The organism is Micromonospora sp. NPDC126480 (genome assembly GCF_040302465.1).
Taxonomy (GTDB): domain Bacteria; phylum Actinomycetota; class Actinomycetes; order Mycobacteriales; family Micromonosporaceae; genus Micromonospora.
In genome coordinates, this window is sequence record NZ_JBEORU010000022.1 from 1 (window position 1) to 56,387 (window position 56,387).

Annotated in this window: 52 protein-coding genes (1 of these 52 running past the window's edge); 16 read left to right on the forward strand and 36 right to left on the reverse strand. The window is 72.8% G+C overall.

The genetic code is table 11. The features are described from left to right. Nucleotides 1–672: 672 nt before the first annotated feature. A complete protein-coding gene (gene tyrS / locus ABTW87_RS20200) occupies nucleotides 673–1,962 on the reverse strand; it encodes a tyrosine--tRNA ligase (RefSeq protein WP_350652468.1) in 1,290 nt (429 codons plus the stop codon). A gap of 87 nt (nucleotides 1,963–2,049) precedes the next feature. Between tyrS and ABTW87_RS20205 the strand changes: the two genes are divergently transcribed. Next, entirely contained in the window at nucleotides 2,050–2,445 is a 396-nt protein-coding gene (locus tag ABTW87_RS20205; protein WP_350652376.1) for a PaaI family thioesterase, read from the forward strand. Between the two features lie 70 nt (nucleotides 2,446–2,515). Here ABTW87_RS20205 and ABTW87_RS20210 read toward each other — a convergent pair whose 3' ends face one another. From ABTW87_RS20210 to ABTW87_RS20220, 3 genes are all read right to left on the reverse strand, one after another. Beyond that, on the reverse strand, nucleotides 2,516–3,820 hold the full coding sequence (locus tag ABTW87_RS20210) for a hemolysin family protein (protein ID WP_350652377.1): 1,305 nt from the start codon (nucleotides 3,818–3,820) through the stop codon (nucleotides 2,516–2,518). Nucleotides 3,821–3,915: 95 nt separating this feature from the next. Then, entirely contained in the window at nucleotides 3,916–4,539 is a 624-nt protein-coding gene (locus ABTW87_RS20215) for a hypothetical protein (protein WP_350652378.1), read from the reverse strand. Further along, a complete protein-coding gene (locus ABTW87_RS20220) occupies nucleotides 4,536–5,063 on the reverse strand; it encodes a GNAT family N-acetyltransferase (protein ID WP_350652379.1) in 528 nt (175 codons plus the stop codon). Before ABTW87_RS20220 ends, ABTW87_RS20215 begins: the two co-directional genes overlap by 4 nt. Before the next feature lie 195 nt (nucleotides 5,064–5,258). Here ABTW87_RS20220 and ppdK point away from each other — a divergent pair, with 195 nt between their 5' ends. The 5 genes from ppdK to ABTW87_RS20245 all read left to right on the forward strand — a co-directional run bounded on the left by ppdK (nucleotide 5,259) and on the right by ABTW87_RS20245 (nucleotide 11,403). Further along, a complete protein-coding gene (gene ppdK / locus ABTW87_RS20225; RefSeq protein WP_350652380.1) occupies nucleotides 5,259–7,919 on the forward strand; it encodes a pyruvate, phosphate dikinase in 2,661 nt (886 codons plus the stop codon). Between the two features lie 14 nt (nucleotides 7,920–7,933). Continuing rightward, nucleotides 7,934–8,380, forward strand: coding sequence for a hypothetical protein (locus tag ABTW87_RS20230; RefSeq protein ID WP_350652381.1), 447 nt, complete (start codon nucleotides 7,934–7,936; stop codon nucleotides 8,378–8,380). A 128-nt stretch (nucleotides 8,381–8,508) separates the two neighbouring features. Next, complete coding sequence (locus tag ABTW87_RS20235) at nucleotides 8,509–8,760, forward strand: hypothetical protein (protein ID WP_350652382.1); 252 nt, start codon at nucleotides 8,509–8,511, stop codon at nucleotides 8,758–8,760. A gap of 52 nt (nucleotides 8,761–8,812) precedes the next feature. After that, nucleotides 8,813–9,292 (forward strand): hypothetical protein, encoded by a 480-nt coding sequence (locus tag ABTW87_RS20240; RefSeq protein ID WP_350652383.1) that lies wholly within the window; start codon nucleotides 8,813–8,815, stop codon nucleotides 9,290–9,292. Next, complete coding sequence (locus ABTW87_RS20245) at nucleotides 9,289–11,403, forward strand: M48 family metalloprotease (RefSeq protein WP_350652384.1); 2,115 nt, start codon at nucleotides 9,289–9,291, stop codon at nucleotides 11,401–11,403. Before ABTW87_RS20240 ends, ABTW87_RS20245 begins: the two co-directional genes overlap by 4 nt. Here the strand turns inward: ABTW87_RS20245 and ABTW87_RS20250 are convergent. Then, a complete protein-coding gene (locus ABTW87_RS20250; RefSeq protein ID WP_350652385.1) occupies nucleotides 11,373–11,849 on the reverse strand; it encodes a Crp/Fnr family transcriptional regulator in 477 nt (158 codons plus the stop codon). The genes ABTW87_RS20245 and ABTW87_RS20250 overlap by 31 nt on opposite strands. 187 nt (nucleotides 11,850–12,036) lie before the next feature. Between ABTW87_RS20250 and ABTW87_RS30255 the strand changes: the two genes are divergently transcribed. The 4 genes from ABTW87_RS30255 to ABTW87_RS20265 all read left to right on the forward strand — a co-directional run bounded on the left by ABTW87_RS30255 (nucleotide 12,037) and on the right by ABTW87_RS20265 (nucleotide 16,545). Beyond that, nucleotides 12,037–12,861 (forward strand): HAD-IC family P-type ATPase, encoded by an 825-nt coding sequence (locus ABTW87_RS30255; RefSeq protein ID WP_502891618.1) that lies wholly within the window; start codon nucleotides 12,037–12,039, stop codon nucleotides 12,859–12,861. Further along, the gene (locus tag ABTW87_RS20255) at nucleotides 12,771–14,633 is read left to right on the forward strand and encodes a cation-translocating P-type ATPase (protein WP_502891620.1); all 1,863 of its coding nucleotides are present in this window, start codon (nucleotides 12,771–12,773) and stop codon (nucleotides 14,631–14,633) included. Before ABTW87_RS30255 ends, ABTW87_RS20255 begins: the two co-directional genes overlap by 91 nt. A 50-nt stretch (nucleotides 14,634–14,683) precedes the next feature. Beyond that, nucleotides 14,684–15,574 carry a universal stress protein gene (locus ABTW87_RS20260; RefSeq protein ID WP_350652386.1) on the forward strand — a complete coding sequence of 297 codons (891 nt, stop codon included), beginning with the start codon at nucleotides 14,684–14,686 and terminating at the stop codon, nucleotides 15,572–15,574. Between the two features lie 131 nt (nucleotides 15,575–15,705). Further along, entirely contained in the window at nucleotides 15,706–16,545 is an 840-nt protein-coding gene (locus ABTW87_RS20265; protein WP_350652387.1) for a universal stress protein, read from the forward strand. A 66-nt stretch (nucleotides 16,546–16,611) separates the two neighbouring features. Here the strand turns inward: ABTW87_RS20265 and ABTW87_RS20270 are convergent, their stop codons facing one another. The 4 genes from ABTW87_RS20270 to ABTW87_RS20285 all read right to left on the reverse strand — a co-directional run bounded on the left by ABTW87_RS20270 (nucleotide 16,612) and on the right by ABTW87_RS20285 (nucleotide 20,121). Further along, nucleotides 16,612–17,238 (reverse strand): FMN reductase, encoded by a 627-nt coding sequence (locus ABTW87_RS20270; protein WP_350652388.1) that lies wholly within the window; start codon nucleotides 17,236–17,238, stop codon nucleotides 16,612–16,614. Beyond that, nucleotides 17,235–18,323, reverse strand: a complete 1,089-nt coding sequence (locus tag ABTW87_RS20275; protein WP_350652389.1) for an LLM class flavin-dependent oxidoreductase — start codon at nucleotides 18,321–18,323, stop codon at nucleotides 17,235–17,237. The genes ABTW87_RS20270 and ABTW87_RS20275 overlap by 4 nt, the downstream gene beginning before the upstream one ends. 110 nt (nucleotides 18,324–18,433) lie before the next feature. After that, nucleotides 18,434–19,459 carry a 1-aminocyclopropane-1-carboxylate deaminase gene (locus tag ABTW87_RS20280; RefSeq protein ID WP_350652390.1) on the reverse strand — a complete coding sequence of 342 codons (1,026 nt, stop codon included), beginning with the start codon at nucleotides 19,457–19,459 and terminating at the stop codon, nucleotides 18,434–18,436. Further along, nucleotides 19,456–20,121 (reverse strand): GntR family transcriptional regulator, encoded by a 666-nt coding sequence (locus tag ABTW87_RS20285; RefSeq protein WP_350652391.1) that lies wholly within the window; start codon nucleotides 20,119–20,121, stop codon nucleotides 19,456–19,458. The genes ABTW87_RS20280 and ABTW87_RS20285 overlap by 4 nt, the downstream gene beginning before the upstream one ends. A 157-nt stretch (nucleotides 20,122–20,278) precedes the next feature. On the opposite strand from ABTW87_RS20285, the gene ABTW87_RS20290 reads away from it, so the two are divergent. Next, nucleotides 20,279–20,809, forward strand: coding sequence for a SigE family RNA polymerase sigma factor (locus ABTW87_RS20290; RefSeq protein ID WP_350652392.1), 531 nt, complete (start codon nucleotides 20,279–20,281; stop codon nucleotides 20,807–20,809). Next, nucleotides 20,802–21,623, forward strand: a complete 822-nt coding sequence (locus tag ABTW87_RS20295; protein WP_350652393.1) for a hypothetical protein — start codon at nucleotides 20,802–20,804, stop codon at nucleotides 21,621–21,623. The genes ABTW87_RS20290 and ABTW87_RS20295 overlap by 8 nt, the downstream gene beginning before the upstream one ends. A gap of 22 nt (nucleotides 21,624–21,645) precedes the next feature. On the opposite strand, the gene ABTW87_RS20300 is transcribed toward ABTW87_RS20295, so the two are convergent. The 4 genes from ABTW87_RS20300 to ABTW87_RS20315 all read right to left on the reverse strand — a co-directional run bounded on the left by ABTW87_RS20300 (nucleotide 21,646) and on the right by ABTW87_RS20315 (nucleotide 25,020). After that, a complete protein-coding gene (locus ABTW87_RS20300) occupies nucleotides 21,646–22,254 on the reverse strand; it encodes a DNA-3-methyladenine glycosylase (protein ID WP_350652394.1) in 609 nt (202 codons plus the stop codon). Between the two features lie 58 nt (nucleotides 22,255–22,312). Then, complete coding sequence (locus ABTW87_RS20305; RefSeq protein ID WP_350652395.1) at nucleotides 22,313–23,518, reverse strand: helix-turn-helix domain-containing protein; 1,206 nt, start codon at nucleotides 23,516–23,518, stop codon at nucleotides 22,313–22,315. Further along, nucleotides 23,508–23,675, reverse strand: coding sequence for a hypothetical protein (locus ABTW87_RS20310; RefSeq protein WP_350652396.1), 168 nt, complete (start codon nucleotides 23,673–23,675; stop codon nucleotides 23,508–23,510). The genes ABTW87_RS20305 and ABTW87_RS20310 overlap by 11 nt, the downstream gene beginning before the upstream one ends. A gap of 130 nt (nucleotides 23,676–23,805) precedes the next feature. Next, entirely contained in the window at nucleotides 23,806–25,020 is a 1,215-nt protein-coding gene (locus ABTW87_RS20315; RefSeq protein ID WP_350652397.1) for a helix-turn-helix domain-containing protein, read from the reverse strand. 217 nt (nucleotides 25,021–25,237) lie between these two features. Here ABTW87_RS20315 and ABTW87_RS20320 point away from each other — a divergent pair, with 217 nt between their 5' ends. Further along, on the forward strand, nucleotides 25,238–25,600 hold the full coding sequence (locus tag ABTW87_RS20320) for an effector-associated constant component EACC1 (protein ID WP_350652398.1): 363 nt from the start codon (nucleotides 25,238–25,240) through the stop codon (nucleotides 25,598–25,600). Beyond that, the gene (locus ABTW87_RS20325; protein WP_350652399.1) at nucleotides 25,597–26,757 is read left to right on the forward strand and encodes a caspase family protein; all 1,161 of its coding nucleotides are present in this window, start codon (nucleotides 25,597–25,599) and stop codon (nucleotides 26,755–26,757) included. The genes ABTW87_RS20320 and ABTW87_RS20325 overlap by 4 nt, the downstream gene beginning before the upstream one ends. Here ABTW87_RS20325 and ABTW87_RS20330 read toward each other — a convergent pair. Together ABTW87_RS20330 and ABTW87_RS20335 are read right to left on the reverse strand one after the other, a co-directional pair. Then, nucleotides 26,745–29,450, reverse strand: a complete 2,706-nt coding sequence (locus ABTW87_RS20330) for a site-specific DNA-methyltransferase (protein WP_350652400.1) — start codon at nucleotides 29,448–29,450, stop codon at nucleotides 26,745–26,747. The genes ABTW87_RS20325 and ABTW87_RS20330 overlap by 13 nt on opposite strands. Beyond that, nucleotides 29,450–32,515: a BPTD_3080 family restriction endonuclease gene (locus tag ABTW87_RS20335; RefSeq protein WP_350652401.1), complete on the reverse strand. Its 3,066-nt coding sequence runs from the start codon at nucleotides 32,513–32,515 to the stop codon at nucleotides 29,450–29,452. Before ABTW87_RS20335 ends, ABTW87_RS20330 begins: the two co-directional genes overlap by 1 nt. 137 nt (nucleotides 32,516–32,652) lie before the next feature. Between ABTW87_RS20335 and ABTW87_RS20340 the strand changes: the two genes are divergently transcribed. Continuing rightward, on the forward strand, nucleotides 32,653–35,229 hold the full coding sequence (locus ABTW87_RS20340) for an AMP-binding protein (RefSeq protein WP_350652402.1): 2,577 nt from the start codon (nucleotides 32,653–32,655) through the stop codon (nucleotides 35,227–35,229). Nucleotides 35,230–35,359: 130 nt separating this feature from the next. After that, nucleotides 35,360–35,713 carry an MmcQ/YjbR family DNA-binding protein gene (locus ABTW87_RS20345; RefSeq protein ID WP_350652403.1) on the forward strand — a complete coding sequence of 118 codons (354 nt, stop codon included), beginning with the start codon at nucleotides 35,360–35,362 and terminating at the stop codon, nucleotides 35,711–35,713. Between the two features lie 90 nt (nucleotides 35,714–35,803). Here ABTW87_RS20345 and argH read toward each other — a convergent pair whose 3' ends face one another. From argH to pnuC, 21 genes are all read right to left on the reverse strand, one after another. After that, a complete protein-coding gene (gene argH / locus ABTW87_RS20350; RefSeq protein WP_350652469.1) occupies nucleotides 35,804–37,267 on the reverse strand; it encodes an argininosuccinate lyase in 1,464 nt (487 codons plus the stop codon). A gap of 8 nt (nucleotides 37,268–37,275) precedes the next feature. Further along, entirely contained in the window at nucleotides 37,276–38,487 is a 1,212-nt protein-coding gene (locus tag ABTW87_RS20355; protein WP_350652404.1) for an argininosuccinate synthase, read from the reverse strand. Beyond that, nucleotides 38,484–38,999 carry an arginine repressor gene (locus tag ABTW87_RS20360; protein WP_350652405.1) on the reverse strand — a complete coding sequence of 172 codons (516 nt, stop codon included), beginning with the start codon at nucleotides 38,997–38,999 and terminating at the stop codon, nucleotides 38,484–38,486. Before ABTW87_RS20360 ends, ABTW87_RS20355 begins: the two co-directional genes overlap by 4 nt. Continuing rightward, nucleotides 38,996–39,967, reverse strand: a complete 972-nt coding sequence (argF, locus tag ABTW87_RS20365; RefSeq protein WP_350652406.1) for an ornithine carbamoyltransferase — start codon at nucleotides 39,965–39,967, stop codon at nucleotides 38,996–38,998. The genes ABTW87_RS20360 and argF overlap by 4 nt, the downstream gene beginning before the upstream one ends. Continuing rightward, nucleotides 39,964–41,307 carry an acetylornithine transaminase gene (locus ABTW87_RS20370; protein WP_350652407.1) on the reverse strand — a complete coding sequence of 448 codons (1,344 nt, stop codon included), beginning with the start codon at nucleotides 41,305–41,307 and terminating at the stop codon, nucleotides 39,964–39,966. The genes argF and ABTW87_RS20370 overlap by 4 nt, the downstream gene beginning before the upstream one ends. Continuing rightward, nucleotides 41,304–42,185 (reverse strand): acetylglutamate kinase, encoded by an 882-nt coding sequence (gene argB, locus ABTW87_RS20375; RefSeq protein WP_350652408.1) that lies wholly within the window; start codon nucleotides 42,183–42,185, stop codon nucleotides 41,304–41,306. The genes ABTW87_RS20370 and argB overlap by 4 nt, the downstream gene beginning before the upstream one ends. Then, nucleotides 42,182–43,354 (reverse strand): bifunctional glutamate N-acetyltransferase/amino-acid acetyltransferase ArgJ, encoded by a 1,173-nt coding sequence (gene argJ, locus ABTW87_RS20380; RefSeq protein WP_350652409.1) that lies wholly within the window; start codon nucleotides 43,352–43,354, stop codon nucleotides 42,182–42,184. Before argJ ends, argB begins: the two co-directional genes overlap by 4 nt. Nucleotides 43,355–43,586: 232 nt before the next feature. Further along, the gene (gene argC / locus ABTW87_RS20385) at nucleotides 43,587–44,588 is read right to left on the reverse strand and encodes an N-acetyl-gamma-glutamyl-phosphate reductase (RefSeq protein WP_350652470.1); all 1,002 of its coding nucleotides are present in this window, start codon (nucleotides 44,586–44,588) and stop codon (nucleotides 43,587–43,589) included. 203 nt (nucleotides 44,589–44,791) lie between these two features. Further along, a complete protein-coding gene (gene pheT / locus ABTW87_RS20390) occupies nucleotides 44,792–47,338 on the reverse strand; it encodes a phenylalanine--tRNA ligase subunit beta (protein ID WP_350652410.1) in 2,547 nt (848 codons plus the stop codon). Nucleotides 47,339–47,373: 35 nt separating this feature from the next. Continuing rightward, nucleotides 47,374–48,453: a phenylalanine--tRNA ligase subunit alpha gene (pheS, locus tag ABTW87_RS20395; protein ID WP_350652411.1), complete on the reverse strand. Its 1,080-nt coding sequence runs from the start codon at nucleotides 48,451–48,453 to the stop codon at nucleotides 47,374–47,376. A gap of 167 nt (nucleotides 48,454–48,620) precedes the next feature. Then, entirely contained in the window at nucleotides 48,621–49,511 is an 891-nt protein-coding gene (locus ABTW87_RS20400; RefSeq protein WP_350652412.1) for a TrmH family RNA methyltransferase, read from the reverse strand. A gap of 29 nt (nucleotides 49,512–49,540) precedes the next feature. Continuing rightward, a complete protein-coding gene (gene rplT / locus ABTW87_RS20405) occupies nucleotides 49,541–49,933 on the reverse strand; it encodes a 50S ribosomal protein L20 (protein WP_350652413.1) in 393 nt (130 codons plus the stop codon). A gap of 32 nt (nucleotides 49,934–49,965) precedes the next feature. Next, entirely contained in the window at nucleotides 49,966–50,160 is a 195-nt protein-coding gene (rpmI, locus tag ABTW87_RS20410) for a 50S ribosomal protein L35 (RefSeq protein ID WP_350652414.1), read from the reverse strand. Between the two features lie 20 nt (nucleotides 50,161–50,180). Further along, nucleotides 50,181–50,795, reverse strand: coding sequence for a translation initiation factor IF-3 (infC, locus tag ABTW87_RS20415; RefSeq protein ID WP_350652415.1), 615 nt, complete (start codon nucleotides 50,793–50,795; stop codon nucleotides 50,181–50,183). A 365-nt stretch (nucleotides 50,796–51,160) separates the two neighbouring features. After that, entirely contained in the window at nucleotides 51,161–51,634 is a 474-nt protein-coding gene (locus tag ABTW87_RS20420; protein WP_350652416.1) for a PH domain-containing protein, read from the reverse strand. Between the two features lie 140 nt (nucleotides 51,635–51,774). Beyond that, complete coding sequence (locus tag ABTW87_RS20425; protein WP_350652417.1) at nucleotides 51,775–52,851, reverse strand: DMT family transporter; 1,077 nt, start codon at nucleotides 52,849–52,851, stop codon at nucleotides 51,775–51,777. Beyond that, nucleotides 52,848–53,693, reverse strand: a complete 846-nt coding sequence (gene hisG / locus ABTW87_RS20430) for an ATP phosphoribosyltransferase (protein ID WP_350652418.1) — start codon at nucleotides 53,691–53,693, stop codon at nucleotides 52,848–52,850. Before hisG ends, ABTW87_RS20425 begins: the two co-directional genes overlap by 4 nt. Nucleotides 53,694–53,741: 48 nt before the next feature. Then, the gene (locus tag ABTW87_RS20435; RefSeq protein WP_502891619.1) at nucleotides 53,742–54,005 is read right to left on the reverse strand and encodes a phosphoribosyl-ATP diphosphatase; all 264 of its coding nucleotides are present in this window, start codon (nucleotides 54,003–54,005) and stop codon (nucleotides 53,742–53,744) included. A 144-nt stretch (nucleotides 54,006–54,149) separates the two neighbouring features. Beyond that, nucleotides 54,150–54,650: a 6,7-dimethyl-8-ribityllumazine synthase gene (gene ribH, locus ABTW87_RS20440; RefSeq protein WP_350652419.1), complete on the reverse strand. Its 501-nt coding sequence runs from the start codon at nucleotides 54,648–54,650 to the stop codon at nucleotides 54,150–54,152. 3 nt (nucleotides 54,651–54,653) lie between these two features. After that, a complete protein-coding gene (locus ABTW87_RS20445; protein ID WP_350652420.1) occupies nucleotides 54,654–55,919 on the reverse strand; it encodes a bifunctional 3,4-dihydroxy-2-butanone-4-phosphate synthase/GTP cyclohydrolase II in 1,266 nt (421 codons plus the stop codon). Continuing rightward, a protein-coding gene (gene pnuC, locus ABTW87_RS20450) for a nicotinamide riboside transporter PnuC (protein WP_350652421.1) crosses the window boundary here: on the reverse strand, nucleotides 55,916–56,387 show its 3' portion. 218 nt of this gene lie beyond the right edge of the window; 472 of the gene's 690 nt are visible here — the last part of the coding sequence; its start codon lies beyond the right edge, outside the window; its stop codon occupies nucleotides 55,916–55,918. The genes ABTW87_RS20445 and pnuC overlap by 4 nt, the downstream gene beginning before the upstream one ends.

The window sequence follows — 56,387 nt, forward strand, 5'->3', positions numbered from 1 at the left end:
CGTTCGTCCTGAGCCAGGATCAAACTCTCCAACAAAAACTTGGAAAACATGTCCCGACAACAAAAAGTGTTGCCAAAGGAATCCCAACCAGCCAAACCGCCACAGCGATCCAACCAGTCCGGGGTATAAAACAATTGGCACTGGCTTATCAAGCACCCTGTTGAGTTCTCAAAGAACAACCACACACCATCAGACAACCCACACCCGTGAGCCACCATCCGGGGCCATCAACCCACCCGACACTCTCGCGCCGAGCACTTTTACTACGTTACCCGGTGGTTTCTGCCGTGTCAAACCGCTCTGTCGTGCTTTGTCGTGCTTCGCACCATTTCCGGGCACCACAATTCGACCGACTTCGCGTCGTTCTCGTCGTGGTTTCGGCGGACCGGCCGCTGCGGTTTCCCGCGAGCGCGCCCGGCACCCTGCCGGTCGTCAACCATACCCGGTCGGCTCCGCCTCACCAAATCCGCCTGACGACGAACCCGGGGCACCGCCCGAACCGGACCGCACGAGTGAACAACCCGCCCGACCCGGAGGTCATTCCGGCGCTCCGGCCTCCAGGACTTACGCCCTGTTTCGTCCGTTCCGCGCTGGCAGAGGAAAAGTTACGCGTCCGGCGGAGTGATCGTCAAATCCGCCGGACGCGTCCCCGGTCACACTGTCGACGTACGCCTATTTTCGCAGCTCGACGCCCGCGAAGGCCCGCTTGCCGCGGCGCAGCACCAGGTACCGGCCGTGCAGCAGGTCCTCCGGCGTCACCACGGCGTCGGCGGAGGTCACCCGGTTGTTGTTGACGTAGGCGCCGCCCTCGGCGATCACCCGCCGGGCCTCCTTGTTGCTCGGCACCAGGCCGGACTCCTTCAGCAGCCCGACCACGTCGGGCAGCTCATCGACGTGGACCAGTCCGGCCTCGGTGAGGGCCGCCCGCAGGGTAGCCGGCGTCAGTTCCTCCAACGCGCCACGGCCGAAGAGAGCCTGGCTGGCGGCGACCACCTGGGCCATCTCCCGCTCCCCGTGCACGAGCGTGGTCAGCTCCTCGGCCAGGGCGCGCTGGGCGGCCCGGGCGGCCGGCCGCTCCGCGGTCTCCTTCTCCAGCGCCTCCAGCTCCTCCCGCGATCGGAAGCTGAAGTACCGCAGGTACCGGCTCACGTCCCGGTCGTCGACGTTGACCCAGAACTGGTAGAACGCGTACGGGCTGGTCATCTCCGGGTCGAGCCAGATCGCGCCGCCCTCGGTCTTGCCGAACTTCGTCCCGTCCGACTTGGTGACCAGCGGCGTGGTGAAGGCCTCCACCGGCCCGGCCCCCCGGCGGCGGATGTAGTCCACCCCCGCGGTGATGTTGCCCCACTGGTCGGAGCCGCCGAACTGCAGCTGGCAGCCGTGCCGGCGGTGCAGCTCGAAGAAGTCGTTGGCCTGCAGCAGCTGGTAGCTGAACTCGGTGAAACTGATGCCACTGTCCAGCCGGGCCTTGACGACCTCCCGCGCCAGCATCTTGTTGACCGGGAAGTGCTTTCCGACGTCACGCAGGAACTCCACCACCGACATCTCGGCAGTCCAGTCCAGGTTGTTCACCAGCTGCGCCGCGTTGGCGCCCTCGTACGACACGAAGGGCGCGAGCTGCTCCCGGATCCGGGCCACCCAGCCGGCGACCACCTCGGGCGGGTTGAGGGTGCGCTCGGCGCTCTCCTTCGGGTCACCGATCTGGCCCGTCGCACCACCCACCAGCAGCAGCGGCCGGTGGCCGGCGAGTTGCAGCCGCCGGGCGGTGGCAACCTGCATCAGGTGGCCGACGTGCAGGCTCGGCGCGGTCGGGTCGAAGCCCACATAGAAGGCGGCCGTCCCGGGGCCGTCGAGCAGCGCGCGCAGCTCGTCGAGGCCGGTGGAGTCCTGGATCAGGCCACGCCACCGCAGGTCGTCGAAGAGTGGTTCCCGCCCGGACGGCGGGAGGCTGGTGTCGGTCACGGTCACCGATTCTCCCCCATGGCGGGCCGGGCCCCGTACCGGGTTTGCCAGGCCGCTACGCTGGCCGCCTGCCGATCGACGAGGGGGATGAACGTGGACGAGCCGGACCTGACGGGTGGCTTCGTGGCGCTGCTGGGCCTGAAGTTCGACGAGGCGGGCGCGGACCGGGTGGTCATCCGCTGGCAGGTCCGGCCGGAGCTGCACCAGCCGTTCGGCATCCAGCACGGAGGCGTGTACTGCTCGGTGGTCGAGACGGCGGCCAGCGTCGGCGGCGCGCTGTGGCTGGGCGACCGCGGCCAGGTCGTCGGCGTGTCGAACCAGACCGACTTCCTGCGCGCGGTCCGCGAGGGCGAGCTGACCGCCGTCGGCACGCCGGTGCACCGGGGGCGCAGCCAGCAGTTGTGGCAGGTGGAGATCACCGACGCCGACGACCGCCTGGTCGCCCGCGGCCAGGTTCGCCTGCAGAACCTCAGCGCCACCTGACCACCCGGGCGAGGTGTTAACAAGGGGCCCTTTTAGTGCGGCAGGCGTTAAGAAGGGGCCCTTCCTTCGGTCAGCGGGCGGGAGCGGGGTTCGCGTCGCGGGCCGCTACGGTGGGGCGGAGCCGCACCTGGGTGATGGCCCGGTGCTCGATGCGGAGCACCTCCAGCTCCCACCCGTCGACCGTCACGCTCTCGCCGGCCACCGTCGGGATGTGCCCGAGGCCGGCGAGGACCAGGCCGGCGATCGTGGTGTAGTCGCCCCCGGGCCGGCCGGGCACCTCGACGCCGACGTCGGGCAGGTCGTGCACGGGGAACGTGCCGGGCAGCAGCATCGACCCGTCCGGCTCGGCGCGGACCGCGTGGACGTCCCGGTCGGTCTCGTCGTAGATCTCGCCGACGATCTCCTCGAGGATGTCCTCCAGGGTGACGATCCCGTCGACCGCGCCGCGCTCGTCGACCACAAGCGCGATGTGCTGCCGTTCGGCCTTGAACTGGCGCAGCGCGTCCACCACCGGCAGCGAGTCGGGCAGCAGCATCGGCGGGCGGGCGATGTCGTCGACCGGCCGGTCGTCGGGCACGCCGACCAGGTCGCGCAGGTGGATCACGCCGACCGCGTCGTCCAGGCCGCCGTGTCGGACCACCGGCGCCCGGGAGTGGCCGGTTGCGGCGAGGACCAGCCGGGCAGCCTCCGCGGTGGTGCCGCTGTCGAGCGTGAAGACCTGCAACCGGGGTACGAGCACCGCCTTGAGCTGCCGGTCGGCGATCTCCACCGCCCCGGCGATGATCATCCGTTGCTCCTTGGTGAAGCCGTGGTTGCCGGCCACGATGTCGCGCAGCTCGTCCGGGCCGATCTCGTCCGGCTCGTGCTTCGGATCGAGGCCGACCAGGCGTACCACCAGGTCACTGGTGGCACCGAGCGCCCAGACGGCCGGGCGGGTGAGGGCCGCCAGCACGTCCAGCGGGCGGGCCACCAGCAGCGCCCAGCGCTCGGCGGCCTGCATGGCGATGCGCTTCGGGGCCAGCTCGCCGAAGACCAGGGTGACGAAGGTAAGCGCCAGGGTGACCAGCACGATCGCGACCGTCTCGGCGGCGCCGCCCAGCGGGGCCAGCAGCGGCACCAGGGGCCGGGCCAGCGAGACCGCCGCGGCGGCCGAGGCCAGGAACCCGGCCAGGGTGATGCCGATCTGGATGGTCGCGAGGAAGCGGTTCGGGTCGCGGGCGAGGCGGGCAAGGGTCCGCCCGGCCCGGCTGGTGCGTTCCAAGCGCTGGATCTGGCTGTCCCGTAGCGACACCAGCGCCATCTCGCTGCCCGCGAAGAGCGCGTTCAGGACGACCAGGACTCCCACCAGGGCCAGTTGGCTCCCGTAGCTCTGCACCCCGCGCACTCCTCACGCGTCCGTCGCCGGCACCGCCCGGCGGGTGGCCCGCCGGCGTACGCGCATCTTGCCCCGCGGACGGCGGAGTGAATCCTCTACGTGGCGGCGGGAAGATCCAGCACGTACGCGTCGCCCTCGCGGCGGAAACCGAGGCGGTGGTAGTAGGGGGCGACCATGCCGGGCGGGCTGACGACCCGCCGGAATCCCCGGTCGGTGAACAGCCGGCTGCGCCGGTACACGAACTCGCCTGGCGTGAAGTCGCGGAACCGCCGGGTGACGTAGTCGAGGTCGACCTGGGCGACCCCGCCGGGCTCGGCGTGCGAGAGGACCACCCCGACCACCTCGTCGGCCTTCATCACCAGGAACGCCGACCGCTCACGGCCGGTCCGCCAGGTGAAGCCGGGGTTGAAGCGGGCGATGTCGGCTTCGTGCACACGCAGCGTGTGGGCCAGGAACTGGTCGTCGACGCCCACCTCGACCACTTCGTAGGTTGCCTCGTCGTGCCGGGTGGCAAGCATGCCGCGCAGGTACCAGACGTTGATGGCGGCCAGCACGACGTTGAGGCCGACCATCGGCCATACCTGCACCGCCGCGTTGTAGCCGATCAGGACCAGGCAGCCGATCAGGTTCAGCGCGCGCAGCCGGAGGATGCGGGTCTGCAGCAGCGACCAGACCAGCACCGCGGAGCCGGTCCAGCCGATCAGTTCCAGCCAGTTCACCCCGCGAGGGTAGTGCCCGCCCTGGTCAGGCCGGTGCCGGGGCCCGGACCGGACAGCTCGAGGATCCACTCCTCGACCTCGGCGCCGCGCCCGTGGGCGTACCCCCGGTCCTCGCCGGTGACGACGAAGCCGCACTTGCGGAGCACGGCGAGGGAGGCGCGGTTGTCCTTGGCGACGCGCGCGTGCACCGGCCGGAGCGGCACCTCGCCGAGCAGGGCGGCGAGCGCCGCGGTCGCATACCCCCGCCCCCAGCGGCGCGGATCGATCCAGTAGCTGACCTCGATGCGCCCGTCGGCCGGGAAGGCGTTCACGTGGCCGACCACCTCGCCGCCGACGAGCACCGTGCGCGACACCACGGCCCGGTCCGCCCGGACCCGGCGCCAGTGGGCGTCGAACGCGACGCGGTCGGCCGGGTCCACCGGGCCGAACGCCGCCATCCAGTTGGCCTCGGCGTCCAGCTGGTGGGCGAAGAACAGCGGGAGGTCGGCGTCGAGGACGGGGCGCAGGCGCAGGTCGTCGGTCATCGAGGTCGAGGATAGGGCGTGCCACCGACATCCCGGTCGTTCCGGCCGATCCCGCGGGGCCGGATCGGGACCTCTGGGCCGGATCGGGACCTCTGGCCCGGACCGGGTCCCGTCCGGCCCTGCCGGGGCCCCCGCGCCCGGGGCTACCAACGAAGGGGGACGACGCCCCGCGGGTGACGGAGGAGGCCGGCAGCCATGACGAGATTCGTCTACGACTTCATCGAGGGCGACCGGAGCAGGGCTGACCTGCTCGGCGGCAAGGGCGCGAACCTCGCCGAGATGACCCGGCTCGGGCTACCGGTGCCGCCCGGCTTCACGGTGAGCACCGACGCCTGCCGCGCGTACCTGGCCGACGGGCGCCCGCCGGTCGGCCTCTTCGACGAGGTGAACGCGCATCTGCGGGAGATCGAGGTACGGCTGGACCGGCAGCTCGGCGACCCGCACGACCCGCTGCTGCTGGCGGTCCGCTCCGGCGGGCGGTACTCGATGCCGGGCATGATGGAGACGATCCTCGATATCGGGCTCAACGACGCCACGGTGGCCGGGCTGGCCGCGCGTACCGGTGACGAGCGGTTCGCGTGGGACTCGTACCGGCGGTTGATCCAGATGTTCGGCCGGACCGTGCACGGGGTGCCCGCCGAGGAGTTCGAGCGTGAGCTGGCGGCGGTCCGCGCCGCGGCCGGGCCGGCCGGGCCGGACGCGGCGGCGCTGCGCGCGCTGGTCGACACCTACAAGAAGGTGTACGCCGCGCATGTCGGGCACGACTTCCCGCAGGCCCCGCACGAGCAGCTCTACCTGGCCATCCGCGCGGTCTTCGAGTCGTGGAACGCCGAGCGCGCGGTGCTCTACCGCCGGCGCGAGCACATCCCGGACGACCTCGGCACCGCGGTCAACATCATGGCGATGGTCTTCGGCAACCTGGGCCCGGACTCGGGCACCGGGGTGGCGTTCACCCGCGACCCGGCCAGCGGCGAGCCCGGCGTGTACGGCGACTACCTGGCCGACGCGCAGGGCGAGGACGTGGTGGCCGGCATCCGCAACACGGTGCCGCTGGCCGAGCTGGAGCGGATCGACGCGGCGAGCTTCACCGAGCTGATGCGGATCATGGGCGTCCTGGAGCGGCACTACCGCGACCTGTGCGACGTCGAGTTCACGATCGAGCGCGGCCGGCTGTGGATGTTGCAGACCCGGGTCGGCAAGCGCACCCCGGGCGCCGCGTTCGCGATCGCCGCCCAGTTGGTGGACGAAGGGCTGATCACCCTCGACGAGGCGCTGCACCGGGTCGACGGCGGGCAGCTGGCCCAGCTGATGTTCCCGGCGTTCGACGCCTCGGCGGCGCCGCCGCCGCTGACCACCGGGGTCGCCGCCTCGCCCGGCGCGGCCGTCGGCGCGATCGTCTTCGACTCCGCGGCGGCCGTCGCGGCGGACCGGCCGGTGATCCTGGTCCGGCAGGAGACCAACCCGGACGACCTGCCCGGGATGATCGCCGCGACCGGGGTGCTCACCGCGCGGGGCGGCAAGACGTCGCACGCCGCCGTGGTCGCCCGCGGCATGGGCCGGACCTGCGTCTGCGGGGCGGAGGAGCTGCGGATCGACGCGGAGCGCGGCGAGGTCGCCGTCGGCGGCCGGGTGCTCCGGTCCGGCGAGGTGATCTCCATCGACGGCACCACCGGCGCGGTGTACCCGGGCGCGGTGCCGGTCGCCCCCTCCCCCGTCGCCCGCTACCTCGCCGGCGAGCTGGCCCCGGAGACCGACCGGCTGGTCGCCGCCGTGGACCGGCTGCTGCGGCACGCCGACTCGGTGCGCCGGCTCGGTGTACGTGCCAACGCCGACACGGCCGCCGACGCCCGCCGGGCCCGCGCGTACGGGTCAGCGGGGATCGGGCTGTGCCGGACCGAGCACATGTTCCTCGGTGCGCGCCGGGAGCTGCTGGAGCGGCTGATCCTCGCCGACGACCCGACGAGCCGCGCCGCGGCCTTGGACGCGCTGCTGCCCGTCCAGCGCGCCGACTTCGTCGAGATCCTGGCCGCGATGGACGGGCTGCCGGTGACCGTCCGGCTGCTCGACCCGCCGCTGCACGAGTTCCTGCCCCCGTTGCACGAGCTGACCGCCCGGGTCGCCCGCGCGGAGGCGCTCGGCGAGGACCCGGGCCGCGACGGCGTGCTGCTGGCGGCCGTACGGCGGATGCACGAGGCGAACCCGATGCTGGGGCTGCGCGGGGTGCGGCTCGGCCTGGTCGTTCCCGGCCTGTTCGCCCTGCAGGTCCGGGCGCTCGCCGAGGCGGCCGCCCAGCGGGTCCGCGACGGTGGCGACCCGCGCCCGGAGATCATGGTGCCGCTCGTCGGCGACGTCCGGGAGCTGGCCGCCGTCCGGGCCGAGATCGAGGAGGTCCTCGCCGGTGTGCCGGGCGTATCGCCGATCCCGGTCGGCACGATGGTCGAGACGCCCCGGGCGGCGCTGACCGCCGGGCCGCTCGCGGCCGAGGCGCACTTCTTCTCCTTCGGCACCAACGACCTGACCCAGACCACCTGGGCGTTCTCCCGGGACGACGTGGAGGCGTCGTTCTTCGGGGCGTACCTGGAGCGCGGCATCCTGACCGTGTCCCCGTTCGAGACGGTCGACGCCGACGGGGTGGGCCGGCTGATCCGGCTCGCCGTGGCCGAGGGGCGGGCCGCCCGGCCGGACCTCACCGTCGGGGTGTGCGGCGAGCACGGCGGCGACCCGGCGTCGATCGGCTTCTTCGCCGAGGCCGGTCTGGACTACGTCTCCTGCTCGCCGTACCGGGTGCCGGTCGCCCGGCTGGCCGCCGGGCGGGCGGCGATCGACCCGACCGGCTCCGTGTCCGACTCCCGATGAAAGGGGCGCCCGCCATGACCGCGATCCTCAACCCCACCGGACCTGCCCCGTTCACCCCGCCGCCGCCGCGGCCGGCAGCCGCCGCGGCGGAGCACCCGGCGGCCGGCGTACCGGTCGGTCCGGTGCTGGACCTGCCGGGCGAGCCGGCGGCGGCGCTGGTGCCGGTGACCCGCGACGGCCGCCCGGTCGGCGCATTCGTCCTCTCCGGCGGGCGGGTGCGGTACCGCCCGGTGCTCGACCCGGACCGGCTGCTCGCCGCGACCGCCGGCGTGGTCGCGCTCGGCCTGGTCGCGGCCGGCACCGCGGCGGCGCTGCGCCGCCGGCCCCCGGCGATCGGCGCGGTGACGATGGGACCCGGCGGGTGGATCAGCCTCAAGGGCCGGCCGCTGCCGCCGCCGCGGGCGCCGCGTCCCTGGTGGGCGCGCCTGCTGCGGGCCCGCCGCCTGGTGGTCCAGCGCTGACCGGCACCCGCCGACGTGCAAGGAAGGGCCCCTTGTTAACGCCTCGCGTTGTACAAGGGGCCCTTCTTAACAGGCGGGCGAGCGTCGGTACGGGAGCGCGCCGGGCCCGGGGTCGCGAGAATGGTCGGATGGCGACGGGAGTACGACTCAGGTTGGCGCGCGTGCTCGGGGCCGGCGCGGGCGGCGCGGTGGCCGGCGGGGCGGGCGCGGTCGGCGCGGCGGCCCTCGGGGCGCTGGCCGTGGGAGCGGTGGCCGTGGGCGCCGTCGCGGTCGGCGCGTTGGCGGTCGGGCGGCTGACCGTCCGGCGGGCGGTGATCCGGGAGCTGCGGATCGGCCGGCTGGAGGTCGACGAGCTGGTGGTGCGCTCCCGCGACGGATAGTGGACAACGTCCACTGTGGCGAGCTCTGGTGCCGGTTGGCTACGAATGAGCCATGGTGCATCGATCCGCGACCGCTGAGCGCACTGCGGCGCTGGCCCGTACGGTGGTGGCCCGGCTCGCCCCGGAGGAGCTGCCCGCCTTCGACCTGCTGGCCCAGCCGTACCTGACCGGCACGGACACCTCGGCCGAGGGCGACCGGCTCGGGTTCGGCGTCGTGGAGGCGGTGACCACCGTGACCCCGGTGGTCACGCTGGTCTGCGCGGGGGTCGTGGGCGCGCTGCTGCGCGGCGCCGAGGGCGAGTTGGAGCAGCTCGGCGGTCGGGCCACGCGCGGGCTGTTCGGCGCGCTGCGCCGCCGCCCGGCGGTGACCGCCCCACCGCGCGTCGAATGGACCCGGGAACAGCTGGCGGAGGTACGTTCCGTGGCCGCCGGACGGGCGGCCGCGTTGGGTGTCGAGCCCGAGCTGGCCTCGGCGATCGCGGACGCGGTGGTCGGCGCGCTGCTGCTGGACGGTCCGGAGGCGCCGCAGTGAGCGGCGCGGGTGACCGGGTGGCCGCCACGGCACCGCCCGGCCGGGTGACCCGGGACGGCCGCCCAGCCGACACCGGCTTCCTGCTGCTGCCACTCGCGGCGCTGGTGTTCAGCACGGTGGTGCTGCTGGCCACCCTGTTCACGGCGACGCTGATCGTGCCGCCGGGCTGCGACCTGGGGGACGTGTTCGTACACCCCTGCACCACCATGGTCAACACTTTCCAGCTGACCTTCAACGCCATGCTCATCCCCGGCGCGGTCATGTTCCTATGGCTGTCGCGCTGGCACCGGCGGCGGACCCGGCCGCTGGACGAGTCGGTCTTCCCCGCGGCGGCCGACGTGATCGGCGCGGTGCTGGCGTCGGTACGGCTGCCCCGGCCGGTCGAGGTGGTGGTCGGTCCTCGGCTGGGCCGACGGGCGTTCACCGGCGGGACCGGCGCGAAACCGTACGTGGCGCTCGGGCCGGAGCTGCTGACTCTGCCCGCCAAGGGGCCGGCGGAACGGGAGATCTTCGCGGCGGTGCTGCGGCACGAGCTGGCGCACGTCCAGAACCTGGACCTGCTCCGTCTGCAGTTCGCCACTTCGCTGCGGATCAGCACCCGGGCGACGGCGCTGGCCACCGCGCTGCTCCTGGCGGCCCAGCAGGTCTGGGCGGCGGCGCCGCTGCCGGCCGGCACGGCAGCCGGGGTGTTCGTGCGGACCCTGCTGCTCGCCGCCGCAGCGGAGCTGGTCGTCCGGGCGTTCTTCCGGGCCCGGGAGCACGAGGCCGACCTGCGGGCCGCCGCCGGTGCGCCGGACGGCATGCGGGCCGCCCTGAGCGCCGGCCCGGAACGGCCGCGCGGGCTGCGGGAACGGTTGCTGGCCCGGCACCCGGCCGGGCCCGCCCGGCTCGCCGGTCTCGACGACGATCGGGGGGTGCTCGCCCTGCCGCCGGGGCAGGTTCTCGGGGCCGGCCTGTTCACCGCGGTCGCTCTCGCCAACCTGCAGACCCTCGTCGACGTGTTGATCCAGGTCGGGCTGATCGACCGGCCGCGGGCGGGCGACGTGCCCTGGACGCCGCTGCTGATCGTTGCGCTCGCCGCCGTGCCGGCCGCGGTCTTCCTGCCGCTCGGTGTCTGGCGGGACGCCCGCGCGCGGCGGCTCGGCGGCAGGCCCGACCGGTCCGCCCTGCTCGGAGCGGTCTTCGGCGGCGGGCTGCTCGCCGGGATCTTCCTGGCTCCGTACGGCGCGTTCTTCTACGACGTCGCGCCCTCGGGGCCGCCGCCGGCGACCGGCCTGATCGTCTGCGTCGCCGGTGCGGTGGCGCTGTGCTGGTGGCTCGGTGCGCTGGTGGACCGCGCCGTGCCGACGGGGCGGGCGCGGGCGGCCCTGCTTCCGGCCGCCGTGACCGTCGGGGTGGCGCTGCTCGTACTGATCTGGGAGAGCACCGGCTGGCTGGCCGCCCAGGGGTCCGGCTGCGCCTACTCACCGGTGGGATGCGGTTGGCCGGCCGCGCCGCGCATCGTGCTGGTCCTGCTCGGCGAGCCGTGGGCAACCGTGCCGCTGGCACTGGGCACGGCCACGCTGCTTGCGGTCGCGCTGCACCGCAACGGCGCCGGCGCGGTCACCCGGTGGTGGTTGGCCGGCGTCGTCACGGCGGGGGCCGGGCTGGTCGTCGTGCTGCCCCGACTGGCACCGGCCGACGCGCTGGGGCTCGGCGTCTGGGACTGGTTGTTCCGGCCACCTCCGGTGGCCGGATTCGCCGTGAGCCTCCAGGTGGCGCTGCTGGTGGCGGTGACGGTGGCGGTGCTGCTGCCCCGGCCGGTGGCCGGGCCGGCCGCCGGGGCCAGCGCCCTGCTGATTCTCGCCGTCGGGCTGGGGTGCTGGCTGCTCGAGCGGACCGGGGCCGCTCCGGCGCTGCGACCCGAGGAGTACCGGCCCGTCATCGGTCAGTACCTGGGCGCGGGGTACGCCCTGGTCCTGGTCGCCGTCATCGGCGTGCTCGGGGCGCGCAGCGGGCTGGGCCGGCCCCACCGGCGCTCGGCGGGTGGTACGGCGACGCCGCCACGAGCCGAGCCGCGGGCGGGTGTCAGCGGCGCCGGTCAGCCGGCCGACGGCAGCTCCGTCGGGTAGCCGTACAGGTCGAGCAGGCGGCCCCGGGCGGCCTGGAGGCGGTCCACCACCACGGCCATGAACCGGGTGGTCAGCTCCTTGCCCAGCGCGTCGTCGGTCTCGATCAACCGGCGGACGGCCGCGGCGGTGAACTCCACCGCGGTGCTGCGCTGGACGGCCACCGCCCCGAACTGCCAGCGGTACGGCGGGAACAGCCACGACCAGCCGAGGACGCCGCCGGCGCCGATGGACTCGATCGCGACCTCGCCCCGGCCGGGCACGGCCACGTCCAGCACCACCTCGCCTCCGCGTACCAGCCAGAACCGCTCGGCCGGCCGGTTGGCCGAGAACAGCCGCTGGCCGGGGTGCCACACGACCGGGCGGGCGTACGCGGCGAGGCGGGACAGCGACGCCTCGGGCATCCCGGCGAGAAACGGGTGTGCGCGCAGCACGTCGAGTGTGGTCATGGCACCCTCCCTGTCCCGGGTACGGTCCTCCACCCTGATGTCACCTGATGCGGCTCCGGCGCGGCAGGGCCGTTGGTCCCGGGTCGGGCGGGAGATCCGCCCCTGCCCGCCCCGGCGGGAACGACTCAGGCTGGACGTGGGACGGCGCGCCGGCGGGGCGGGCCCGGGCAGGACACGGAGGGCCACGGTGGCCGGCGGCGTACACACGATTACCGAACTCGCCCCGGCGCCGGTGCCGCCGACCGGGCTGACCTCGGCGGAGGCCGCCGCCCGGCGGCGCGCCGACGGACCCAACGCGGCAGCGGCGCCGCCGCGCCGGCACCTCGCCACCCGCGTGCTGCGCCAGCTCACCGACCCGCTCGTCGCGCTGCTGCTGGCCGCGGCGGTGGTCACCACGGTGCTGCGCGACTATCCGGACACCGCCGTGATCCTGCTGGTGGTGCTGGTCAACACCGTCATCGGCGTGGTCCAGGAGGTCCGAGCGGACCGGGCCATCGCCGCCCTGGACCAGCTCGCCGCGCCGACCGCGCGGGTGGTCCGGGACGGCCGCGACCTCGTCCTGCCGGCCACCGAGGTGGTGGTGGGCGATCTGGTCCGGATCGAGGCCGGTGACGTCGTCCCCGCCGACCTGCTGCTCACCGACACCGCCCGGCTCGCCGTGGACGAATCGGCGCTCACCGGCGAGTCGGTGCCGGTCAGCCGGGCCGCCGGCGAGGAGGCCAGCGCGGGTACGGTCGTGACCACCGGCCGCGCCACGGGGACGGTGACGCGCACCGGCGCCGCCAGCGCCCTGGGCCGGATCACCGCGCTGGTCGCCGCGACCCGGCCGGCCGCCACTCCCCTGCAGCGGCGGCTGGCCGCGCTCGGCCGGATACTCGGCTGGTTGCCGTGGTGCTCTCCGGCCTGGTGTTCGCCATCGGTGTGCTCGGCGGCCGGCCACTTGTGGACATGGCGGTCACCGCGGTCAGCCTGGTGGTGGCGGCGGTGCCGGAGTCCCTGCCCGCGGTGGTGACGCTGGCCCTGGCGCTCGGCGCCCGCCGGATGGCTGGTTCCCGGGCCATCCCCCGCCGGCTGCACGCCGTGGAGACGCTCGGCTCGGTGACCGTCATCGCCTCGGACAAGACCGGGACGCTCACCGAGGGCCGGATGGCCGTGCAGCACGCGGTCACCGCCGGGGGCTCCCGCTACGGGGTCACCGGCACCGGGTACGCGCCGCACGGCGCGGTGCACCACCGGGGCGAGCCGGTGCCCGTACCGGACGAGTTGCGCCGGCTGGCCCGGGCCGGGCTGCTGTGCAACGACGCGACACTGGCCGCGCCGACGGGCGAGCGGCCGGAGTGGACGGCGGTCGGCGACCCCCTCGAGGCGGCGCTGGTGGCGTTCGCCGCGCGCTGCGGGCTGGACCCGGAGGCCACCCGCACCGCCTGGCCACGGATCGCCGAGGCCCCGTTCGACCAGGACCTGCGCCGGATGACGACGGTCCACCGCGCCTGCGACGGCCGGCACCTGGTGGTCTGCAAGGGCGCGCCGGAGAATGTGCTGACCCGTCCCCTGGTCGACGCCACCGACGCGGAGATCGCCGAGCTGACCGCCGCCGCGCACCGGCTCGCCGCCGAGGGGCTGCGGGTGCTCGCGGTCGCCTCCGCGATCCTCGACGCTCCGCCGGACGACCCGGCCCAGCCGACCGGGCTGCTGCCGGCCGGACTGGTCGCGGTCGGCGATCCGCTGCGCGCGCGGGCCGCGGACATCGCCGGTGACCTCGACGCCGCCGGGGTCCGCCTGTTGCTCGTCACCGGGGACCACCCCGCCACCGCGGCGGCGATCGGCGGGCAGCTCGGGTTGTGGCGCGACGGCGACCCGCTCGCCCGCGGCGACGACGGCGACCTGGCCGGCGCGCACCCCGACACCCGGGTGTACGCGCGGACCCAGCCGGACCAGAAGCTTGACATCATCGCCGGACTGCAGGCCCGGGGGCACGTGGTGGCGATGACCGGTGACGGGGTCAACGACGCGCCGGCGCTGCGCCGGGCCGACATCGGCGTGGCGATGGGCGGCGGCACCGAGGTGGCGCGCCAGGCCGCCGACCTGGTGCTCGTCGACGACGACCTGGCCACCGTGGCGACCGCGATCGGCGAGGGCCGCCGAATATACGACAACATCCGCCGGTTCCTGCGGTACGCGCTCTCCGGCGGCGTCGCCGAGATCGCCGTGATGCTGCTCGGGCCGCTGTTCGGGCTGGCCGTGCCGCTGCTGCCGGCCCAGATCCTGTGGGTCAACCTGCTGACCCACGGCGTGCCCGGGGTGGCGCTCGGGGCCGAGCCGGCCGAGCCGGGCACGCTGCGGCGGGCTCCGCGCTCGCCGTCGGAGTCGGTGCTCGGTGCCGGGTTGGGCCGTGACGTGCTGGTCACCGGCGCGCTGATCGCGGCGGTGGTGCTCGGCGCCGGGGTGACCGCCGCGTGGGCCGACCGGCCGTGGCAGTCGGTGGTGTTCGTGGTGCTCGGCCTGGCCCAGCTCGGCGTGGCGCTCGCCGTCCGCGCGCCCCGCCCGCCCGGCGCCCGGCGCGGCAACATCGCCCTGCCGGTCGCGGTGGCCGTCTCGGCGCTGCTCCAGGTCGCCGGCGTGCTGCTGCCGCCGCTGCGCGAACTGCTCGGCACCGAGCCGCTGGGCGCCGTGGAGTTGCTCGCCTGCGCCGCGGTCAGCGTCCTGCCGGGCCTGCTCCTGCGCCTGACCCGGCGCCCCGCCGCAGGACCAATGGCCCGGGGCCGGCGGGACGAGCGCCCCTGAACGGAGGGACCTCGGTTTGGCAGGCTTGAGGTGAGCCGAAGGAGGACGTGATGACGATCAACACCGGTGCCCCCGTCGTGGTGGGTGTGGACGGTTCCGCCGCAGCCCTGGACGCGGTCCGCGTGGCGGCGCGGGAGGCGGAGTACCGGCAGCGTCCGCTGCGGGTGGTGCACGCCTTCATCTGGCCGTTGACCGGTGCCCCGCTCGGCCCGGCGGCCGGCGCCCCGGCCCACGCCGGCCTGCGCAACCAGGCCGAGCAGTACGTCACCGAGGCCGTCGAGCAGGCCCGCAAGGTCGCCCCCGACCTGCGGATCACCGGTGTCGTCGCCGACGGCGCACCGACTCCGGTGCTGGTTGACGAGGCCCGGGAGGCGGCACTGATGGTGCTCGGCCACCGGGGCCTGGGCGGCTTCGCCGGTCTCCTGCTCGGGTCGGTCACCGTGCAGGTCTCCGCCCGCGCCGAGTGCCCCGTGCTTGTCGTCCGCGGTGAGCCGCGCGCCGACGGCCCGGTCGTGGTGGGTGTGGACGGCTCGGAGCTGTCCAAGGAGGCGGTGGCCTTCGCGTTCGAGGAGGCGGCCCGCCGGGACGCCCCGCTGGTGGCGGTGCACGCCTGGCTCTACCCGACCCCGGTCGGCCCGGGCGACATCCTGCCCCTCGTGTACGACCTGGAAGCCTTCGAGGCGGAGGAGGAGCGGACGCTCGCCGAGTCGCTCGCCGGGTTCGCCGAGCGCTACCCGCAGGTGACGGTGCAGCCCCGTCTGGTCCGCGGCTCCCCGGCCCGGGTCCTGGTCGAGGAGTCGAGGCAGGCCCAGCTGGTGGTGGTCGGCGCGCACGGGCGCGGCGCGCTGGGCGGTCTGCTGCTGGGCTCGGTCAGCCACGCCGTCCTGCACCACGCGGACAGCCCGCTGGTCATCGTGCGGCACCCCCGTACCGCGAAGTGACCGTCACCGTCGCGCCGGCCGCCGCAGCGCGGCCGGCGCGACGACGCGCCGGAGCGATCGGAACGTGACCCGCCGGGCCGGCCGGGGCCGGCCCGGGCGACAATGGCCCGAACGAGTCCGGAGGGCAGCTGATGAACCGACCCGTCGTGGTGGGTGTGGACGGATCACCGTCAAGCCTGGTGGCGGCCGACCACGCCGCCCGCGCCGCCGTGCTGCGGTCGCGTCCGTTGCACCTCGTGCACGGCTACCTGCACGCGCTGGGGTACGGCGTGCCGATCAACCCGTACGAGCTGGGCATCCCCGAGCCGAGCGACGAGGCGGAGAAGATGCTGGAGCGGGTCGCCGCCGATCTTCTCGGCCGGTGGCCGGGGCTGGCCGTGGAGGCGCGGCAGGTCGCCGGTGGGCCGGGCGCCACGCTGGTCGAGGAGTCCCGCCGGGCGGAGCTGGTGGTGCTGGGCAGCCGGGGCCACGGCGGTTTCGCCGGGCTGCTGCTCGGCTCGGTCGGTACGCAGGTCACGGCACACGCTCACTGTCCGGTGCTTGTGGTGCGCCCGGCCGAGGAGCCGATCCCGGTCGACGGGCCGGTGCTGGTGGGCGTGGACGGGTCGGAGGCGGCGGAGCTGGCCGTCGGGCAGGCCGCCGACGAGGCCGCCCGCCGACGGGCCGAGCTGGTGCTGGTGCACGTCCGGGTGCCCGATGAGGACGCAGGCGGCACGGCGGCGTTGCTCGACACCGCCGCCGCGGCCGCCGGCGGCAGCCATCCCGGGCTGGCCGTCACGACCCGCGAGCTGCACGCCGACAAGCCCGAGGCGGCACTCATCGACGCGAGCCGCGACGGCGCCCTGGTGGTCGTGGGTACCCGCGGGCGGGGCGGGTTCGCCGGCATGTTGCTCGGTTCGGTCAGCCAGTCCCTGGTGCAGCACGCCCACTGCCCGGTGCTGGTGGCGCACCCGTACGGCCACGCCCGCTGAGCCGACCGGGCAGCCGCCGGACGTGCGGCCCGGGCCCGGGGCCGCGCCGGCCCCGGACGACCCGGGTCAGGAGTCGCGCAGGCCGCCGAGGAGGTCCTCGAAGCTGCCGGTGAGCGCGAACGGGTCGGCCGGCCCGGTCGACGCCGGACGTCGGCGTACCTGCTCGGCCAGCTCGGCGCCGGCCCGTTCGATGCGCCGGCGCAGGGCACCGTCGGCGGTGCCGCCGGACCAGTCCTCGGGGGCGGCGAACACGGCCGTGGGCACGACGACCGCCCGCAGGTACGCGAACATCGGCCGCAGCGCGTGCTCCAGGGCCAGCGAGTGCCGTGCGGTGCCGCCGGTGGCGGCGACCAGCACCGGCCGGTCGGTGAGCGCGTCCGCGTCGATCAGGTCGAAGAACGACTTGAACAGCCCGTTGTACGACGCGTTGAAGATCGGCGTCACGGCGATCAGCCCGTCGGCGCCGGTGACCGTGTCCAGCACCTCGCGCAGGGCCGGCGACGGGAAGCCGGTCAGCAGGTGGTTGACGATGTCGTGGGCGTGCTCGCGCAGCTCGACGGCGCGCACCTCGACGGTTTCGCCGTGCCGGGCCAGCTCGTCGCGGGTGGCTGCGGCGATCTGGTCGGCGAGCAGCCGGGTCGACGACGGCTGGCTGAGGCCGGCGGACACCACGGCGAGGCTGCGGGCGCTCATGCCGGCGCTCCGCCGCCCGCGGCGGCGAGCAGCGAGGCGTGCGTGGGCGCGTCCGGCACGTGCGCCGGCCGCACCGACTCGAACTCCTTGCGCAGCACCGGCACGACCTCCTCGCCGAGCAGGTCGAGCTGCTCCAGGACGGTCTTCAGGGGCAGGCCGGCGTGGTCGATCAGGAACAGCTGCCGCTGGTAGTCGCCGACGTAGTCGCGGAAGGTCAGCGTGCGGTCGATGATCTGCTGCGGGCTGCCGACGGTCAGCGGGGTCTGCTCGGTGAACTCCTCAAGCGACGGCCCGTGCCCGTAGACGGGGGCGTTGTCGAAGTACGGCCGGAACTCCCGCACCGCGTCCTGGGAGTTCTTCCGCATGAACACCTGCCCGCCGAGGCCGACGATGGCCTGGTCGGCGGAGCCGTGGCCGTGGTGCTCGAACCGCTGCCGGTACAGCCCCACCATCCGCTGGGTGTGCTCCCTGGGCCAGAAGATGTGGTTGGCGAAGAAGCCGTCGCCGTAGTACGCGGCCTGTTCGGCGATCTGCGGGCTGCGGATCGAACCGTGCCACACGAACGGCGGTACGCCGTCGAGCGGGCGCGGCGTCGAGGTGAACGACTGCAGGGGCGTACGGAACCGGCCGGACCAGTCGACCACGTCCTCGCGCCACAGCCGGCGCAGCAGGTCGTAGTTCTCGATGGTCAGCGGGATGCCGTTGCGGATGTCCTGGCCGAACCACGGGTACACCGGGCCGGTGTTGCCGCGCCCCAGCATCAGGTCCACCCGGCCGTCGGCGAGGTGCTGGAGCATCGCGTAGTCCTCGGCGATCTTCACCGGGTCGTTGGTGGTGATCAGCGTGGTCGCGGTGGACAGCACCAGCCGGGACGTGCGGGCGGCGATGTAGCCCAGCATGGTGGTGGGCGACGACGGCACGAACGGTGGGTTGTGGTGCTCGCCGGTGGCGAAGACGTCGAGACCGACCTCCTCGGCCTTGAGCGCGATCGTGACCATGGCCTTGATCCGCTCCCGCTCCGTCGGCTCCCGACCGTTTGTCGGGTCGACCGTGACGTCGCCGACGGTGAAGACCCCGAACTGCATGACCGGCTCCTCGTGTACGGCCTGGATCTCGGTGATCCCGGACGCTCCGCACAACATATTTGACGAGTCAACTATTCCGCCAGCCGGTACCGCGTCGGACGGGGACCGGGTCAGGAGAACAGGGCGCTGTAGCCGTTGAGGGCGGGCTGGCCGCCGAGGTGCGCGTAGAGCACCGTCGAGTCCCGGCCGATCTCACCGGTGGTGACCAGGTCGATCAGCCCGGCCATCGACTTGCCCTCGTACACCGGGTCGGTGATCATCCCCTCCGTGCGCGCGGCCGTGCGCATCGCGTCGAGCGTCCGCTCGTCCGGGATGCCGTACGTACCGGCGTGGTAGCGGTCGTCGAGGACGATCTCGTCGTCCGACAATGGCCGGTCGACCCCGATGAGCGCGGCGGTGTCCCGGGCGATCCGGGCCACCTGGTCCCAGGTCTGCCTCGGCTTGGCGGAGCCGTCGACGCCGACCACCCGGCGGGGCCGCCCGCCGGCCGCCTCCAGCGCCGCGAAGCCGGCCACCATGCCGGCCTGGGTGCTGCCGGTCACCGAGCAGACGACGATCGCGTCGAAGAAGACCCCCAGCTCGCGTTCCTGCTCGGCCACCTCGTACGCCCACCGGGCGAAGCCGAGACCGCCGAGCCGGTGGTCGGAGGCGCCGGCCGGGATCGCGTACGGCTTGCCGCCGGCCTCCTCGATCTCCCGCAGCGCCGCCTGCCAGCTCTCCTTGAAGCCGATGCCGAAACCCGCCCGCACCAGCCGCACGTCCGCTCCGGCCAGGCGGGACAGCAGGATGTTGCCGACCTTGTCGTACACGGCGTCGGGCCAGTCCACCCAGCTCTCCTGAACCAGGACGCAGCGCAGGCCCGCCCGGGCCGCCACCGCGGCGACCTGCCGGGTGTGGTTGGACTGCACCCCGCCGATCGACACCAGCGTGTCGCAGCCCTGCGCGAGCGCGTCGGCGACCAGGTACTCCAGCTTGCGGGTCTTGTTGCCGCCGTACGCGATGCCGGAGTTGCAGTCCTCCCGCTTCGCCCAGACCCGGGCGCCGCCGAGGTGCGCGGTGAGCCGCTCCAGCGGGTGCACGGGCGAGGGGCCGAACAGCAGCGGGTACCGGGGGAAGGAGTCGAGTGCGGGGGTCATGGCGTCTCCTCGGGGATGGCGTCGGCCGGCAGGATGTCGTCGAGGCCGGACCAGATGGTGGCGGTGATCTCGGCGGCGGCCTCGGCGTCGCCGGCCGCGCAGGCCTCGATCAGTGCCTCGTGCCGGCGGATCGACCCCTCCCCCGGCACGCTTGCGAACCGCTGCCGCTCGAGCCGGCGGATCAGCGGCGTGTAGCGCTCGATCGTGGCGGCGACCGCCCGGTTGCCGCCGGCCCGCACGAGCACGTCGTGCAGCCGGTCGTCGGCGGTCAGCGCGCGCTCCACGTCGCGGGAGCGCACGGCGCGGGCGAACTCGGCGTTGGCCGCGCGCATCACGGCCAGGTCCTCCGGGCGCAGCCGGCGCACCGCCGACCGCGCCGCCACCTCGTGCATCGCCCGCACCACGACCAGCGCGTCGCGGACGTCGCGCAGGATCAGCGGTGTCACCCGGGTGTGGCTCTGCGGCTTGGACTCGACAAGCCCCTCGTCGACGAGCCGGGCGAGGGCGTCGCGGACCGGCGCCCGGGAGAAGCCCAGCTGTTCGGCGAGGTCCCGGTCGCGCACGACCTGGCCGGGCGCGAGCGTCCCGGCGACGATCGCGGCCCGGATGGCGGCGTACGCCTGGTCGCGCAGCAGCGTCCGGCCCAACGGCTTGAGATCCACAACTGACATGTTAGATGTCAATTAGGGACCGGCCAAGTCCTCGCGGACTCTTGTGCGAACCGCTGCAACCGCCGCGCCGGGCCGGGCGTCATGGGTGGTGTCACGCCGACCACGCCCGCCGGCCCGGCCCCTACCGGCCGAGACGGGAAAGGAAAACATGCCGGACACCGACACCGCCGTACCAGCGACGGAGGACCCCCAGGGCTCCTTCGACGCCTTCTACCGCGCGACCCGGCAGCGGCTCTTCGCGTTCCTCTACGCCCTGACCGGCAACGCCGCGGAGGCCCAGGACGTGCTGCACGAGGCGTACGCCCGGGCCTGGCAGCGGTGGTCGACGGTGCGCGACTGCGACTCGCCGGAGGCGTGGATGCGTACCGTGTCCCGGCGGATCGCGGTGAGCCGGTGGCGACGGGCCCGCAACGCGGTCTTCGCCCACCGGCGGGCCGGCCCGCCGGACGACGTGCCCGGACCGAACCCCGACAACGTCGCCCTCGTCGCCGCGCTCGCCCGGCTGCCGGTCGAGCAACGCACCGCCATCGTGCTGCACCACCTCTGCGACCTGCCGGTCGCGGCCGTCGCCCGGGAGACCGAGGCGCCCGAAGGCACCGTCAAGGCCCGGCTCGCGCGCGGGCGACGCGCGCTCGCCGACCTGCTCAGCATCGACCTTCCGGAGGAGTCCCGTGTCTGACCAGCTCAATGGGCTCTTCGCCGACGTACGCGGCGTGCTGCCCCCGGCCGAGTTCGCGCCGCCCGAGCAGGTACGCCGGCGCGGCCGGCAGCGCACCCGACGCACCGCGATCGGGGCCGGAGCCGGCGTGCTCGCCGTCACGACCGCGGCCGTCGGCCTCGGCGCGGGCCTGCCGTCGCCGCCCGACAGCGTGGCACCGCCCGGCGGACCGACCCCGACCGCCACGGCCCCGAGCCCGACCGTCACGGCGCCCGCCCCGACCGCCAGTCCGACCCCGTCGGCCTCCGCGCGCACCCCCGCCGCCCGGCTGCTCCAGCCGGACGACCTCGGCCCCGGCAGCTGGCAGCGCTTCGAGGCGGAGCAGATCGACAACCCGGACCAGTGGTTCTGGGGCTTCTGGGACGGCCTCTGCCCGGCGTACGAGACCGGCGCGTTCCCCTCCCTGCGCTACCAGGACCGGATCGACACCGCCGCCTACCGGACCGGACCGGACAACAGCGCCTTCCAGATCCTCGAGAACTATCCCGGCTGGGCCGAGCAGAACCTGGACGACGTGCGCGCGGTCATCGACCAATGCGGGGAACCCTCGGTGAACACGCCGGACCTGCGGGTGTCGGTGGTGGGCAGCGGGGTCGCCGGCGACGAGTCGCTGCTGGTCCGCCAGGAGCAGACGCCGGCGGACGGCAGCGAACCGGTGATCACCTACATCGCCGTCGTCCGGATCGGGGACAACGTGACCACGGTCCGGGCGTACCCCTCGGACCCGGACCGGGTGCGCGACCTCGCCAAGCGGGCCGCCGCCCGCCTCCGCTGAACGGCGGCGTCCACGATCGCGCTCATGGTTGGGCGGGGCGTCGGCGGGGGACGTGGCGGCGGTAGGTGCTCACCGTCGGATCATCGGTGATCCAGAACCGCCACGGCACGTCGTGCGCCCCGGTCACCCCGACCCGGGGGCCGGCACTCACCGACCCGGCCGGCACCGGCGTCGACGCGGGCCGCAGCCGGACCGGGCCGTCGCCGAGCAGGTAACGGCCGTACACCGACTTGTCGATCCCGAGCGCCGCGCAGAGCCGCGCCGGCCCGCGCGCGAGGTCCACGTCCCGACGTACGGCGGTCCGGCGCGCGCGGGCGGTGTCGAGGCCGTCGACCACCTCGCCGGCCCGCAGCAGCACCGCCGACGCCTCCCCCTCCGGCCCGGTCACCACGTTCACGCACCAGTGCATGCCGTAGGTGAAGTAGACGTAGGCGTGCCCGGCCGGGCCGAACATCACGGCGTTGCGGGGCGTGCGACCCCGGTGGGCGTGCGAGGCCGGGTCGCCGGCCGTGCCCGCGTACGCCTCGACCTCGGTGATCCGGACGGTGACGCCGCCGGCCGAGATCTCCCAGCCGAGCAGGTTCCGGGCGGTCTCGGCAACGTCGGTGGCACTCAGCCAGGAGTAGTCCATCCCTCCAGGTAACCCCGCCCGGGGCTCGACCGGCAAACCGCACTCCCGTTCGTACCGGTCAGACCGCCGACAGCCCGAGCGCGGCGGCGAGTGGCACGAGTGGGCTCGGGGCGTGCCGGCTCCGGATCACCTGGGCGAGCAGGTCGCGGGCGACAGGCCGGTGCCGTACCTCAGCCGGCGCGGTGGCTTCGGCCGCCAGCAGCAGCTTTCCGGCGTTGGCCGGGTCGTCCGCCTGGAGGTGCGCGCGGGCGGCGTCGACCAGGTGGGCGGCGCGATGCTCGACCGGCAGCCACCGCCATCCGTCGCTGCCGATCGTCTTCTCGTGCCAGGCCAACGCCTCGCCCGGATTACCCAGCTCAAGCGCCACCAGCATGCGGGCAGCCGTGGTCACGGTCGGTCCGAACCCGGTCCGGTGGTGGTCGTGGCCGTCACACACCCGCGCCGCCAGCTCGGCCGCCTCATCGATCAGGCTCGACGTAACCATCTCGTCGCCGTTGTGGGCCGCCGCGAGGGCGGCCTGCACCAGCAGCGTGCCGCAGAGCGACAGGCGCGCCGCCGGGCCGCCATCGAGGTCAGGCGGGGCGATGCGGTACGCGGCAGCCCGCATGATCGGCACCGCCGAGCGCGCGCGGCCGGTGGCGCGCAGCACCTGTCCGAGTTGCACCGCTGCCGCGGCCACCAGCGCCGGGTCACCGGTGGCGATCGTCATCGCGCGATCCGCTATGAGCCATGCCAACCCGGTCTCACCGAGCTTCAACAGGAGCGAGGCGGTGACCCGGTACACTTCCACCAGCGACGTCCGACCCGTCTCGGGCTCGCGGACGTAGCCGCGCTGCGCCCCGAGCACCAGCTCCGGCAACCCCTTGCTCAACTGTGGGTACCGTGCGTGCTGGTAGGTGGTCCAGGCATGCCCGACGCTGCGGGCCAGTTGAGCCGGCGGAGGCACGTCCCGGCCCGCCGCCCGCCGGCCCAGAGCCATCTCGTACGTCGACAGCACCGCCCTGATTCGCTCCACGTCTTCGATCCGAGTACCCGTGTCCTCGGGTTGGACGTCCCGGCCGAGCAGCACCTCCCGGTCGATCCGGAGGACAGCGGCGATCTCCGCAATCGTGGAGATCTTGTCGAGTGATCGGGCGCCCCGCTCGACCTTGTCCACCCAACTCTTCGACTTGCCGAGCCGGTCGGCGAAGACCTGCTGGGACATCCGGCGTCGACTGCGCCAGTACGCCACCCGCCGACCGATCGGCACCGACTCACTGCCCACGACGCCACCGCCGGTCGGGCAGGGCCCGAGTCGTCTCCTCGACGGGGATCCGTTCTGCCTCGGCCTGGGCGAGAAGCCGATATTTCGCCACCTCCCGTTCGGCCGCCTCGATTTGCTCGCCCCTGCTGGGCGTACCGGCATCCTCCTGGCCACTCATTGCCGACTCCCTCACCATCAGAAGCGACGGCGCGGAGTCACCGGACGACTTCGTGCCGCCATCGCCCGATTACGCTAAGCAGTCATGCCATTCAGACGGTGTACGCGCTGTACCCGGTGACGAGGTGTACCTAGAGGTCAGTGGCACCGATCCGACGCGCGAGGTCGACGGCTTCGGCGCGGACCGCCGCCGGCGCTTCGTGGCACAGCCGGGTGACCATGTCTTGCGCCGCCGGCGAGTAGCGGACCGTCTCGGGTGACGTCGCCTCGGCTCGCGCCAGCAGATGCAGGGTCGCTTCCCTCGCACCTTCCAGGTCGGCCGAACGAGCCAGCTCCACGTAATGCCGGCCACGCCGCTCGGTCGACGGGATCGATGCCGGGTCAAGAGCATGGGCACGGCGCTGCGCCTCGTCGGGATCGCCGAGATCCACGGCGCACATGACCGCGTACACGTCGACCAGGGGCCGCGACACCCGGGTCCGCAGGCCCACGAAGCCCTCCGGCAGCGCACGATCGACGACCGATCGGGCGGCGTCCCAATCCGACCACGCCCCCTGGTCACCGGTGCGGGCGCGGGTAAGTGCGACACAGAGGTGCAGGTCGGCCAGCATCTCCGCCCATTCGGTGCCGCCATCGGCAACGCGAGGCTCGATCAGCCCGCGCGCTTCCCGAAGCCGCTCCAGCGCCTCGTCGCCGCGACCAACCGAGCGCAGCAGGTGTGCCGCATACCAACTCGCCTGTGCGATAGCCAGCGGGTCATCCGCATCCAGGGCAGCGGTCATCCCGCGATCGACGGTCAACCACACCATCTCGCGGTCGCCATGCCAGGCGAGGTAGGCCTGGGCCAGGTGGTAGGCCTGTGCGAGCAGGGTGAGGCTCGCCCGCCGATCTTCCCCGGAGTGCAGCCGGGCAGCCCGCTGGGTGGCGTCGAGCAGGCCGGGCAGGATGTCCCCGGCCGCTGTGCGCTGAAATCGAGACGTGTGCCAGGTCTGCCAAGCGGAGTCGACCGCACCACGCAGGTAGTCGGTGCTCTCCGCTTCGCCGTCGAGGACGATGTGCCAGGCGGTCAGCGCGCGGCGCACCTCGTGAACTGCGGGATGACTGGCCCGGCCGTCAAGAGACAGTGCCACCGACGGGCCGAACAGCTCACCGAGGTCCCGAACCCCGAGGTGTGGCGCCAACTGTTGTGCGGCACGCAAGGTCAACGACCGGCGGCCATTCTCGATGAACTTGACAGTGGTCGGCGATAGTCCACTCAGGTTGGCCAGGCGCTCGCGGGATAGCCCGGCGGCTCGACGTAGCCGCTCGACACGCTGGCCCGGCGTGGGCTGGTGCTGCCTGGTCACGCGAAACACCTCACCTGATGGGGTACATCGTGTACCTCACAGTACGCGCAGCCCACCGCGGTAGGAAGAGGCGAAAGCGATCGCCTCCTCGGCAATCGCACAGCCATGCCTGAACATGGAGGCTTCTCGCATTCTAATGATCGAGAATAGCGGCCGGATCGAGGTTTGCCGGTGCGCTGGACGAACTGACGTCTCTCCCTATTAAATAATGAGCACTATGACGGTGATCAACATGTCTCCGCTCGACGGCAGCCCCAGCGATCTGCATTCCCTGTTCAGTTGGCTTCAGCGCACCGATGAACTGCGCGGGAGAGTGCGGATACTGCCTCGCCAACCCGGCCCGCACGAGATGGGCGGCGCTGTAGAGATCGTCTCTGTTGCGGTCGGCAGCGGTGGCGCGATTGCCGTTCTGGCCGGTGCGCTGGCGACCTGGCTACAGACGCGGCGCGCACGGATCAGCGTGGAGTTCGTCGTCGACGAGACGGGCGAGACCCTGCGGAGAGTCGAGGTCGAAGCCAGCAACGCGGCCTCGGTCAAAGAGCTGTACGACGCAGTCGCTCAGGACCGGAAGGTGCCATGAGCGCTCGCTTGCCAGATCCAAGGGCCTCCCAGGCGCTGCTCATCGGGGCATCGCGGTTCATCGACGATGACCTGCACGATCTTCCAGCAGTAGCCAACAACGTACGGGCTCTGACCGACCTGCTCACCGATCCGGTTCTGGGTGGCTTCGATCGGTCAGGTTGCCGAGTGCTGACCGACCCAGCGACCCCACAGCAGGTCGGGGATGCCATTGACGCTGCAATCGACCAAGCGCTGGACACGCTCGTGTTGTATTACGCGGGCCACGGGGTGCTTAGTCAGCGCGGGGACCTGTTCCTGGCCGTCGAGTCCACCGAGCCCGACCCGCGCCGGGTCCGCTACTGCGGTGTGCCGATGGAGTGGTTCCGGTCCGCGCTGGCCGACAGCCCTGCGCCCAACCGAATCCTGATCCTGGACTGCTGTTTCTCAGGGCAGGCCGCAGAGGCGATGTCGGGCAACACCGCCACGGTCAGCGGAAACCTCGACATCCGTGGCACTTACACCCTGGCGTCCGCGCCCGCCCACCAAACCGCAGTGGCACCGCTCGGTGCAAAGTTCACCGCGTTCACCGGCGAGTTGCTGCAAGCGTTCCGGCAGGGCATCCCGGAGGGCGGCGAGCTGCTGACGCTCGGCGACATCTACCCGTCCCTAACCCGGGCGCTGCTGGCGAGCGGCATGCCCCGTCCGCAACGTCTCGGCACCGGCTTGGCCGACCACATCGCGCTGACCCGCAACCCCGCCTACCGACCAACAACTCGACCATCCGGCAAGCAGCGCCCAGCGTCGGAGTCGCCTCACAGTCGGGCCGTACCCCGCGGACGAACCGCCGATGAGCAGGATCCGAAGATCGCCGCCGAGTTCCACGCCGCCATGCTGGACGGTTACCGAAGAGCCAAGAAGGAGTTGAACTACAACGCCGGCTACTTCCTGCAGATGGTGCAGCAGGTAGGCGGGCTGGAGGCTGCCCGCCGGCTACTTAGGGCAAGTTCGGTTTCCAGCGGCTTCACGACCCTGTGGGAGAAGGGCAGGCTTGACCTCGCGGTCGAGGCGGTGGTGCTGCAGGAGCGCTTCGCCGGGCTGTTTACCGACGAGGAACTCGACATCGCCCGGAACAGATTGGCGGAATACGGCTACCACCTGCCAGCTCAGACTTCGTAGACCTTAACCACCTCGTCGCCGTAGTGGTTGACCACCTTCACGGCGATCATCCCAGACTCCGGCCGGGGGAACGGACGGGATCGGTGACTGTAGAGGCTATGCCAGGCCGATTCGTCGATCTGCGCGCGGAGTGCCTTACGCAACCGCTCGTACGGGTCCAGCCCGTCCGGCTTGCCCTCCTTGCCGGCGAAATAGATGTGCCGGACAAAGAACTCCTCCTGGTTGTAGTCCGTGTCGATCATCCAGAGGGCGACGTCGCCAACGCCGTTGTCCGGCCGCAACTCGCCCGTGGTGGGGTTGTAGACGTCGACGCCACGGATCTCGACCACGAGCCCGTCCGGCGCCGGATCGATGGCAATGTCCGGCTCACCGAAGACCGTGAAGAGATTGGCCGTACCGGTCTTCTTCAACAAGGTGTCCCCCATTGCGAGGTCCGCGTTCATCCGGACCAGCAGGACAGGGAGCCTACCGAGCTGCCGCTGCTCCGCGACCGTGGCGAAGTCGTTGCCCTCCGGTGCGAACTCACTGGCGGCGTCGCTGGCACGCCCGTCGAAGCCGAACGCGCACACCAACAGCAGGTCGAACCCAACGCCCCTGAGCGCCTCCCGAGCCGCCTCCTTGACCCACTCGGCATCCACCGTGCCGTACTGCGGGCCGACACTGACCGCGATCCGTGCCGACGTGCCGTCGTCGTTGCGCCGGGCGGCCTCCGCGTGGATGAGTTTGCCCGGGTGCGGGTTCAGCGACGCGAATTCCAACCGCTCGTTGCGCCAGCCGTTCTGCACGCCGGCCTTGGCGAGGTTGTCCAGGATCGTCTTGTGGTAGGCGTTGATGTCAGTGCCACTGGACTGTTCCTCGCCGACCGAGAACGTCACCGGACGGTGCGGTGACAGGCTCTCGACGGTGAACCTGCCGGCCACCCGGATCCGTTTCTTGTCCTCGTACGGACGGTCGTAGAGCATCTCGGTGTCGGCGTGCCGGGCGATCGCTGCGTCGATCTCCTTGCGGCTCATGCCCTCCTTGATGTCCGGGTTGTTCGCGATCGACTTGAGGGTCACGTGCGGCACTCGCTGGTAGACGAAGCCCTTGCGGATGTCGTTACCGGGTAAGGTGGGCGGCGGCTCGGCACCGGACAACTCCCGCTCCTTGGCTCGGCCTTCGACACAGTCGGCCAGCAGGTAGGCGGGATACTTCGCACCGATCAACCGCTGCCGAGCGAGCGTGATCGCTACCCGCGAGGTGTCGACGGTAATCCAGCGCCGCCCCCACTGCTCAGCCACATACGCGGTGGTCCCAGAACCACACGTCGGGTCCAGCACCAGATCCCCGGGGTCGGTGCACATCAACATGCACCGCTCAATCACCTTGGTGTTCGTCTGCACGACGTAGACCTTGGGATCGCCATAGCCGGCCGTGGTCGTGTCGTCCCACGCATTGTGCAGCGGATAAGCCGGGAAGTCATCAAGATAACGAACATATCGCAGCGTGTCACCCAGGGGCATAAGTCGTCGAGCCAACTTCAGACGACGCATTCCATCGGCGTTTGTCTTCCAGCCACCCTTTCTGGGTCGGTAAGGTGTTCCGCCCAGATGCACATCGAAGACCGTTGTCTGACCTATTCGGGTCGTCTGGCTGGTCAGGTTGTCGGCAGCGAAAACCCTCCCACTAGGCGTTTCACCAGGCACCATGCGTCGTCGCTGCTCGTCACCGTCCTCAACGAACACGTAACCAGAACTACCTGCGCCCTCACCAGACTTTTTCTGATACAGCTGCCGATACTTTCCTGTGGCAGATCGAAAATCTTTTGTGTACCAAAGGATGTAGTTGTTCACAGACGCCAGAACGTTCGTGCCGCCCGCAAAACTGCCAGCTCCTGATGTTGTCTTAAAGCTGATGAGCGACGCGAAGTTCTCCGGACCGAATACCTCGTCGAGGAGACAGCGGACGAGGTGGACGTTCTCGTCGCCGATCTGGACGAAGATGCTGCCGGACTCGGTGAGCAGGTCGCGGGCAATGATCAGCCGGTCCCGCAGGTAAGCCAGATAGGAGTTGATGCCCAGCTCCCACGTGTCGCGGAACGCCTTGATCTGCTCGACCTCGCGGGTCACGTCGGCGAGGTTACCGTCCTTGACGTCCCGCTTGCGCGCCGACATCTGCCAATTGGAGCCGAATTTGATGCCGTACGGCGGGTCGATGTAGATCATCTGGACCTTGCCGCGCAGGCGTTCCTTCTCGGCCAGTGACGCCATGACGCGCAGCGAGTCGCCCAGGATCATCCGGTTAGACCAGTTGGCCTCGTGCTGGTAATACTCGACCGACTGCCAGTCGTCCAGACCATCGAAGTCGGCGTAGTCGTCCGCGAAGAGACCGAGCTGTTCGTTCTCGCGAGGGCGAGAACTCTCGCTGGCCCTCCGCAGCTCCTCGACAAGGGTCCGCGGGGCGATCTTCTCCTGAATGTAGATCGGCGGGGCCTCGACCACCAGATCGTCGGCGTCCTGCTCCTCCTTACCGATCCAGACGAGCTGCGGATCTAGGCTCGGGTCGCGCTCTTTCTTGACCTGCTCGATCCGGGCGGCGTCGGGCGAGACGAGCTCCTGGCCGTCAGCTGTCGGCAGATGCACTCGCCGGTCGGTCGGGTGCGCGATCGCCTGCACGGGCACGGCGGCGACGGGCTTGCGACTCCTCGAGGGCATCAGACCAGCTCCTCCTCGGCGGCGAGTACGGCATCGGTGATCGCCGACACGCCTTGCAGCTTGAACAGTGCCTCGATGGCGGGCCGAAGGTCTCGTTTGGCGGTGGTCGGGTCGCGAAGCTCGCAGAAACTCCAGCGCCCGAAGGCGCCGCTGTTGTTGACCGCCGGCACCCACAGATTGCGGGCGGCCCACGCCTTCTGCGATGCCTCGGCCTGCGACTTACGGCCGCCGGACACTTCCACGATCAGGGTGCGGGTGATTCCGTCGCCGACGTCGGCCAGCTTCACCAGGAAGTCCGGGTAGAACCGCCGGCTCCGGCCGGCGTGCTCGTATGGGATGAAGAAGTCGAGATGGTCGTTGCGGACGTACGCGGCGACATGGTCCTCCGGCAGCGACTCGATCGCCTGCGCCACCGCCCGCTCCCAGGCGTTGCCGTCCTTGCCGTCCAGCGTCACGAGATTGACCTGGCAGCGTCTCGGATCCGTCGGCCAGACCTCTCTGGTCGTCCGGAAGTCCACGCTGAACGTGGTGCCCATCGGGTCCGTCGTCCGCAGCACAGGCAGGACCCAGCGTTTCCGTGAGCCGTCCTGCCGCGTGATCGACTGCCAGATCTTCTCCACCGCCTCGGCCTCCCGCAACAGGATCAGACCGATCGCCTGATCGTCGCGGAGTTCGACGCAGCCGCGCAGCCACTGCTGGGCGATCTCCAGCACCTGCGGGAAGTACCAGGGCCGCAGATCGCCCTCCTCGGTGCGCAGCTTGCGCGTGAGCACCTCGCTGGCGAGCCGGTAGGCGACGTACTGTCCTCGGAGGGTCTTCAAACGTTCGAGGTCGTGCACGTCCTCCGCACCGACCTGTCCTGCCATTGTGGTCTTCGTCGGGAGGTCGGCCCGGGAAAGGATCATCCGCAGGTCCGGGTCCGAAAAGTCGGGCACCAGCTGCTCGTCGGGTATCTCCAGGTGGTAGCCCGTTACCCGAGGGAAGGTGATCTCCAGCTTGCTGGCGTCGCGATCGGGCTCGGCCCGCACGTTGCGCACGGGCTTCATCGGCAGCTCGCGGGACACGGCCACGGTGGGGATGAACTGGAACGGAACGCCGTAGACATCCGCGTACTCGGGGGTGAACATGCCGTTCTCGTCGGCGACGTACGAACGGCGCCGCAGTCCCCGGCCGACCACCTGCTCGCACAGCAACTGGGTGCCGAAGGCCCGCACCCCCAGGATGTGGGTGACCGTGTTGGCGTCCCAGCCTTCAGTGAGCATGGAGACACTGACGACGCACCGCACCGGTTCGCCGAGCTTCCCCGGTTTGCCGACGGTGTTCATCACCTCTCGCATCAGCTCCGCGTCGCCGATGTCGTCTGCGGTCCGGCCGGGGAAGCGTTCCGCGTACTCCTGCTTGAACTCGGCGATCTCGCGACCTGCCGCGCGGCGGAACTCCGGCGACAGGCTGCCGGACTCGAACTCCGCAGCGTCTACGAGGATCGTCCGCTGTCGGGGCAGCCACTGCCCGTCCGCCACGTTGCTGAACAAGGGGAGCTGTCCGGCGGTCGGCAGAGTGGTCCCGCCCTGTTCGCGATCATAACCGCCGATCCAGTCGTAGACCGCCTTCGAGATCGTCGTGTTGCTGCAGACGACGATGAACACGGGCGGCGGCTGCCCGTGCGCTGCCGCCTCTGACTTCTCCCACGTCTCGAAGGCCGTCACGTAGGAGCCGTAGAGGCTGTGCAGGGCAGCGGTCAACGCACCCGGAAGGTCCGCTGCGGTGAAGTCCTGGTTGGCCCGACGCCCGCCCTTGGGCAGGGAATCCCGGACCTCCTGCCACAGGTTGAGGTAGGTCACCCGGTTGGCGACCCGGTCGTCGTCCACGGGAACCCGGGGGATCTTGACGATGCCGGCCTCGATGGCGTCGATCAAGGAGAAGTCGCTGACCACCCAGGGGAAGAGAGTGCCCTCGCGGTAACCGGAGCCGGCCAGGAAGAAGGGCGTCGCGGAGAGGTCGTACACCTTCTTGATGCCGACCTTGGCCCGGATCGCTTCCAGGCCACTGAACCAGATCCGCGCGTCCTCGGCCCGGTCGGCGGCCTCCTTACGCTCCTCGCCGCGCAGGTTCTCGACGGTGTCGGCGTCCGGCTCCGGGTCACCGGTCCGCCCGCGGTAGCAGTGGTGCGCCTCGTCGTTGAAGACAACGATCTCCGACGAGCCACCGAGCGGACGCAACACCCGGCTGACCATCTGCGCCGGCGTCTCCCGAAACGGGTCGGGGCGCCCAGGCGCTACAAGGGACTTGGTGTTTCCGGTCGCGTTGCGCCCGAACCGGGTCTCGCGGAGTTGGAAGGCGTGGAAGTTGGTGATGACGATCTTTGCCTGGCCGAGGTCGTCAACGAACTCGACCGGCACCAGGTCCCGTTCCCGGTAGTAGTTGCCGGCGTCCTCGGGCAACAACACCCGCAGGCGGTCGCGGATGGTGAGGCCGGGCGTCACCACCAGGAACCGCTTGGCGAACGTCCGGTCGTAAGGCGCGTGGACCTTGTTGATCGTCTGCCAGGCGATCAGCATGGCCATCACGACCGTCTTGCCGGTGCCGGTCGCCATCTTGAGAGCAACACGCGGCAGCCCGTTGTTGTGCTCGGCGTTGTGCGCGTCCAGGTCGTTGTTGATCCAGCTGCCCTGCCACTTGGTCGCGCCCTCGGCCAGGAAGATCGCCGTCTCGACGGCCTCAAGCTGGCAGAACAGGAGCTTGTTGTCCCGCTCCGGATCGCTCCAGTACTCCAGCAGGCGGCGGGTCACCGGCGTGACGTTGGGCCAGCCCGCCTCCCGCCAGGCGTCGACCCGTTCCCGGACGTCGTTGACCTGCTTGTTGGGCTTGATGTCGTCCTCGGTGAAGACCTGCAGCTCGAGTTGCTGCCCCCGTTTGCGGGGCCGGGGCACCGGGATGAAGAAGCTCGACGGGCGTCGCTGCTCCACGAGCCGGTCTGTGATGCCATCGCGGTCAAAGGCGAAATGGCGGGTCGGATGCCCGTACGGTGAGTTGATGATCGGGTTGTCGATGACCCGGTCGCCCACCGCTGGACCTCCCGATTGCGGCTGATGTTGCAGATTCGAGCGACAGCCTATACCGCGAGTTAAGGCTCTTGATCGCGGCACCGGCCGTGACGCGGGTCGCCCGCCCTATGGATTAGGTCAGGCTTACCTTAGGCTTGGTGTCCGTGACGCCCCTGTCCTCCCTGCTCCCGGCCGTCGGGGTCGTGCCGTTCGTCCGCAATCTGGCCGCCCACGGGGACCGTCCCGCGATCGTGACCCGGGACGGGGAGATCACGTACGCCGGCCTCGCCGAACGGGTCGCCCGGACCGCCGAGCGACTCGGGCCGGGCCGCCGGCTGGTGCTGGTCATCGGCGCGAACACGGTCGACTCGTTGGTGGCGTACCTGGCCGCGCTCTACGCCGGCCACCCGGTCCTGCTGGTGCCGGGCGGGCACGACGCCGCCCTCGCCAGCCTGGTCGACGCGTACGACCCGGACGTGGTGGTCGGCCCGGCCGACGGCGGCTGGCGGATCGAGCACCGGCGGGCGGCCTCCGCGCACGACCTGCACCCGGATCTGGCGCTGCTGCTGTCCACCTCCGGCTCGACCGGCTCTCCGAAGCTGGTCCGGCTGTCGCAGGCCAACCTGCAGGCCAACGCGGAGGCGATCGGCGAGTACCTGGGCATCCGGGACACCGACCGGGCGGCCACCAGCCTGCCGCTGCACTACTGCTACGGGCTGTCGGTGGTCAACAGCCACCTGGCCCGGGGCGCCGCGCTGGTGCTGACCGGCCTGTCGGTCGCCGACGCCTGCTTCTGGGAGCTGTTCGGGGAGTCCCGGGCCACCACGTTCGCCGGGGTGCCGTACACCTTCGACCTGCTGGACCGGGTCGGCTTCGCCACGATGGACCTGCCGCACCTGCGCTACGTCACGCAGGCCGGTGGCCGGCTCGCGCCGGAGCGGGTGCGCCGCTACGCCGAGCTGGGTCGCCGCGCCGGCTGGGACCTCTACGTCATGTACGGGCAGACCGAGGCGACGGCCCGGATGGCGTACCTCCCGCCGGACCTCGCGCTCGACCACCCGGCGGCGATCGGCGTGCCGGTGCCCGGCGGCGCCTTCCGGCTCGCCCCGGTCGCCGACCACCCGGACCCGGCGGTCGGCGAGCTGGTCTACGCCGGCCCGAACGTCATGCTCGGCTACGCCCACTCCCCCGCCGACCTGGCGCTCGGCCGCATCGTCGACGAGCTGCACACCGGCGACCTGGCTCGGCGCACCGGGAACGGCCTGTGGGAGATCGTCGGCCGGCGCAGCCGGTTCGCCAAGATCCTCGGGCTGCGGATCGACCCGCAGCAGGTCGAGGGGCTGCTGGCCGCACACGGCGTGGTCGCGACCTGCCTCGACGGTGACGACGAGCTGATCGTGGCGGTCGTCGGCGTCGGCGACCCGCGCCGGATCCGCCGGCTGGTGGCCGACGAGGTTGCACTTCCGCCGCGCGCCGTGCGGGTGCTGACGCTGCCCGAGCTGCCCCGGCTGGCCTCCGGCAAACCCGACCTGGTGGCGCTGCGGGGGCTGGCCGCCGCCGAGGCCTCGCCGCCCGCGCCGGCCGCCGTCGGTGACCTCTGCCGGTTGTACGCGGAGGTGCTCGACCGCACCGACGTCACCCCGGAGCTGAGCTTCGTCGATCTCGGCGGGGACTCCCTGTCGTACGTCGAGATGTCGGTGCGCCTGGAGCAGGAGCTGGGTCACCTCCCGGCGAACTGGCACACCCGACCGATCGGCGAACTGCGTCGGCCGGCCGCCGCTTCCGGCCCGCGGCGGCGGCGCGCGCTGGAGACCAGCGTGGCGCTGCGGGCGGCGGCGATCGTGCTGATCGTCGGCTCGCACATCCCGCTGTTCACCATCACCGGCGGGGCGCACGTGCTGCTCGCGGTGGCCGGCTTCAACTTCGCCCGGTTCCAGCTCACCGACGCCGACCAGCGCGACCGGCTGCGCCAGGTCCGCACCGGCCTCGCGCGGATCGTGCTGCCGACGGTGGCGTGGATCGGCGCGGTGATGCTGGTCAGCGACCAGTACAAGCTGAGCACCCTGCTGCTGGTCAACAGCATCGTCCGGCCGGAGGACGCGCCGCACGGCTGGCACTTCTGGTTCATCGAGGCGGTGGTCTACCTGCTGGTCGGCCTCGCGGCCCTGCTCGGGCTGCGCCGGGTCGACGGCTGGGAACGGCGGCACCCGTTCGCCTTCCCGCTCGGGTTGACCGCGCTCGCGCTGCTCGGCCGGTACGACGTGTTCGGCCTGGACGCCCGCTACGACCTGCCCTCGGCGCTGGTGGCGGGCTGGCTGTTCACGCTCGGTTGGGCGGCCGCCCGGGCCGACGGGGTACGGCAGCGGCTGCTGGTCACGGCGGTCGCGGCGGGCACCGTTCCCGGGTTTTTCGGTCAGCCCGGGCGGGAGGCGCTGATCGTGGCCGGGTTCGCCCTGCTGACCTGGCTGCCGACCGTGCCGAGTTGGGCCGTCGTGAACAAGGTGGCGGGTGTGCTGGCCGCCAGTTCGCTCTACATCTACCTGATCCACTGGCAGGTGTACCCGCACCTGCGGGACCTGCCGCTGGTCGCGCTCGCGGCGTCGCTGGCGGGCGGCATCGCGTACGCGGCCCTGGTGAACCGGGTCTGGCGCTGGGCGACCGCTCGCCGCAAGCGGTCGAGCCGGCGAGATCAGATGACGCCCGGCCGGTCCGTGGACGGGCCGACGCCCAGCTGACGATCATCCGATCGTCGCCCACACCCTCGTAACACCGCGATCACCTCGACCTCGTCGGTGAGCTGATGCAGGTTCACGCCGGCGAGCATAGGAGACTGGGTCGACGTGGGTCGGACTGCGGGAGTGGCTGATGGAGCGTGAGGAGATGCGGGCGTACTGCCTGGGCAAGCCGGGCGCCTGGCTGGACCAACCGTGGGAGGGCGACGAGGTGGTCAAGGTCGGCAGCCGGATCTTCGCATTCCTCGGCAGCCCGGACGGCGGGGCCCGGATCGGCCTGAAGTGCGGCCCGGATCGGGAGGTCGCCGACGAGTGGATCCACCGCTTTCCCGACGACGCGCGCCCCTCGCCGTACATCGGCCGCTCCGGCTGGAACACGCTCCGCCTCGACGGCGAGATCCCGGACGACGAGCTGACCGAGGCCGTCGACTCCTCCTACGAGGCGGTCGTGGCGAAGCTCCCGAAACGCGAACGCCCCCAGGCCTGAGCACCTTCGGGGAAACTGCTACCTCGGAAGGCTCGGAGGCCGCAGTTTGCCCGAAGGTGCGCGTGAGGCCGCCGACGAGCGGCGCCGCTCTCAGCGGGGCACGACCCGCTCGGCGGCCCACTCCTTCCAGCCGACGAGCTTGTCGGCGGCGGCGGCGAGCTGGTCGGCGACCGGGCCGGGGCCGGTGGAGCCGGGCGTGGTACGGGCCGCGAGGGCGGAGCGGACCGACAACACGTCCCGCACACCCGGGTTCAGGTGCTCGCTGACCGCGGCGAGGTCGTCGTCGGAGACCTCGTCGAGCGCGCAGTCCCGGGCCACGCAGAGCGCCACCAGCCTGCCGGTGATCTCGTGCGCGTCACGGAACGGCACGCCCCGCCGGACCAGCCAGTCGGCCACCTCGGTGGCGAGCGAGAAACCCACCGGCGCGGCGGCGACCAGGCGGTCGACGCGTACCGTCATCGTGGAGATCATCCCCGCGAGGGCCGGCAGCAGCAGCTCCAGGGTGTCGACCGCGTCGAAGGCCGGCTCCTTGTCCTCCTGCATGTCCCGGTCGTACGTCATCGGCAGGCCCTTGAGCATGGTGAGCACGCTCATCAGCCCGCCCACCAGCCGGCCGGACTTGCCCCGGGCCAGCTCGGCGATGTCCGCGTTCTTCTTCTGCGGCATGATCGACGAGCCGGTGGCGAAGGCGTCGTCCAGCTCCACCCAGCCGAACTCCTGCGACGTCCACAGCACCACCTCCTCGCCGAGGCGGGACAGGTGCACGCCGATCAGCGCGGTGACGAAGAGGAACTCGGCCACGAAGTCCCGGTCGGCGACCGCGTCCATCGAGTTGGCGAACGACGTACGGAAACCGAGCTCCTTGGCGACCGCCATCGGGTCCAGCGGCAGCCCCGAGCCGGCGAGGGCGCCCGCGCCGAGCGGGCTGATCGCGGTGCGGTGGTCCCAGTCGCGCAGCCGCTCCAGGTCACGAAGCAACGGCTGCACGTGGGCCAGCAGCCAGTGCCCGAAGGTGACCGGCTGGGCGTGCTGCACGTGCGTCATGCCCGGCGCGGCGGTGTCCACGTGCCGCTCCGCCTGCTCGACCAGCGCCTCGGCCAGCTCCACCAGGCGGGCGGCCACGCCGCGGGCGTGATCGCGCAGGTAGAGCCGCAGGTCGGTGGCGACCTGGTCGTTGCGGGAGCGGCCGGCGCGCAGCTTGCCGCCGAGGCTGCCGAGCCGCTCCAGCAGGCCGCGTTCCAGAGCGGTGTGCACGTCCTCGTCGTCCACCGTCGGCCGGAACGCCCCGGAGGCGCAGGCGGCCTCCAGGTCGTCCAGCGCGGCCAGGACCCGGCCCAGCTCCTCCGGGTCGAGCAGGCCGGCGCCGGCCAGGACCCGGGCGTGCGCCCGGGAACCGGCGATGTCGTACGGGGCCAGTCGCCAGTCGAACTGCACGCTCACCGACAGCCGCGCGAGGGCCTCGGCGGGGCCGCCGGCGAAGCGACCGCCCCACAGGCTGGTCCGGTTGGCGGCGGCGCTGTTCTGCGTCAGGCTCTTGTCGTCCACCCCACCCATTGTGAAGGTCAAGACTGCGACCCACCCAACCGGGCGTCCCGGGCGGCGGCCATCTTGCTGGGCAGGCCCCACAGCTGCACGAAGCCCTTGGCGAGCGACTGGTCGAACGTGTCGCCGGTGTCGTACGTGGCCAGGCCGAAGTCGTAGAGGCTGGCCTCGGAGCGCCGGCCGGTCACGGTGGCCCGACCGCCGTGCAGGGTCAGCCGCACCTCGCCGGAGACATGCTTCCGGGCGTCGTCGATGAACGCGTCCAGCGCGTACTTCAGCGGCGAGAACCACAGGCCGTCGTAGACGAGCTCGCCCCAGCGCTGGTCCACGCTCCGCTTGAACCGGGCCAGGTCCCGCTCGACGGTGACGGCCTCCAGCTCATGGTGGGCGGTGATGAGGGCGATCGCGCCCGGCGCCTCGTACACCTCGCGGCTCTTGATGCCGACCAGCCGGTCCTCGACCATGTCCAGCCGGCCCACGCCCTGGGCGCCGGCGCGCCGGTTCAGCTCCAGGATCGCCTGGTACGGGGTGACCGTCTCGCCGTCGATCGCCACCGGGTCACCGGCGTCGAAGGTGATGACGACCTCGTCGGCGTCCCGCTGCTCGGCCGGGTCCGAGGTGTACGAGTACAGGTCCTCGACGGGTGAGTTCCAGATGTCCTCCAGGAAGCCCGTCTCCACCGCGCGGCCCCACAGGTTCTGGTCGATCGAGTACGGCGACTTCGCCGTCACGTCGATCGGCAGGCCCTTCTCCTCGGCGAACGCGATGGCCTTGTCGCGGGTCCAGGCGAAGTCCCGGGCCGGCGCGACGATCTTCAGGTCGGGGGCGAGCGCGCCCAGCCCGACCTCGAAGCGCACCTGGTCGTTGCCCTTGCCGGTGCAGCCGTGCGACACGATGGTGCCGCCGTACTTGCGGGCCGCCGTGACCAGGTGCTTGACGATCAGCGGCCGGCTCAGCGCCGACACCAGCGGGTAGCGGTCCATGTAGAGGGCGTTGGCGCGGATCGCCGGCAGGCAGTAGTCGGCGGCGAACTCGTCGCGTGCGTCGACCACCTCCGCCTCCACCGCGCCGCAGTCCAGGGCGCGCTGCCGGATCACCTCCAGGTCCTCGCCGCCCTGGCCGACGTCGACCGCCACCGCGATCACCTCGGCGCCGGTCTGCTCGGCCAGGTACGGAATGGCGACGGAGGTGTCCAGCCCTCCGGAGTACGCCAGGACGACCCGCTCGGTCATGGTGTGCTGCTCCCTTCAACGTTCTCTTCGCGGCGGGCCCAGCCGGCGAGCTTGTCGCCGAGCGCGGCACCGCCGTCGGCCTCGCGGGCCACGACGAGGATGGTGTCGTCGCCGGCGATCGTGCCGACGACCTCGGGCAGGCCCGCTCGGTCCAACGCGCTGGCCAGGTAGTGGGCTGCGCCCGGCGGGGTGCGCAGCACGGCGATGTTGCCGCTGGAGTCGACCCCGTTGAGCAGCTCGTGCAGCAACCGCACGAGGCGCGCCGGCGCGGTCTCCGCCTCCCGCAGCGAGCGGTGGCCGTCCTCGGGGATCAGGTAGACCGCGCGACCGTCGCCGCCGCGTACGGTCACCGCGCCCAGCTCCTTGAGGTCCCGCGAGAGGGTGGCCTGGGTGACCTGGATGCCGTCGCCGGCCAGCAGGTCGGCCAGCTCGGTCTGCGAGTGGATCGCCTTGTCACGGATCAGCTCGACGATGCGGCCGTGCCGGGCGGCGCGGGTCAGCGGGGCGGTCATGGTGTCTCCCTGGTGGTGGCGTCCGGCGCCACCACGTCCGGGGCCGGTCCGGCACCGAGGAGGAACGTCAGCAGCGCCTTCTGGGCGTGCAGCCGATTCTCCGCCTGGTCGAAGACCGCGCTGCGCGGGCCGTCGAGCACCTCGTCGGTGATCTCCTCGCCGCGGTGCGCGGGCAGGCAGTGCAGCACGATCGCGTGCGGCGCGGCGTGCGCGAGCGTCCCGGACGTGACCTGGTACGGCAGGAACGGCGTGATCCGGTCCTGCCCGTCGGACTCCTGCCCCATGGAGGTCCAGGTGTCGGTGGCGACGACGTCGGCGCCGCGTACCGCCTCGACCGGGTCGGTGAGGGCGCGGACCGACCCGCCGGTGCCGGCGGCGATCTTCTCGGCCCGGGCCGTCACCTCGGGGTCGGGACCGAATCCGGCCGGCCCGGCGACCCGGACGTGCATGCCCGCGGTCGCCCCGGCCAGCAGGTACGAGTGCGCCATGTTGTTCGCCGCGTCGCCGAGGTAGGCGAGGGTGCGACCGGCGGTGCCGCCGAGGCGTTCGCGGACCGTCAGCAGGTCGGCCAGCAGTTGGCAGGGGTGGAAACCGTCGGTGAGCGCGTTGACCACCGGCACCGTCGCCCCCGCGGCGACCTCGGCGATGCGGTCGTCACCGTGGGTACGCAGCACGATCGCGGCCACGTAACGGGACAGCACCCGGCCGGCGTCGCCGAGCGTCTCGCCCCGGCCGAAGTGGGTGACCTGGGTGTCCACCACCAGCGGGTGCCCACCCAGCTCGGCGATGCCCGCGTCGAAGGAGATCCGGGTACGCAGGCTCTGCTTGTCGAACAGCACCGCCACCGACCGCGGCCCGGCCAGCGGCTTGTACGCGAACCGGTCCGCCTTCATCCGGGCGGCGAGGTCGAGCACCGCCGCCTGCTCGGCGGGGGTGAGATCGTCGTCGCGCAGGAAGTGCCGGGTCATGCGGGGGCCTCCGGGCTGGTCGCGGCGGTCGGCGTCGAGGTGGCGGTGGCCGGCGCGGCGGCGGCCGGGTCGGCGGCACCTGGCGTGGCGGCGGTAGCCGGCGTGGCGGCGGCCGGGTCGGCGGCACCTGGCGTGTCGGCGGTCGGGACGGTGGCAGCAGGCGTGGCGGCGGCCGGGACGGCGGCGTCGAGGGCGGCCGGCAGGGCGGCCAGGAACGCGTCGGCCTGGGCGGCGGTGAGGATCAGCGGCGGGGCGAGCCGGAGCACGCCGGGCTGCACCGCGTTGACCAGGAAACCGGCCTCGCGCAGTGCCTCGGCGGCGACTGCCGAGACGGGCGCGGTCAGCACGATCCCGAGCAGCAGGCCGGCACCCCGGACGCCCTCGACGAGCGGGTGACCGAGCGCCTCGACACCGCGCCGCAGTCGCTCCCCGACCCGCTTGACGTGGTCGAGCAGTCCTTCGCTGGCGATCGTGGAGACCACCGCGAGGGCGGCGGCACAGCTGATCGGGTTGCCGCCGAAGGTGGTGCCGTGCGAGCCGGGACGGAGCAGGGCGGCGGCCGGGCCGAAGGCCACACAGGCGCCGAGCGGCAGCCCGCCGCCGAGCCCCTTGGCCAGGGTGATCACGTCCGGCTCGACGCCCTCGGCCTGGTGGGCGAACCAGTGCCCGGTGCGGCCGACGCCGGTCTGCACCTCGTCCAGCACCAGCAGCGCCCCGTGCCGGGCGGTGATCCGCCGGGCAGCCGCTAGGTAGCCCGGTGGCGGGGCCACGACACCGTTCTCGCCCTGGATCGGCTCGAGGATGACCATCGCGGTGGCGTCGGTGACCGCCGCCTCCAGCGCGGCCACGTCGCCGTACCCGACGTGGGTGACCTCGCCGGGCAGCGGCCGGAACGGGTCCGCCTTGGCCGGCTGTCCGGTGAGCGCGAGGGCGCCCATCGTCCGGCCGTGGAAGGCGCCGTGGGCGGCCACCACCTCGGTGCGGCCGGTTAGCCGGGACAGCTTGAAGGCGGCTTCGTTCGCTTCCGCGCCCGAGTTGGCGAAGAACACCCGGCCGGGCCGGCCGGCCAGCGCGAGCAGCAGCTCGGCCAGGGCCACCGGCGGCTCGGCGACGTACAGGTTGGAGACGTGTCCCAGCGTGGCGACCTGCCGGGACACGGCGGCGACCACGGCCGGGTGGGCGTGGCCGAGGGCGTTGACGGCGATCCCGCCGAGCAGGTCCACGTACTCCCGGCCGGCCTCGTCGACCACGACGGCGCCGGACCCGCTCACCAGCGCGAGTGGCGGCGTGCCGTAGTTGTCCATCATGGACATGGACCAGCGTTCGACGAGGGTGCTCATCCCGGGATCACCATGGTTCCGAAGCCTTCCGACGTGAACACCTCCAGCAGAGTGGAGTGGGCGACCCGGCCGTCGACGACGTGCGCGGCGGGCACTCCCCCGTGCACGGCCCGCAGGCAGGCCTCCATCTTCGGGACCATGCCCGACTCGAGGGACGGCAGCAGCTTCGCCAGATCGTCCGTGGTGATCTCACTGACCAGGCTGGACGTGTCCGGCCAGTCGGCGTAGAGGCCGGGCACGTCGGTCAGCACGACAAGCTTGCGGGCCTGCAGGGCGACCGCGAGCGCCGCGGCGGCCGTGTCCGCGTTCAGGTTGTGCAGCACCCCGTCCGCGTCCGGCGCGACCGTCGAGATCACCGGGATCCGGCCGGCCGCGATCAGGTCGGTGACCGCGGAGACGTCGACCGACTCCACGTCGCCGACCTGACCCACGTCAACGGGCTGCCCGTCGACGTACGCCGGTCGCCGCACCGCGGTGAACAGGCCGGCGTCCTCGCCGGACAGGCCGACGGCGAACGGGCCGTGCGCGTTGATCAGCCCGACCAGCTCCCGGCCGACCTGGCCGACGAGCACCATCCGGACCACGGCCATCGACTCCGGCGTGGTGACCCGCAGGCCGCCCCGAAACTCACTGTCGATGCCGAGCCGGCCGAGCATTGCCGAGATCTGCGGACCGCCGCCGTGCACCACGACCGGCTTGAGGCCTGCGTACCGCAGGAACACCATGTCGGCGGCGAACGCCTTCTGCAGCCCCGGGTCGACCATGGCGTTGCCGCCGTACTTGACGACGACTGTCGAACCGGAGAAGCGGGCCAGCCAGGGCAGCGCCTCGATCAGCGTGGCGGCCTTCACCTGGGCGCGGGCGAGATCGGTGCTCACGTCGAGTACGCCGAGTTCTCGTGCACGTACGCGTGCGAGAGATCGTTCGTCCAGATCGTCGCCTCCGCGCCACCCGTACGCAGGTCGATGCGGATGGTGACGTCCCGCCCGCTCAGGTCGACCTTCGACCGGTCCTCCGCGGCGGCACCGCCGCGGCACACCCACACGCCGTTGACCGCGACGTCGACCGCGTCCGGCTCGAACCGGGCGGCGGTGGTGCCGACCGCGGCGAGGATGCGCCCCCAGTTCGGGTCGTTGCCGAACAGCGCGGTCTTCACCAGGTTGTTGCGCGCCACGCTGCGCCCCACCTCGACCGCGTCGCTCTCGCTGGCCGCGCCGACCACGTCGATCGCGATCTGCTTGGTGGCGCCCTCGGCGTCGGCGATGAGCTGCTGCGCCAGGTCGTGACAGGCCGCGGTGACCGCGGCGGTCAGCTCCGCCGCGCTGGGCTCGATACCGCTCGCGCCGCTGGCCAGCAGCAGCACCGTGTCGTTCGTGGACATGCACCCGTCGGAGTCGATCCGGTCGAACGTGACCCGGCAGGCTTCCCGCAGCGCCGCGTCCAGCGCGTCCGGCCCGGCCACCGCGTCGGTGGTGAGGACGCAGAGCATCGTGGCCAGCGCCGGAGCGAGCATGCCCGCGCCCTTCGCCATCCCGCCGACCGACCAGCCACTGCCGTGGGCGACCGCGTTCTTCGGCCGGGTGTCGGTGGTCATGATGGCCTGGGCGGCGGCCGGCCCGCCGTCGCGGCCGAGCGACCGGACGGCGGCACGCACGCCGGGCAGCAGCCGGTCCATCGGCAGGCGCTCACCGATCAGGCCGGTGGAACAGACGGCGACGTCACCGGCGCCGAGCATCAGCCGGGGGTTCGCCGCGGTCAGCGCCGCCGCGGTGTGCTCGGCGGTGGCGTGGGTGTCCTGGAAGCCGCCCGGGCCGGTGCAGGCGTTGGCCCCGCCGGAGTTGAGCACCACCGCGCGGACCACGCCGCCGTGGACGACCTGCTGCGTCCAGAGCACCGGCGCGGCCTTCACCCGGTTGGCGGTGAAGACGCCGGCCACCCCGGCGTCCGGGCCGTCGTTGACGACGAGGGCGACGTCGGACGCGCCGCCGGTCTTCAGTCCGGCGGCCACCCCGGCCGCCCGGAAACCGCGAGGGGCGGTGACACTCACAGAGTTCGCCTTTCGTTCGCGACTGCGGGGCTCCGCTTCGCTGCACTCCTCGCGCTCACAGAGTCCGCCTTTCGTTCGCGACTGCGGGGCTCCGCTTCGCTGCACTCCTCGCGCTCACAGAGTTCGCCTTTCGTTCGCGACTGCGGGGCTCCGCTTCGCTGCACTCCTCGCGCTCACAGAGCCCGCCTTTCGTTCGCGACTGCGGGGCTCCGCTTCGCTGCGCTCCTCGCGCTCACGGGGCGGTCCCCCAGACCGACAGGCCCGTCGTCTCCGGCAGGCCGAGCATGATGTTGGCGTTCTGCACGGCCTGACCGGCCGCGCCCTTGCCGAGGTTGTCCAGCGCGCTCACCACGATCAACCGGCGCGAGTCGACGTCGACGGTGGCCTGCAGGTGGCACGAGTTGGAGCCGACGGTGGCGGCCGTGTGCGGCCACTGCCCCTCCCGCAGCACGTGCACGAACGGCGCGTCCGCGTACGCCTCGGCGAGCACCGCCTGCGGGTCGACGCCCCGCGCCGGCACGGCGGTCACCGTGGCGAGGATGCCGCGCGGCATCGGCGCCAGCACCGGGGTGAACGACAGGCTGGTGGCGCCGGTGGCCTGCTTGATCTCCGGGACGTGCTGGTGCGCGCCGACCCGGTACGGCGACAGGTCGCCCATGACCTCGCTGGCGAGCAGGTGCGGCTTGGCGACGCGACCGGCGCCGGAGGTGCCGGAGGCGGCCACCACCACCACGTCCTCGGGCCGGGCCGCGCCGGCGGCGATCAGCGGGGCGAGCGCCAGGATGATCGTCGCGGCGTAGCAGCCGGTGTTCGCCACCCGGGTCGAGCCGGCGATGAGCTCGCGCTGGCCCGGCAGCTCCGGCAGGCCGTAGGTCCACGGTCCGGCGTGGGTGCCCCCGTAGTAGTTGGCCCAGTCGTACGGGTCGGCGAGCCGGTAGTCGGCGCCGAGGTCGACGATGCGCACCTCGGGCGGCAGCTGGGCGGCGAGCGCCGCCGACTGCCCGTGCGGCAGGGCCAGGAAGACCAGGTCCGCGTCGGCCAGCGCCGCCGGGTCGGTCTCGGCGAACACCAGGTCCAGCCCGGTGAGCTGCGGGTGTACGACGTCGAGCCGGTGCCCGGCCTGGCTGTGCGCGGTGGCGACGACCAGGTCGAACTCGGGGTGCCCGGCGACCAGGCGCAGCAGCTCGCCCCCGGCGTAGCCGCTGGCCCCGGCGACCGCGACCCGGATCCCCATACTCACCTCCGCATGACTATGCAGAGAGCGTAACAGCACCCTGCATGTTCATGCAATCATTTGCATGAGGATGAGGATGTGCCGGGGATCACGCGCGCTACGCGCGACGAGGCCCGTACCGCGGTTGCGGCACGGGCCTCTCGTCCGGTGTGTTAACAGGGGTCCCTTCCTCTACCGGAGGCGTTAAGAAGGGGCCCTTCCTTTCATGCGCCGCGGAGGACGGCGTTGTAGCGGTCGGCGGCGCGGGCGACCGCGGCGTCACGGGCGGCCACCGCCTCCTCCACGGTCAGGGTGCGGTCCGGCGCCCGGAACGTCAGCTTGTACGCCAGCGACCGGCGACCCGCCCCGAGCTGCTCGGAGGCGTACACGTCGAACAGCCGCACCGATTCGAGCAGCTCGCCCGCGCCCTCCACCAGCGCCGCCTGCACGTCCGCCGCCGGCACCGAGGCGTCCACGACCAGGGCCACGTCGATGAGCGCGGGCGGGAACGACGAGACGGCCGGCGCCTGCCGCATCGGGGCCGGCGGCACCGCGTCCAGGTCCAGCTCCATCGCGGCGGTACGCCGGGGCAGCTCCAGCGCGGCGACCACCGCCGGGTGCAGCTCGCCCGCGTGCCCGACGACCGTGTCGTCGACCAACAGCTGCGCGCACCGCCCCGGATGCCAGGGGGCGTGCTCGGCCGCGCGCACCGTCACCCGGTCGTCGGGAACCCCGGCGACGGCGAGGACCGTGCGGGCCGCCTCGACCGCGTCCATCCAGCCCGCCGCGCGGCCCGGACCCCACCAGCCGGTCTGCTCGACCTCGCCGGCGAGCACCACGGCGACGTGCCGCGGCTGGTCCGGCAGGACCGCGTCGGCGGCGGCGAACTCGGCGTCCGACGGCCGGTGCGCCACACCCATCGACGGCGGGACGCCGGCGCCCGGGCGCGGGTGGAAGACCGAGCCGATCTCGTACAGGGCGAGATCCCGCTGGCCGCGGCCCAGGTTGCGCTTGAGCACGCCGAGCAGCGGACCGAGCAGCGTGGTACGCAGCAGCGGCTCCTCCTCCGACAGCGGGTTGGCCAGCCGCACCGCCCGCCGCCGCGCGTCGTCGGCCGGCAGGCCGAGCAGGTCGGCCAGCTCGACGGCCACGAACGGCTGCGAGAGCACCTCGACGTACCCCTGGTCGGCGAGCGCCCGGGCCACCGCCCGGCGGCGCCGCTGCTGCCAGGTCAGGCCACGGCCGGCGGGCGCGACCGGCAGCACCGACGGCACCCGGTCGTACCCGTCGAGGCGGACCACCTCCTCGACCAGGTCGGCCGGGTCGGTAAGGTCGGGCCGCCAGGTCGGCGGGGTGACGGTGAGCGCCTCGGTCCCGCCGGCGGCGACAGCCACCTCGCCCGGGTCCTCGGCGAGCCGGTCGGCGCCGGTGGCGACCGAGCAGCCGACCTCCTGAAGCAGCGCGACCACGCGGGCCGGCGGGTACACCACCCCGACCCGCCGGGACGGCAGGTCGGCGGGCATGGTCACCGGGGTACGCGGCCGCACGTGATCGATGTCGAGGATCTCCTCCCCGACCGTCCCGCCGCCGTGCTCCACCAGCAGCCGGACCGCCCGCTCGATGGCGACCAGCGGCAGGGCCGGGTCCACGCCCCGCTCCCAACGCTTCGCGGCCTCGCTGAACAGCTTGTGCCGGCGCGCGGTCCGCCCGACCATCACCGGGTCCCAGTGGGCGGCCTCGAAGAGCACGTTTGTGGTGCCCTCGACCACCTCGCTGGTCTCCCCGCCCATCACGGCGGCCAGCGAGACGGGCCCGCTGTCGTCGCAGATCACCATGTCCTCGGCGGCCAGCGTGCGGACCACACCGTCCAGGGTGGTCAGCTTCTCCCCCGGCTCGGCCCGGCGCACCACCAGCGGGCCGGCGATCCGGTCCGCGTCGAACGCGTGCATCGGCTGGCCCAGCTCCAGCATCACGTAGTTGGTGATGTCGACCGGCAGCGAGATGCTGCGGATGCCGGCGGTGGTGAGCCGCTGCACCATCCAGGCCGGCGAGGGCGCCGTCGGGTCGACGCCGCGCACCATCCGGGCGGCGAAACGGTCGCACCCGACCGGGTCACGCACCTCGACCGGGTACGCGGGCCGCTCGGTGGCTCCCGGCGCGGGCACCAGGCCGGGGTCGCGGAACGGCACCCCGAGGGCGTGGGCAAGTTCGCGGGCGATCCCGCGTACCGACATCTGGTAGCCCCGGTCCGGGGTCAGCTCCACCTCGACCACGACGTCGTCCAGGCCCACGACCGGGCGGGCGTCGTCGCCGGGCTTGGCCGGGCTCGACTCCGGCAGCACGATGATGCCCGAGTGGTCGTCACCCAGGCCCAGCTCCTTCGCCGAGCAGATCATGCCGTTGGAGTTGCGCCCGTACGTCCTGCGCGCGCCGATGGCGAAGTTCCCGGGGAGCACGCCGCCGGGGAGGATCACCACGACCCGGTCGCCGACCGCGAAGTTGCGGGCCCCGCAGACGATCTCCTGGAGCTCGCCGGTGCCGTTGGCGTCGCCCACGTCGACCCGGCAGAACCGGATCGGCTTCTTGAAGCCGGTCAGCTCCTCGATCTCGCGTACCTCACCGACCACAAGCGATCCGGCGACCGTCGCGGCCAGGTCCACGATGGACTCGACCTCGATGCCCAGCTCGACGAGCGCCCGCTCCAGGTCGGCCGGCGGCAGGTGCGCCGGCAGGTCGACGTGCTCGCGCAGCCAGCTGACAGAAACTCGCATGACTCAGACCACCGTCTCCGTAACTCGCAGCCAGCTCACGATCCGTACCCGAACGCCCGGGTGAACCGGACGTCGCCCTCGACCATGTCCCGCATGTCACCGACGCCGTGCCGGAACATGACGGTCCGGTCGATACCCATGCCGAAGGCGAATCCGGAGTAGACCTCGGGGTCGATGCCGCACGCCCGCAGCACCCGCGGGTTCACCATGCCGCAGCCGCCCCACTCGACCCACTGCGGGCCCCTGCGGTGCTCCGGGAACCACACGTCGAACTCCGCCGACGGCTCGGTGAACGGGAAGTAGTGCGGACGGAACCGCGTCTTCGCGCCCGGCCCGAACATCGCCCGGGCGAAGTGGTCGAGGGTGCCCCGCAGGTGGGCCATCGTGATGCCCTTGTCGACGACGAGGCCCTCGACCTGGTGGAACACCGGCGCGTGCGTGGCGTCCAGCTCGTCGGTGCGGTAGACCCGGCCCGGGCAGATCACGTAGATCGGCGGCTTCCGGGTCAGCATCGTGCGCGCCTGCACCGGCGAGGTGTGCGTGCGTAGGACAAGGCCCGAACCCGCCGAGCCGTCGGCGGACGCCACGTGGAAGGTGTCCATAAGCCCGCGCGCCGGGTGGTCCGGCGGGATGTTCAGCGCGTCGAAGTTGGTCCACTCCAGCTCGACCTCGGGCCCCTCGGCCACCTCGTAGCCCATCCCGACGAACAGGTCGGTGATCTGCTCCATGAGCGTGCTGACCGGGTGGCGGGCACCCGCCGGGCGCCGGTCGTACGGCAGGGTGACGTCCACCCGCTCCTCGACGAGCATCCGCTCGGCCTGCTCGCGCTCCAGCACCTCGGCCCGGGCGGCGTAGGCGCTCTCGATCGCCCGGCGGGTCTCGTTGACCCGCTTGCCGGCGTCGGCCTTGGCGGCCGGCGGCAACGCGCCGATCTCGCGGCGGGCCAGCGAGACCGGGGCCCGGTCGCCGAGGTGCGCGGGGCGCAGCGCGGTCAGCGCGTCCGGGTCGGCGGCGTCGGCGAACGCCTTATCGGCGGCGGCGACGGCCTCGGCCAGTGCGGCCGGGTCGAGCAGGGCGACCTGCTTCGGGTCGTACGGATCGTTGCGGTAGGTCATGGCGTACGGGCACTCCCTCACGGCGGCGCCGGCCCTCGTCAGGCGGCGAAGCGAGTCTACGGACGCGCGGCTGTGCCGCAGCCCGCCGGTGGGAGTTGTGCGGAGAGCAGGTCAGGCTCGCCGCCCGCCGACACCGGCGGGCTGGCTAAACGAACGCCGTGGCGCGTTCATGGACGGACGTTCTCCCCTGCTGTCTCGGCCGCGCGGCCGGTCGACGGCCGGCGCTGCGCTCTCGCTGAAGCGTACAGGCACACCGCCGCCGCCGCAGCCAGGTTCAGGCTCTCGGCGCGCCCGTGCAGCGGCACCCGGACCCGCGCGTCGGCGGCGGCGGTCAGCTCGTCGGGCAGCCCGTGCGCCTCCGACCCGAACACCCAGGCCGTCGGGGCGACCAACCGCCCCGCGTCGGCGAGGTCGTCCAGGTCGTCCGTGCCGTACCCGGTGGTGGCCAGGACGGTGAGCCCGGCGGCCCGCAGCGCGGCGACCACCTGGAGCGGATCCGGCGCGCGCACCACGTCGACGTGGAAGAGGCTGCCGGCGGAGGCCCGCACCGCCTTGCCGTTGTAGGGGTCGACGGCCTCGCCGGCGAAGACCACCGCCTGCGCGCCGGCCGCGTCGGCGGTGCGCAGGACGGTACCGGCGTTGCCCGGGTCACGGATGCCGGCGAGCACCGCGACCAGCCGGGGCCCCCGCCCGAGGGCGGTGTCCAGTGGGACGTCGAGGTGCCGGCAGACGGCGACCAGGCCCTGCGGGGCGACGGTCTCGGCCAGCGCGGCGAGCGCCTCGTCGGTGACCTCGGAGACTTCGACGTCGTCGGTGGCCGCCTGCGCGGCGAGGTCCGCGTACCGGTCGAGGGCGGCCGGCGTGCCGAAGAGCTCCAGGACCGTGCGCGGCCGGGCGAGGGCCTCGCGGACCGCCTGCGGCCCCTCGGCCAGGAACCGGCCGGCGGCGTCGCGGTCCCGGCGGCGCTGCAGCCGGCGGGCGGCGACGACCCGGGGCGTACGCGGGGTGAACGGCCCCGCGACGGCGTCGAGGCGCCTCCCCTGCGGTGGTGACTGCATGGGAGACGCCTCGATCTGCCGTGGGTGGATCAGGCGGCCTGAGCCGGGGCGCCACCGGTGCCGTGCTCCGCGACGGCGGCGCGGGCCAGCTCGACGATCGCCGCGAACGCGGCGGCGTCGTTGACGGCCAGGTCGGCCAGGATCTTCCGGTCGACTTCGATGCCGGCCAGCTTGAGGCCCTGGATCAGGCGGTTGTAGGTGAGCCCGTTGGCGCGGGCGCCCGCGTTGATCCGCTGGATCCACAGCTGCCGGAAGTCGCCCTTGCGGTCGCGGCGGTCCCGGTAGGCGTACTGCATCGAGTGCAGCACCTGCTCCTTGGCCTTGCGGTACAGGCGGGAGCGCTGACCGCGGTAGCCGCTCGCGGTCTCCAGCAGGGTACGGCGCTTCTTCTGGGCGTTCACAGCCCGCTTGACGCGTGCCATCTCAACTCCTTCTTCGGTTCAGGTGGCGCGCGTCAGCGGCCGAGCAGCTTCTTGATGCGCTTGACGTCGGCCTTGGCGGCGACGACGACGCCGGTCAGCCGGCGGGTCCGGGTGGACGGCTTCTTCTCCAGGTTGTGGCGCAGGCCGGCCTGCTGCTTCACGACCTTGCCCTTACCGGTCAGCCGGACGCGCTTGCCCATCCCGGTGTGGCTCTTCATCTTCGGCATGTGGAACGTCTTCTCCCCTGTTACTCGCCGGTTGTCCCGGCGGGCCCGGTCGGCTCGACCGGCGGCGCCGTCTCGGGGGCGCCGGACTCCCGCTCGCCCCGCGGTAGCGCGCCGCCGCGGGCCGCCGTGGCGGCCGCCTTGGTGGCGCGGTGCGGCGCGAGCACCATGATCATGTTTCGGCCGTCCTGCTTCGGCGCGGCCTCGACGTACCCCAGCTCCGAGATCTCGGACTCGAGCCGGCGCAGGAGCCGGTAGCCCAGCTCCGGGCGGCTCTGCTCCCGACCGCGGAACATGATCGTCACCTTGACCTTGTCGCCGGCCTTGAGGAACCGCACCACGTGACCCTTCTTGGTCTCGTAGTCGTGCGGGTCGATCTTCGGCCGGAGCTTCATCTCCTTGATGACGGTCTGCTGCTGGTTACGCCGCGCTTCGCGCGCCTTCAGTGCGCTCTCGTACTTGAACTTGCCGAAGTCCATGAGCTTGCACACCGGCGGGCGCGCCATCGGCGCAACCTCGACCAGGTCCAGGTCGACGTCCGCGGCCAGCTGAAGGGCGCGCTCCAGCGGGACGATGCCCACCTGCTCACCTTCAGGGCCGACCAGTCGGACCTCACGTGCCCGGATCTGCTCGTTCACGCGTGGTTCGACGCTGATGGGGCCTCCTCGAGTCGAGTGTTCCTGCGTGGCCGACCCCGCGGCTCCCGGGTGGGAGCCGACCCGGAAAGCAGAAGGCCCCGGCGCATGCCAGGGCCCGCTCGACCGGTCGGCACGACAACATGGTCGCGCATCCGGCACCGGGACGTGCCCGGAACCGGTGACCGGACCCGGCCACCTCGCGGCGACTCGGGTGGGAGCAGGCGCTCCGCTTTCAAGACCACCCGCGATCCTCACTAGCAACTGACACACGCGGGCAGCCTGGTCGACTCGACAACACTACACCGCCGGTCGCGTCTCCCCCAAACCGGGCACCCGATCTTGCCCAGCGGCGGCCCGTGCGGGCGTCAGCGGCCGGCGGCGCCCTCGGCGAGACGGGCCTGGTGGGCCTGGTGCAGCCGGCGCAGCGCGCGGACCCCCTCGACCGCCAGCTCCTTGTCGGCGGCCTGCAGGGCCACCATCGGCACCAGGTCGTCGTCGTGCAGCTCCAGGCTGGCCCAGGGTGCGCCCCGGTCGAACCGGACGCCCCGGACGACCTCCCAGGGCAACTGGTACGAGCCGACCACGTTCTGCACCCGCACACCGTGCCCGTCGGCCTCCACCTTCGGGCGGGTGAAGAGCAGGAAGGCGAGCGCGCCGAACACGCCGAGGCCGACCATGGCGATCTGGTCGCCGCGCTGGAACGTGCCGTAGCCGCTGCCGGTCGACCCGCTCAGCGACGTGGCGAGCACGCTGAACATCACAAGCAGCGCGGCCGCCGACCCCCAGCAGACCAGCCGGATGCGACGGGGCCGGATGCGGATGGACTCGGTTTCGCTCACCCCACCAGTCTGCCACCCGCCCCCGGCCGCCCCGCGCCCGCCACACGCGACCGCGCCACCGGCCACACGTGCCGGCTCGATGATCGGATGATGCTGGACCGGTCGCCGGCGGCCCGAAAGACCGGCACCGCATCAAACGATCATCGGAGCCTCGGGCCTCGCCGCGCGTCCCGGCCGGCGACCAGCGCGGCGGCCAGCGTCAGCAGAGCCCCGGCGAGCACCGGCAGCCGGAGCCCGGCACCGCCCGGCAGGAGCGCGTCGAGCACCAGCGCGCCGGCGAGCTGCCCGGCGACCAGGAGCAGGCCGGTACGCAGCACGCCCACCACCCGTACGCCGATCACCAGGCTGGCCACGATGCCCACGCCCAGCAGGCCACCCGTGTAGAGGTACCAGGCGTCCGGCCAGGTCGGCGCCGGACCGGTCAGCGCACCGGCCACCGCCGCGGCGAGCAGCACGGCGGGCGTGCTCACGGCGAAGTTGACGGCCACCCCGGCGCCGGCCGAGCTGGCGGCCGAGACCCGGCCGTTGAGCGCCGACTGGAGCGCCACCGCCACGCCGCCCGCGACGGCCAGCAGGACCATGCCGAGGGCCAGCTCACCGACCGGCTGGCCGAGCTGGGCCAGCGTCACCGCGCCCACGCCGAGCGCCGCGCCGGCCAGGCGGGGGCCGGTGAGCGCGAGCCGCCCGACCGGCGCGAGGCCGGCACGGTCCACCGCCAGCCCGCCCACGCTGCCGCCGGCGACCTGGGCGATCGTGAACACCGCCACCCCGACGACCGGGACGACGTACGCGCCGAGCACGACGATCGCGGCCCCGCCGAGCCCGCCCAGGTACGCCCACCAGGGCAGTCCGGCCCGGCGCAGCCGGCGCAGGTCGGCGCGCAGACCGCGCATCGTGAGCAGGGCGCCCGTGACGAGCAGGCAGCCGCCGAGGTTGTTGACGATCGCCGCCAGGGTCGGATCGCCGGCCCGCTCACCCAGTTCGGCGTTGACCGCGCCCTGGGCGGCCGACGCGACACCACCGGCCGTGACCAGCAGCAGCGCGACCCACGGCGGCAGGGACGGGCGCGGCGGCCACGCCCGACGCGGCGCGGGTACCCGCGGGGCTCCGCCGTCCGCCCGGACCACGGCACCCGGGACCGCGGCGCCGGCCCCCGCCCGGTGGTCCGCGTCGCCCGGCCCGGCGGGCGGGCCGCCCCCGTGCCCGGCTGCGGTCACAGCCGGCAGGCGTGGATGTTCGTGACGAGGATCGCCCGGGCCCCGAGCTCGTACAGCTCATCCATGATCCGGTGCACGTCCTCGCGCAGCACCATCGCCTGCACGGCCACCCAGCCCTCCCGGTGCAGCGGGGAGACGGTCGGCGACTCGATGCCCGGGGTCAGCGAGCTGGCCCGGTCCAGCAGGCCGGCCGGGACGTCGTAGGCGAGCATCACGTAGCGGCGGGCGACGAGCACCCCGTGCAGGCGGCGCAGCAACTGCTCGCACTGCGGGTGGGAGGGCGCGCCGGCCCGGCGGACGAGCACGGCCGACGAGCGCAGCAGCGGCTCGCCGAACACCACCAGGCCGGCCTGCCGCAGCGTCGCGCCGGTCTCCACCACGTCGGCGACCACGTCGGCGACGCCGAGGCGGATCGCGTTCTCCACCGCGCCGTCCAGGCGGATCACGTCGGCCTTGACGCCCAGCTCGCCGAGGCGCCGCTCGACCAGGCCCGGGTACGCGGTGGCGATCCGGCGCCCGCCCAGCTCCTGCACGGAGTCGACGTCCTCCGGACGGGCGGCGAACCGGAAGGTGGCCCGGCCGAAGGCCAGGTCGACCACCTCCTCGGCGGGCGCGCCGGAGTCGATCAGCAGGTCGCGGCCGGTGATGCCGACGTCGAGGTCACCGGAGCCGACGTAGGTGGCGATGTCCTTCGGGCGCAGGTAGAAGAACTCGATGTCGTTGGGTTCGTCCCGGCAGACCAGGTCCTTCGGGTCGGTGCGCTGGCGGTAGCCCGCCTCGCGCAGCATCTGGGCGGCCGACTCGGCCAGGGCGCCCTTGTTGGGTACGGCGACACGCAGCATGACGGAGTGCTCCTTGAGTGATCGGTCAGGATCAGGGCGGGGATGCACTCAGAGATGTCGGTAGACGTCCTTCAGCTCGAGACCGGTGGCGAGCATCAGCACCTGCACCTGGTAGAGCAGCTGGGAGATCTCCTCGGCGGTCCGCTCCGGCCCCTCGTGCTCGGCGGCCATCCACGACTCGGCCGCCTCCTCGACGACCTTCTTGCCGATGAAGTGCACCCCCTTCTCGAGCGCGGCGACCGTGCCCGAGCCCGGGGTGCCGGCGGCGGCCTTGGCCTGCAGCTCGGCGAACAACTCCTCGAACGTCTTCACGGAAGGTGATTCTTCCAGCCCGCCCCGCCGCCGGCTCGCTCCGGGTCGGCGGCGCCGCCGGGCTCGCCGGCGGCGTACCGGCACCGGCGCCGGTGGCCGCGTCGGATCCCCCGGGCGACGGACGGCTGACCTGCTGTCGAGCTGTCAGCCGCCGAAGCCGACACGCTGGGCCGACGTGGCGGCCACCGCCCGGACGGCCAGGGCGGCGTCGAGCGCGGCGACCGTGGCGGCCCAGCCCTTGTCCTCGGCCGAGCCGGGCAGCCCGGCCCGGTCCCGGGCCTGCTCGATGGTGTCGACCGTGAGCACGCCGTGCGCGACCGGCTTGCCCTCGTCGAGCGCGACCCGGGTGAGGCCGTCGGTGACCGAGCGGCAGACGTAGTCGAAGTGGGCGGTGGCGCCCCGGACCACGACGCCGAGCGCGACCACGACGTCGCACCGGCGCGCGAGGGCCTGGGCCACCACCGGCAGCTCCACCGAGCCGGCCACCCGGGCCACCACGGCGCGGGCGCCGCACGCCTCGGCGGCGGCGACCGCCCGGTCGAGCATGTGGTCGGTGAGGTCGCCGTGCCAGCGGGCCGCGACCACACCGACCGTCAGGCCGGCGGCGTCGACGGTGTCGATGCCCGGCTCCCCGAAACCCGCCATGTCCTACGCTCCGATCTCGTCACCGGGGACCGTACGGCCCATCGGCGCCTCGGTCACCTCGTCCAGCTCCTCCAGCAGGTGCCCCATGCGGTCCCGCTTGGTACGCAGGTAGCGCACGTTCTCCGGGTGCGGCCGCACCGGCAGGCCCTCGCGACCGGTGACGGTGAGGCCGTACCCCTCCAGGCCGGCGCGCTTGGCGGGGTTGTTGGTGAGCAGCCGCATCGACCGTACGCCCAGGTCGTAGAGGATCTGCGCGCCGGTGCCGTAGTCCCGCGCGTCCGCCGGCAGGCCGAGGTCGAGGTTCGCGTCGACGGTGTCCCGACCCAGGTCCTGCAGCTGGTACGCCTGGAGCTTGTGCAGCAGGCCGATGCCGCGCCCCTCGTGGCCGCGTACGTAGAGCACCACGCCCCGCCCCTCCCGGGCGACGCGCTCGAGGGCGGCGTTGAGCTGCGGCCCGCAGTCGCAGCGCACCGAACCGAAGACGTCGCCGGTGAGGCACTCGGAGTGCACCCGCACCAGCACGTCCCGGCCGTCGCCGAGGTCGCCCATGACCAGCGCGACGTGCTCGGCCGAGTCGTAGTCGCTGCGGTAGCCCAGTGCGCGGAACACCCCGTGCTTCGTGGGCATCCGGGCGTCGGCGACCTGCTCGACCTGCTTCTCGGTCCGCCGCCGGTACGCGATCAGGTCCGCGATGGTGATCAGGGTCAGCGAGTGCTCGGCGCAGAACTTCTCCAGGTCGGGAACCCGCATCATCGTGCCGTCGTCGTTGACCAGCTCGCAGAGGACACCGGCCGGGCGCAGCCCGGCGAGCCGGGTCAGGTCGACCGCCGCCTCGGTGTGCCCGGGCCGGCGCAGGACGCCGCCCTCGCGGGCCCGCAGCGGCACCACGTGCCCCGGGCGGGCCAGGTCGGCCGGACCGGTCGCCGCGTCGGCGAGCAGCCGGATCGTGTGCGCCCGGTCGGCGGCCGAGATGCCGGTGCTCACGCCCTCGCGGGCGTCCACGGTCACCGTGTACGCGGTGCCCCGCCTGTCCTGGTTGGTGTGGTACATCGGCGGCAGGTCCAGCCGGTCGCACTCGCTCTCGGTCAGCGGCACGCAGATGTAGCCCGAGGTGTGCCGGACCATGAACGCGACCAGCTCCGGCGTGGCCAGCTCGGCCGCGAAGATCAGGTCTCCCTCGTTCTCCCGGTCCTCGTCGTCGACCACGACGACGGGCCGGCCGGCGGCGATGTCCTCCACCGCCTGCTCGATGCTGCCAAAAACGCTCATGCCACGGCCTCCGAGTAGGTGGACGGGATCGGGGTGGGACGGGTGGCCCGGGACGTCCGCCACCACGCGACGAGGCCCCAGGCGCAGAACGCGCCGTAGACCAGGTACATGGCCGCGGAGGGGTAGAAGCCGCCGCGCAGCAGCAGCGGCACCCCCACCGCGTCGACGGCGATCCAGATCAGCCAGAAGTCGACGTACCCGCGGGCCATCCCGTACGTGGCGAGCAGGCTGCCGGTGAGGATCCACGCGTCCGGCAGCGGCCCCCACGAGCCGAGGGCGGCGAGCACCGGGTACGCGACGGCGGTGCCGGCCACGGCGGCCAGCAGCAGCCCCAGCCGCTCCCGCCCGGTCGCCCAGCGCGGCTCCACGGCCGGCGCCCCGTCGACACCGCGGCGGCGGTTGCGTGACCAGCGCCACCAGCCGTAGAGGCTGACGCCGAAGAAGAAGACCTGCCGGCCGGCCTGGCCG

Coding starts and splice junctions, on each gene's coding strand:
- ABTW87_RS20250 (WP_350652385.1), bottom strand. CDS start 11,849: ATGACCACACTCGACGTGCTGCGCGCACACCCGTTTCTCGCCGGGATG.
- ABTW87_RS20230 (WP_350652381.1), top strand. CDS start 7,934: ATGACCGCGATCCTCAACCCCACCGGACCTGCCCCGTTCACCCCGCCG.
- ABTW87_RS20290 (WP_350652392.1), top strand. CDS start 20,279: ATGCCGGACACCGACACCGCCGTACCAGCGACGGAGGACCCCCAGGGC.
- argH (WP_350652469.1), bottom strand. CDS start 37,267: ATGGGTGGGGTGGACGACAAGAGCCTGACGCAGAACAGCGCCGCCGCC.
- pheS (WP_350652411.1), bottom strand. CDS start 48,453: ATGACCTACCGCAACGATCCGTACGACCCGAAGCAGGTCGCCCTGCTC.
- pheT (WP_350652410.1), bottom strand. CDS start 47,338: ATGCGAGTTTCTGTCAGCTGGCTGCGCGAGCACGTCGACCTGCCGGCG.
- ABTW87_RS20260 (WP_350652386.1), top strand. CDS start 14,684: ATGACGATCAACACCGGTGCCCCCGTCGTGGTGGGTGTGGACGGTTCC.
- argC (WP_350652470.1), bottom strand. CDS start 44,588: ATGGGGATCCGGGTCGCGGTCGCCGGGGCCAGCGGCTACGCCGGGGGC.
- ABTW87_RS20330 (WP_350652400.1), bottom strand. CDS start 29,450: ATGCCCTCGAGGAGTCGCAAGCCCGTCGCCGCCGTGCCCGTGCAGGCG.
- ABTW87_RS20370 (WP_350652407.1), bottom strand. CDS start 41,307: ATGAGCACCCTCGTCGAACGCTGGTCCATGTCCATGATGGACAACTAC.
- ABTW87_RS20280 (WP_350652390.1), bottom strand. CDS start 19,459: ATGACCCCCGCACTCGACTCCTTCCCCCGGTACCCGCTGCTGTTCGGC.
- argF (WP_350652406.1), bottom strand. CDS start 39,967: ATGACCCGGCACTTCCTGCGCGACGACGATCTCACCCCCGCCGAGCAG.
- rplT (WP_350652413.1), bottom strand. CDS start 49,933: ATGGCACGCGTCAAGCGGGCTGTGAACGCCCAGAAGAAGCGCCGTACC.
- ABTW87_RS20270 (WP_350652388.1), bottom strand. CDS start 17,238: ATGAGCGCCCGCAGCCTCGCCGTGGTGTCCGCCGGCCTCAGCCAGCCG.
- ABTW87_RS20220 (WP_350652379.1), bottom strand. CDS start 5,063: ATGACCGACGACCTGCGCCTGCGCCCCGTCCTCGACGCCGACCTCCCG.
- ABTW87_RS20320 (WP_350652398.1), top strand. CDS start 25,238: ATGACGGTGATCAACATGTCTCCGCTCGACGGCAGCCCCAGCGATCTG.
- ABTW87_RS20235 (WP_350652382.1), top strand. CDS start 8,509: ATGGCGACGGGAGTACGACTCAGGTTGGCGCGCGTGCTCGGGGCCGGC.
- ribH (WP_350652419.1), bottom strand. CDS start 54,650: ATGGCGGGTTTCGGGGAGCCGGGCATCGACACCGTCGACGCCGCCGGC.
- ABTW87_RS20300 (WP_350652394.1), bottom strand. CDS start 22,254: ATGGACTACTCCTGGCTGAGTGCCACCGACGTTGCCGAGACCGCCCGG.
- ABTW87_RS20205 (WP_350652376.1), top strand. CDS start 2,050: ATGAACGTGGACGAGCCGGACCTGACGGGTGGCTTCGTGGCGCTGCTG.
- ABTW87_RS20345 (WP_350652403.1), top strand. CDS start 35,360: ATGGAGCGTGAGGAGATGCGGGCGTACTGCCTGGGCAAGCCGGGCGCC.
- ppdK (WP_350652380.1), top strand. CDS start 5,259: ATGACGAGATTCGTCTACGACTTCATCGAGGGCGACCGGAGCAGGGCT.
- ABTW87_RS20310 (WP_350652396.1), bottom strand. CDS start 23,675: ATGAGTGGCCAGGAGGATGCCGGTACGCCCAGCAGGGGCGAGCAAATC.
- hisG (WP_350652418.1), bottom strand. CDS start 53,693: ATGCTGCGTGTCGCCGTACCCAACAAGGGCGCCCTGGCCGAGTCGGCC.
- ABTW87_RS20325 (WP_350652399.1), top strand. CDS start 25,597: ATGAGCGCTCGCTTGCCAGATCCAAGGGCCTCCCAGGCGCTGCTCATC.
- ABTW87_RS20275 (WP_350652389.1), bottom strand. CDS start 18,323: ATGCAGTTCGGGGTCTTCACCGTCGGCGACGTCACGGTCGACCCGACA.
- ABTW87_RS20265 (WP_350652387.1), top strand. CDS start 15,706: ATGAACCGACCCGTCGTGGTGGGTGTGGACGGATCACCGTCAAGCCTG.
- ABTW87_RS20360 (WP_350652405.1), bottom strand. CDS start 38,999: ATGACCGCCCCGCTGACCCGCGCCGCCCGGCACGGCCGCATCGTCGAG.
- ABTW87_RS20355 (WP_350652404.1), bottom strand. CDS start 38,487: ATGACCGAGCGGGTCGTCCTGGCGTACTCCGGAGGGCTGGACACCTCC.
- ABTW87_RS20240 (WP_350652383.1), top strand. CDS start 8,813: ATGGTGCATCGATCCGCGACCGCTGAGCGCACTGCGGCGCTGGCCCGT.
- rpmI (WP_350652414.1), bottom strand. CDS start 50,160: ATGCCGAAGATGAAGAGCCACACCGGGATGGGCAAGCGCGTCCGGCTG.
- ABTW87_RS20400 (WP_350652412.1), bottom strand. CDS start 49,511: ATGCAGTCACCACCGCAGGGGAGGCGCCTCGACGCCGTCGCGGGGCCG.
- ABTW87_RS20445 (WP_350652420.1), bottom strand. CDS start 55,919: ATGAGCGTTTTTGGCAGCATCGAGCAGGCGGTGGAGGACATCGCCGCC.